This window comes from Sphaerothrix gracilis Ecp01, assembly GCF_030405905.1.
Classification (GTDB): domain Bacteria; phylum Cyanobacteriota; class Cyanobacteriia; order Phormidesmidales; family Phormidesmidaceae; genus Sphaerothrix; species Sphaerothrix gracilis.
The window spans coordinates 1-57,671 of the sequence record NZ_JASATW010000030.1 but is presented as its reverse complement, the minus strand read 5'-3'; the positions used below and the strand labels follow the sequence as shown (position 1 = coordinate 57,671).

Here is a 57,671-nt window from a genome sequence, read left to right as displayed (position 1 = left end):
GAACTGCACTTTAGTCGGGCAGCAGAGCGGTTGTGCATTTCCCAACCGCCGCTCAGTCAGCAGATTCGCAGTCTGGAAGAAGAACTCGGGGTCAAGCTGTTTGAGCGCACAAAGCGACATGTTCAACTGACGGAAGCGGGCAAAGTGTTTTTAGATCGCTGTTATGTTGTGTTGGCGCAACTTGAACAGGCGATCGTGGCAACACAGCGGGTAGAGCGGGGTGAGGTTGGACAGCTAGAGATCGGTTTTGTTGGTTCGGCCACGTACACCGTACTGCCAGAGATTTTGAGTGTCTTTCGAGAGCAGTTTCCGGCTGTAGATCTGCGACTGCATGAACTAACAACGGCACAGCAAATTTATGCCTTACACAACAAGCAGGTTGATGTCGGCATTGTTCGCTCTGCCATCACCGAGCCAGGTTTAGAGGTGAAATGCATTCTACAAGAATCATTGATGCTGGCATTGCCAAAAACCCATCCGCTGTCTGCTCAGACCAACGTGTCCCTCTCCACTTTGAAAAATGAATTGTTTATACTGTTTCCGGCCAAAATGGGACCCGCCTTTTACGAACAAATTATTGACATTTGTCAACAGGCCGGATTTCGCCCGAAAGTCGCTCAAGAGGCCGTTCAGATGCAGACGATTATCGGTTTGGTAGCTGCAGAATTGGGTATCGCTTTCGTTCCCGCTTCTCTAAAGAACTTCCCCAGAAGCGGAGTCGTTTATAGACCCCTACAAGAGAAAACACCTAAAACTAGGCTTTATCTCGCTTGGCGACAGCATGATGCCTCGCCGGTCTTGGAAGCATTTCTTGCTCTAGCTGGGGAGACACTACAACAGAAGCTAGATCGCGATGACACACGATCTAGAGAATTTTTATGATTGTCGGGTAAGAAAATTAGATGCTGACATGAGATGAAATCAACCGTTGTTTAACTCCATTAGCGAGAGACTTTCACCAGAGTAAAGCCATCTTTCAAAATTTGCTTTACAGCGTCCCCATTCTTTATCTGTCATCGCGAACCAATCAGTATCCCTATTCTTGCCCCGAATGATCATGTGTTGACGAAAGCGGCCTTCATAAAGAAATCCCATTCTTGCGGCTGTTGTCCGATTGGCGTGATTGAGGACATCGCATTTCCATTCAGCTCTACGATATGAGTGATTATCAAGGAGATGTTGAAGTAATAGAAACTGTGACTCTGTGTTGACTTTACTTTTGTGAACAGTCGGACTAAACCAAACATGACCAATTTCTGCTCGTCCATGATCTGGAACAATCGCCAACAAACCGACAATGCCTACCTGAGTGTTGCTTAAGTTTTCAAAGACCGTCCAGACTAGTGGATCTGACTTCCCAATCATCTCTCTATTCATCCATTCCTGCATGGCAGAGGAACCTTTAAACGGACCATAGAATAAATGTCTCCACACCGCTTCCTTTTCAGGCTTGCCATGCGAACATGAATAGAGTTCACCGACATCTCTTTCTAGGATTAGGGGCTTTAACGTAACAAATTTGCCATTAAGTTGGATATGTTCAGGAGATTGCCAACTTTGTTTCTGCATAATCTTTTATCCTTCATGTCAAAAGCAGGATGAGACATGAAGGTAAAGTTGGTGGTAGATGACATGAGGAAATCGGTCTCCTAATCTACCACTCTTGAGTTTTTGCGACAGAACCGGTGAGCGGGTCTATGCCCTCAGTTCAAGAGTCAGCCGTCGGGGGCTAAGTGTCAGAACTGATTACCTTCTCGGCTAATTCTCATTCTTAATAAGAATAGTTTCAATAGCTAAATGAAAGAATAGGGTTTTCAGAGAACTTTGATGACATCGGAGACAGGTTCGTAATCAGTTCTGACACTTAGCCTCAAAGCTATTTACTGCCAGCATCGTCAGCAATAACCAGCTAACAGCCTCCTCTCTCGCAAGTGGCAACACCTCTACTCAAATAACTATTTCTTCGTAGCATAATCGCTTAAAGTGGCAAAGAGTCATTATGAAAGGGACTCAGAACAAATGGCTTTTTTTTTCAGAATCATTGCCATAACTCAAAGAAATACTACCAATTGAAAGCAAGACACTCATCCATAATTTCTTGCCAGGCTATTTCCGGATCAAAGCCCTCAACAATAGCAGACTCAGAGCTTCCGAGATATCCAGCAATCCCATGATTTATCATATAGCTTGGATAATACGTAGGCTGTCCTGCGTTTCCAAGCACTTCACAAATACACTCTCCTCCTACTTCGCAGCTTGGTCTTAAAGCATTCAGACTCTCTATCAAGAAATTTCGCTGCTCGTCGGTCATTTGTGAGTCAACCGTATACATCAGCACTGTCATCGCTTGATAAGATGATGTGTCGGCCACCCGCTTCTTGTCATAAGTTCCGAAAAAATTACCGATTGCCACTAGCTCAGCAGCAGTATCGAATCTCTCCTCCTGCATACAGAGATAGCTACTCCAATAAAGATCGTAAGGAGTATGCTCACTTGTTATCTCTTCACTATTTACGCATTCAATCAGATTAGGATTTTGCTGCTTTATTTCTACTGCATCAGCAATACTGGCAGCGAATCCCATCAGGAAAAATGTCAAAAAGAACACAAGCTTCATAAATTATGTAGACCCCTGGATTTTGCTATATCAGCATAATATATAGTCTGAATCTGAAGTCATTTTCCCGTATTCATTCACCAAAAATTTGATAAAAGCTGTAATTCTGAGATCTAAGTGCCAGGATTGATTCCATAGAAGTGTCACGCTCCGTCAGTGAGGCGATACGCTGGGGCGTTGCTGTGCTGCCTTCCCATCATGCACTGGCCCCCATTGCCGGTCTGACGATACCCAACTCCCTTCAGTCACATTGAAGTACCTCCGATATCATCTTCCAGGTGCTCTATTGCCGGTTGCGCTTCAAACTGAGCTATCGGGATGTGGCCGAGCTGTTCTAGCTACGAGGCTTTCACTTTAGCCATGAAACGGTGCGCGATTGAGCCAAGGCTGGTCATCTGGTTACGGCGAACACGAGTGTCTCCGGACTAGCAACGAGGACAGCGCATGGAGTAGGAGGAACTCAACGGTGTCTCAGTGTATCGCTCAACTGACATAGCGTGACACTCCTGAGTAGTCAGTTCTGACACTTAATCCGCACTCTGCTCGAACCAAAGCGTCTACATCTACTTTGAGAGATGAATGGGTAGCCGCACTGTAAATGTCGTTCCTCTGCCTACCTGACTCACAACTTTCAGCGAGCCGCGCTGCAAATCTACAAACTGCTTAACAATGCTTAGCCCTAGCCCAGTTCCTGGAATATTGCTAACATTGCGGCCCCGGTGAAACGGCTCAAATAGCTGACGCTTGTCCTCAGAGGGAATACCGATACCCTCATCCTGTACCTGCAAAATTAGCTGATTTTGCCGCTTAGCTAGCTTTAGGCAAATGCGTTTATTAGCAGGGGTGTAGCGAATGGCGTTAGAAAGTAGGTTACTCAGCACCGAGCGCAGCAGACGCTCATCGGCGATCGCTAAAATCTGACGCGATCGGCAAGTGAATTCAATAGGCAGTTCCGATCGAGAAAATTCATGCTCTGCCAGCAGCTCGCGGCAAAAGGCGACGAGATCTAGCGGCTGCGGGGCCATCTCCAGCACCTTCGCCTCGATTTTGCCAATCACCAAAATATCGTCAATAATCTGCGTCATCCGCTCCACGTTAGCGCTGATAGCCACTAGATAATCCTGCTTTTCCTGTTCGCTGAGCTGGGCGTCATAGCGTCTGAGCGAAGAGACTGAGAGAGCAATGTTGTTCAGCGGGTTGCGAAACTCGTGACACACTAAGGCGACAAAGCGCGATCGCATGTCGCTGAGTTCTTGCAGTTGCTGATTGGCCTGCCGCAGCTTAGCGGTGCGCTCAGAAACCTTGAGTTCTAGATCCTCGTTGGCCCGCTGCAGCACCTGCTCCGCCCAGCGTCGCTGAGTAATGTCGCGAAAGGTGACCACAGCACCGACTAGCTGCCCGTCTTCATCCCGCATCGGGGTGCTGATATACTCCACCGGAAAATAGGTGCCGTCTTTGCGCCAAAACACCTCGTGGGTGATTCGCTGAGTGCTGCCATCTTGAAAAGCTAGATAGATCGGACATTCTTGCCGGTGATAGGGAGCCCCGTCGGGGTGAGAATGGTGCAGCACAGCGTGCATAGACTGGCCGATTAGCTCGCTCACCGACCAGCCAATCATGGCAGCGGCAGCCGGATTGACGAACGTCACGTTGCCTTCCAGATCCAGGCCGTAAATCCCTTCCCCCACGGCGTTGAGAATGAGCTGATGCTGCCGCCGAAGCTGCTCTAGGGCTTGCGCAACGGGTTCTGAAAAGGGCATTTGAGCAGAGGGAAAACGAGACGATTCGGCGTAATCAGTCATGCTAAGCGTAAATTTTTGAAGGGCTGATGGCGATCGCCCGTGACAGTCTGCAGGCTAGATGATCTCAGCAATGCGTCAACCAGCCCAGGCTTGGGGACCAAAACTGTGCCCTACAACACTACAGCAAACTTCATTAGCGATTAATAAGTAAACAATATTCCGGCAGTTATTTACCCTAGCAGGGTAGCTTTCTCAGAGAGAATTAAGCCAAAGATAGATATTTTGTAATGAGAAAAATGACTTTCAAAGATAGCTCACTGCGGGAGCAGTCAGCCACCTAAATTTTTACATTTTCTCTTGGGAAAAGCGGCCGTTAGGTGAATGAAGGCTGATTAGTGTGTTCCCAACTTGGCTATGAAAACTGTATTGATTATTGAAGATGAGGCTCAAACTCGCAATATCTTTTTGAAGTGTCTGAAATTTGAAGGATTTCAGGCATTCAGCGCTGAAAATGGCGCAGACGGCATTGCTATGGCCCAAAAATGCTGGCCCGACCTGATTGTCTGCGACATTATGATGCCGGACATGGACGGGTATTCCGTGCTCTCTAAGCTGCGCCGTTCTCAGCAGACAGCCGCTATTCCGCTGATATTCCTAACGGCTAAGGTGACTATGAGCGATCTGCGCAAAGGTATGGAGTTAGGCGCAGATGACTATTTGACCAAACCCTGCACGATTGAGCAGTTTCTGCTGGCTATTTCGACTCGGCTCAAGCGACATGAGGAACTGCAACGATCGTCCAGCGCTCGTAAAGGCGCGAGTATCAGCCAGTCTCAAAGCTTTGAACCCGCCTCAAAGCCAGAGAGCATTTTCCCGGAATGCCCGCAGCTAACCCACGTTTTTCAGTTTATTGAGGCCCACTACCGGGACGTGATTAACCTTAGCGACATAGCCCAAGCCGCAGGCTATTCACCTGCCTATCTGACGACGCTAGTACAGGAAAAGACAGGGCGCACGATTAAACAGTGGGTGATTGAGCGGCGGATGGCCCAGGCCAAAACGCTGTTAAAAAGTTCAAAAAAATCGATTCGGCAGGTGGCTGAAGCCTCTGGTTATAGCGATCCGAGCTACTTTACCCGGCAGTTTCGGCAGTTTCATGGCCTATCGCCTCAGAATTGGCGAAAGAATTTCGTAGCGAAATTAACCGATTAACCCCCTTATTTCAGGCTTAAAACTATTTCCAATAAAAAGTCCTATTTCTTTCGAAAAAAGATCCAGTGCGTCATCAAAAAATGATTGGTAAAGTGCTCACAACTGTATAAGCCACCTTGCCAGTTCAGGTTTAGCTCAGTGCAGTATATTTTGGGTAGGCAGTGACTATGGTTTTGATCTCCTCTACGCCGGCTTCACAAACATCGCAGCGGTGGAACAATCTCAACTGCGATCGCGGTGAGCTTTCGGATTTAGAACTCGCGTGTATCCTCTGCGGCGGACGCCATTCCACGCTGGATCACTGGGAGTTTATGCAGACGATGCCCCAGGATCCGCTAGAGATGGTGGATGACCTGGTAAAGATGGGCCTTTACAAGCAGAATCAGCTGCGAGCCGCCGATAACGTCAACGCTTATGAGCTGCGCAAGGCGCTGTTCCTCAAAACCGTTGGCCGCGACGACCCTCGCCGGGAAAAGCTGATCTTAGGACTATGCAAGCAGGCCGGTGGCCTGGAAAATGCCTTTGCAGCGGCGTTTGGGCCGCAGGCGGGTCTCTTCTTTGCCGATTCCCTGCGCAATAGCGGCGCCACTCGCCGGGAGTTTCTGCGCAACATGGCGATCGGAGCCGCGCTGGTAACGCTGGCAAGCTGTGGTGGTGGCGGTGACCAGCCAGAGGCGTTGGAAAATGTGCCTGACGAGCCAGTAGACACCTCAAACCTGGAAAAAACCGATCTGCAAATTGGCTTTATCCCCATCACCTGCGCCTCGCCCATCATCATGTCGGAGCCGCTAGGCTTCTACCAGAAGTACGGCCTCAATGCCAAAGTGGTGAAGATGCCCAGTTGGGGAGCGGTCAGAGACTCCGCGATCGCCGGTGAGCTAGATGCGTATCACATGCTAGCACCCATGCCCATCGCCATGACCTTGGGTCTAGGGTCTGCCTCCTTTGGCGTCAAGCTCGCCAGCATTGAGAACATCAACGGCCAGGCGATCACCGTCGCTGAGCGCTACCAGGGTCAGGTCAACGGCCCGGCGGACTTCAAAGGCTTTACCATCGGCGTGCCTTTCCCCTACTCCATGCATAACCTGCTGCTACGCTACTACCTGGCAACCGGCGGCCTCGATCCCGATGTAGACGTCAAAATTCGCCCCGTGCCGCCGCCGGACAGCATCGCCCAGATGGTGGCTGGAGATATTGACGCCTACCTGATGCCCGATCCGTTCAACCAGCGCGCTGTCTACGAAGGGGCCGGCTTTATCCACATGCTCACCAAAGAGCTGTGGCCCGGCCATCCCTGCTGTGCCTTTGCCGCCAGCGACCAGTGGATTAGCGAAAATCCCAGCACCTTCCGCGCCCTGAATAAGTCCATCATTGAGGCTGCTGGCTATGCTCGCGATCCCAACAATCGAGCTGAGATCGCCGCCGCTATTTCCGAGCGGGCTTTCCTCAACCAGCCGACTGAGGTAGTCGAGGCGGTGCTCACCGGTAACTTTGAAGACGGCCAAGGCAACACTCTCACCGTGCCCGATCGCATTGACTTTGACCCCTACCCCTGGCAGAGCTTTGCCAACTGGATTTCTTCGCAGCTAGTGCGCTGGGATCTTCAAGGGGATGGCATGTCCGCCAAAGTGATGTCCGAGCAGGGCTACGACGAAGTTGGCAAAGACATTTTCCTGACGGACCTAGCCCGCGAACTGGCGGCAGAGCTGGGTCAAGATCCCCCGGCTGAAATCTACCGCACCGAGGAGCTGAAGTTTGACACCTTTGATCCGGAAACTCCGGATACTTATGTCGAGCAGCAAATCGATGAGTACGGTGTTTGATTGAGGAGGTATTTGCGCTATGGCACTGAGTCATTCGACGGCCAGCCCAGTTAAAGCTGAAAAGGAAGGCTCACTGCTGGACAACCAAACGGTCAGAGCCGCTCTGCTGTTTGTCGTTTCCCTAGTCGTCTTTCTCGGATTCTGGGAAATTGGGGCACGGGCCGGCTGGTTTGCCAAAGGGATGCCTACGGCTTCTGAAACGCTTAAAGAGTTTTGGTGGTGGATTACCCATCCGTTCTTCAACAACGGTCCCAACGATCTCGGCATTGGCTGGAATCTACTGATTAGCCTGCGCCGGGTAGCCATCGGCTATGTGCTGGCTTCCATTGTGGCCGTCCCTCTGGGTGTCTTAATTGGCATTTCGCCAGTGGCTTACAAAGCGTTCAATCCCTATGTGCAGCTGCTCAAGCCGGTTTCGCCGCTGGCCTGGCTGCCCCTGGGTCTCTACATTTTGCGAGATTCGGAGCAGACGGGCGTGTTTATTATCTTTATCTCTAGCATCTGGCCAACGCTGATTAACACAGCGTTCGGCGTCGCCAACGTGGACAAAGACTACATCGATGTGGCCAACACCCTGGGCGCTTCGCGTCTGCGCACTATTTTCAAGGTGATTATTCCGGCAGCACTGCCTAGCATTGTCTCAGGCCTGCGGATCAGTATGGGCATTGCCTGGCTGGTGATTGTCGCCGCTGAGATGCTGCTGGGAACGGGGCTGGGCTATTTTATCTGGAACGAGTGGAACAACCTGTATATTCCCAACATCATCGTGGCCATTTTCATCATTGGCCTGGTGGGGCTGCTGCTCGATAGTATCTTTGCCGCGCTGGAGAAGTTTGTTGCATTTGGTCGAAATTCATGAACTCCGCTCCTGCGAATACACTTAATTCTAAGAATTCCTATTCGCCCTCGGCGCAGCTCTCTATTCGCCAGGTCACGAAGGTTTTTCCGGGCAAAAAGGGACTGTTTAACAAGCTGACGGGCAAAACCAGCCGCGACTTCACTGCGATTCAGGATATCAGCCTGGAGATTGAGCCCAATACGTTTGTTACCATCATTGGTCCTTCGGGCTGCGGTAAATCGACGCTGCTAGGCATGATTGCCGGGCTGCTACCGATCAGCGCTGGCGAAATCTTATTTAACGATCGCCCGATTACAGGCCCCGGCCCCGATCGCGGTATGGTGTTTCAAAACTATGCCCTGATGCCCTGGATGACGGTATGGGAGAATATCCGCTTTGCCGTGGAGACGGTGCATCCCAAGATGGCATCTAAGATGATGAACCGGGTCATCAAGGAAAACATTGAGCTGGTAGGTCTGGCGGGTGCGGAAAAGAAGTATCCCCACGAGCTGTCGGGGGGAATGCGGCAGCGGGTCGGCATTGCACGGGCGCTGGCAATTAACCCACAGATTTTGCTGATGGATGAGCCGTTTGGTGCCCTCGATGCCCTCACCCGAGGCTTTTTGCAGGATGAGATTGAGCGCATCTGGGAGCAGCAGCGCAAAACCGTGATTATGATTACCCATAGCATTGAAGAGGCGCTGCTGCTGTCGGACCGGATTGTGATGATGACGCGCGGTCCGGCGGCGCGCATCGACGAAATCTTGGAGGTGCCGTTTCCGCGGCCCCGCAACCGCGAGACCATAGACCAGCATCCGGCCTATCACGACCTGAAGGCCGAGATGGAAAGCCACCTTTTCCGCGAAACGCGGGCTGTTGAGGCCGCTCGGATCGCTAAGGAATAGTCGCTGGCAGAGAGAGCTGTCAGCCGTCAATGTCGGCAAATTACTTCATCCGTTTGGATGTGGCCAGTCCCCGTTGTTTAACATTTGAGAGGAGTTAACCCATGATTCTACCTGAAGTGACCGAAAAGCTGTTGGCTGCCAAGAAAGCCGCTGGTCTCAGCTTTGCCGATCTGGAAGCCAAGGTCGGCTGTGATGAAGTTTGGATTGCCTCAGTCATTTATCGGCAGGCCAGCGCCTCTGAGAAAGAAGCGACCAAAATCGTCGAGGCGATCGGCGCAGATACTTCGCTAATCGAACCCCTGACCGAATGCCCGATCAAAGGCTCCCTAGATCCGGTAATTCCCACTGACCCACTGATTTATCGCTTCTACGAGATTATGCAGGTCTACGGCCTGCCGATAAAGACGGTGGTGCATGAGAAGTTTGGCGACGGCATTATGAGCGCTATCGACTTCACCATCGATGTGGAAAAAGAAGAAGACCCCAAAGGCGATCGCGTCAAAATCATCATGTGCGGTAAGTTCTTGCCCTACAAAAAGTGGTAAAGCGGCCTGCTCTAAAGCTTTTGAATTTTGAATTCTCCATGTTTATCCCTGGCTGAGAGGACATCGATGACACAGTTTCGGTTTTTAAGAGCGTTTCCGAGGGCGATCGCGCCAGCTAGCCGCCTGGCCTTGGTGATGATAGCCGGTTTACTGCTGGCCGCCCCCCCGGTGCTGGCCCACCACCCATTTGGCGGCAGTACCCCTGATAACATAGTGCAGGGTTTTCTATCGGGAATGGGCCACCCGGTGATTGGCCTAGACCATTTGGCCTTTGTGATTACCGCTGGGCTGATGGCAGTAGCCGTGGGGCGGGGGCTGATGGTGCCTGTTAGCTTTGTCCTCGCCTCTTTGCTGGGCACGGGGCTGCACCTAATGGGTCTGAATTTGCCCGCTCCAGAATTCGTGATCTCGGCGTCAGTGCTGGCGTTTGGGGCGCTGCTGGCAATGAAATCGCAGCCGCACACCGGCATTGTGGCAGGGCTAGCGCTGCTGGCCGGTATCTTCCACGGCTATGCGTATGGCGAAGCAGTCGTCGGCGCGGAGATGATGCCTTTGGCGGCGTATCTGCTGGGATTTGCCACCGTGCAAATGGCGATCGCGCTGCTGGCCTACGGCATGGCCGATCGATTGACCGGCAGCCGGGGAAAGTCTCTAGGTCTAAGGTTTGCGGGCTTTGCTCTGGCAGGCGTGGGCGCGGCGTTTCTCTCTGGCGTAGTGCTGGGCTAACTTCGCTGTTGGCCGTCCCTGTACCGCTATGTCTCACTGTTTCTAGCTCGGAGTACCGTAAGGCATGACCACATCTGCTAAAAAATTAGTTCCTCCCTTTGACCAGGACATTGCGATCGCCAAAGTGCGCATGGCGGAAGATGCCTGGAATGGCCGCGACCCTGATCGCGTATCGATGGCCTACAGCGAAGATAGCTTTTGGCGCAACCGGGCCGAGATCTTTCAAGGGCGAGAGGCCATCCGCTCTTTCCTGCAGCGCAAGTGGGACAAGGAGCTGGATTACCGTCTGGTGAAGGAAATGTGGGCCTTTGGCGAAAACCGCATCGCCGTGCGCTTCCAGTATGAGTGGCATGACAATGCCGGCCAGTGGTACCGCGCCTATGGCAACGAAAACTGGGAGTTTGACGACAGCGGCCTGATGCGGAGACGGGAAGCCAGCATCAATGATCGCCCGATCGCCGAGTCCAATCGCCGCTTCCACTGGCCCGCTCCCGGCCCCCGCCCTCAAAACCATCCCGGCCTGATCAACTCACCAGAATAAGCATCTTCTAGCCAACAGGAGCAAAATCTAACGCAAGATTCGGTAGGTTGGTGCTGAGCCTGCGAAACCCAACATCTTTTGAGGACGTCATATGAACCTCTTCAAACAGCCCCGCTCTGACGCATCGCCCGAAACCCTCCGCCAGATCAAAACCTGGGTTGCTGCTGCCCTTAACCTGCCTGCCGACGTGCCCATCTCCATCAGCCAGCTGCGCTGCCATGAACGGGGCTGTCCCCCGGTGGAAACCGTCATCTCCGTCATGACCCAGCCGGTACAAACCTATAAAATTCATCAGCCGATTGCAGCGGTGCAGCAGGCCGACATTCTGCAACGGCTGCAAAACTCGTCGTGTTCAAAATGAGTCATCGCTATGATAGCCACTGCCACTAAAAGCGTGCCGGTCACCGTCCTCACCGGCTATTTAGGAGCCGGTAAAACCACCCTGCTCAATCGCATCTTGACCTACGAACACGGCAAAAAAGTTGCCGTGATTGTCAACGAGTTTGGCGAAGTCGGCATTGACAACCAGCTCGTGATTGACGCCGATGAAGAAATCTTTGAGATGAACAACGGCTGCATCTGCTGCACCGTGCGGGGCGATCTGATTCGCATCATTGGCAATCTGATGCAGCGCCGCGACCAGTTTGATCACTTGGTGATTGAAACCACCGGGCTGGCAGATCCAGCCCCTGTAATTCAAACCTTCTTCGTCGATGAGGACATTCAGACTCAGCTGGCGCTGGACGCGGTGATCACCGTCGTCGATGCCAAGCATATCTGGCAGCACTGGGAAAGCGACGAAGCCCAGGAGCAAATCGCCTTTGCCGACGTGATTTTGCTCAACAAAATTGATCTAGTGACCGAAGCCGAGCTGACGGAACTAGAACGGCGGATTTGCGAGATGAATGCAATGGTGAAAATCTACCGCACCCAAAATTCTGAACTGGCGATCGACTCAATTTTGGGCGTCAAGGCGTTTGACTTAGACCGGGCTCTGGACGTTGACCCTGATTTTCTCAATGAAGATGCTCACGAGCATGATGATGAGGTCTATTCCTTCGCCATTGTGGAAGAGCAGCCACTAGACAGCGAAAAGCTCAGCGCCTGGGTGAGCGACCTGCTGCAAACCAAGGGGCCGGACATCTTTCGCACCAAAGGCATTTTGAATTTAGCGGGTGAAGACGATCGCTATGTGTTTCAGGGCGTACACATGATTTTTGATGGCCGCAGCGATCGTCCTTGGAAGCCCAATGAAACCCGCCGCAGCGAAATGGTGTTCATTGGCCGCAACTTGGATGAATCTGAGATCCGCCGGGGATTCCGGACGTGCCTCGCGTGAAAGCTACCTCGCTGCAGGTAACGCCCCGGACACAATACGTCCTGTCGGACTATATCACCGGACTCGCCTGGTCGCCCAAAACGGAAAAGCTAGCCGCGATCGCCGCTAGCGGTGAGGTCACTCTCTATAGCACTTCTGGTGAGGAATTGCCCCTACAGCCTGCAGCTGGCCTGGCTGTGAATTGTCTGAGCTTTGCCGCTGATGGGCGATTCCTCGCCACAGCCGGACAGTCGGGCCAGCTAACGGTTTGGAATATAGCCGCCCATCCGAAAATTTGGCTGCAGCAGACCCACGCTAGTGCCTGGATTGACACATTGGCCTGGCATCCCACGCTGCCTTATTTGGCCTATGGCGTTGGCCAGAAGACTATTATTCTAGATGTCGAGCAGCGGCAAGATGTCGCAGTCTTGGACTTTCAAACCTCTTCTATACTGCACTTGGCCTGGCAGCCGACTGGAGAGCACTTGGCGGTCAGCGGTCACGGCGGCGTCAAGGTTTGGCCGGTCAGCGACTGGCAAGCCGCACCCAAACACATTCAAGTGCCGGGAGCGAGCCTGCACTGTGCCTGGTCTCAGGACGGACGCTATCTAGCCTCTGGCAATCTAGATCGCACCCTTACCGTGACCCAGTGGAACAGTCCGCCGCCTTGGCTGATGCAGGGGTTTCCGGGCAAGGTACGGCAGACGGCCTGGGCGAAGGGAGCTACGCGCTCAGAGGCTCCTTGGCTGGCAGCGGCCTGTGCTGAAGGGATTACGGTTTGGCAACGAGAGAGCAAAGGAAAGCAAGGCTGGCGATCGCAGGTTTTGCAGGGCCATCGCGATCGGGTGAATGCGATCGCCTTTCATCCGCATTCTGCTTACTTAGCTTCAGTGGGCCAGGATGGACGCGTCTGTCTCTGGCACTGCGGGCAAACGCTGGTTCAAACGCTCAAACATGGACAGGTCGGCACGACTTGCTTGGCTTGGTCAGCATCAGGCCTGTGGCTAGCAGCTGGAGACAAGGCTGGCGAACTAAGCCTGTGGCAAGTTTCACGCCAAGTCAAAGGCTTTGGCTAACATAGGGCCATGGCAACGATTCTGGATAAAAAGGGCCATTTTATCCAGAACTCTTGCTGTGCAAGCCCTTCAGCGTGAGACGACTCTGAAACTGCGCTCCGCAAGACAACATAAATCCGCTCAAGCGCTCTCAGTGCTGGCCTTTTAAGCCACAAGTATTCAGCCATTTTCGAGGGGTAGAATACGGACTGAATGCTTTTATCGATCTACGCCACGTAAAATACCTCAGAGAGTCTGATACAGGTGATATTCCTCAAAGCTTTGTAAATCAATACTTTTGATGATATTGCTCTGTTGAGGTGAAGCCTGGCAAGAGCTTTCCCCGTCTATTTTATAACGACTAAGCTAAGCGGACAAAGTCGAGTTTTTTTGACTAAAAATCAACTTATGCTTTGTTCCGCTTCAGCGATTGGTTATGCGGCTTTAGACCTTATTAAAGCTGCATCGCTGGTGATTCTTTAGTAAGATAGCTACTGCTTGATGTCAGCGCCATAGCAACAAAATCAATAAATGTTTTGATGCGAGTCACGTGGCGTAAATCCTCGTGGGTGAGAATCCACAAATCTTTTTCTAAAGGGGCGATCGCCGGTAACAACTGAACTAGCTCCGACTCGGTATCGCCCACATAGGACGGTAATACCGCCAAACCCTGGTTTGCTTTAACCGCCGCCAGTAAAGCCGCACAGGTGTTGAGACGGTACTGACACCGTTCCTGCGGCACCATTTGCCTGAGCCATTTAGCCGTAGCCGCATCAATGATGCCGTCGTCAAACCCGATCCAGTCGTGGCGACTTAAATTTTTCAGATTGGGGTGGGTTTTGAGGTATTGCTTCGACCCATAAACGGCGCTAGAAAAACTGGTGACTTTTCTGCCGACCAGAGTTTCGGGTGGATTCTTCGTAGTACGAATGGCAATATCAGCATCTCGTTTCGTCAGGTTGAACACCTCGGTCGAAATCAGAACCTCTAGCTCAATTTCTGGATAGGCAGCCCGAAACTTAGCAAAACAAGGCGATAGGAGTTTAATAAACAGCGCGTCAGAGGTGGTGACGCGAATCGTGCCGCTAGGGCGCATATCTTGGCCGCTGATCCGCCGGTTGAGATTAGCAATATCGACTTCAATCCGCTCAGCCGCCTGACAAAAATCTTCGCCCGCCGCCGTCATCACATAGCCCGTCGGTAAGCGCTCAAACAGGCGTACCCCCAGATCTTTCTCCAGGGTGTTCAGCCGTCGAAACACGGTGGATTGATGCACTGACAACTCCCGCGCCGCTTCGGCCACGCTGCCAGCCTGGGCGATTTGTTTGATATATTTCAGGTCATTCCAGTCCATTTCGCATTTTTGCAAATTTGCCTTGCGCCTTTGCTTATTCTAGTCGCTTTTTTGCAAGTAACAATGAACCCATTGGAACTTCGAGAGCGATCAAAAGCACTCGTCGGGTCGCAAGACCCTGTTTTGTAACGATTAGGAGCAAATTTGTGATTGAACTCTACAGCGACGGCAGCCCAAACGGCCACAAAATCAGCATTGCCCTAGAAGAGTTGGGTACTCAGTACACCGTGAACCCCGTCAGCGTGTTTACCGGGGAAGGGCAGAGTGACGAATTCTTGTCGATTAACCCCAACGGCAAAATCCCGGTGATTCGCGATACGGCGACGGGCCAAGTGGTAACGGAATCGAACGCGATTTTGCTGTATCTGGCTGACCAGGCTGGAAAACTCATCCCGGCCCAGGGGCAAGAACGGTGGCGGGCGATTGAACTACTGCTGTTCCAGGCTTCCACGGTTGGCCCCATGTTCGGACAGCGGGCCCATTTCACTATCATGGCTCCCGAAACTATTCCCTATGGCATGGAGCGCTATCTGAAGGAATCGAACCGGATCAATTGGGTGGTGGATGAGCTGCTGAGCGATCGCCCCTACTTCCTGAGCGACTACTCGATCGTGGATATCGCCTTCTATGGCTGGTATTTCACTGCCGAGCACATGGGGTTTGCCACCAAGCCCTACCCGAACCTGCATGAGTGGTATCGCCGGGTGGGGGCACGTCCAGCGGTGCAGCAGGGCGTCACCGTTCCCAAAGAATTGCCAGAACTCCCTCCTCGTAAGGATCTAGCGGTCTCTGCCTGATTAAACATCGTAGGTTGGTGTCGAGCTTGTGAGACCCAACAGTTCCCCGAATCCCTAAGTGTCGCCCAACCTACGCAATCAGTAAATACATTACGGATTGACTTGACGATGCCACAGCAACTAACCCATTTGACACCGCACATTCTACGTATTGACTCCAGTGGTCGCTATCAAGACTCAGTGAGTCGTGCCTTGGCCGACACTTTGGTCGCAAAACTGCGATCGCGCTATCCCCAGGCTCAAATGACGATACGGGATACGAACCGTGATCTGCCTTTTGTAGATGATGTCTGGATTGCAGCGGCATACACGCCAGCAGCGGAGCGTTTTCCTGAACAGCATCAGGTGCTGGCCCTCTCTGACAAACTGGTCGATGAATTTGCCGCCGCCGACCTGCTCATCTTTAGCATCCCTATTTACAACTTTTCGATTCCAGCTTCCCAAAAGCCTGGATCGACCAGGTGGCGAGGATTGGGCGCACGTTCAACTACACCAGCGCGGGGCCGCATCCCCTGCTGCCCAGCCGCAAAACCTACGTCATCGTCACCTCCGGCGGTACCCCCGTGGGCAGTGACATTGACTATGCTACAGGCTACTTCCATCACGTGCTTGGCTTTCTCGGCATTACCGACGTAGAGCTGATTGCCGCAGACCGGCTGCTCTCCCAGGGTGAAACCCAAGTCCAGCAGGCTCGCCAGAGCATGAATGCCCTGTTGGATGAGTTTCAACCCGTTGCATCCGCAGCTTAGTTTTGTTGTCCAAATCTAGAGGAAAAAATCATGGCCCATGCTATTCACATTTACGAGCAGGGCGGACCCGACGTTCTGCGCTATGAACCCATCGAGGTGGAAAAACCGAAGGCCGGACAGGTGAGACTGCGCCAGAGGGCGATCGGGGTGAATTTTCTCGATACTTACTTCCGCAAAGGGGACTTTCCCCTGCCGTCATCGCCCTTTATCAACGGCTTTGAAGCTGCTGGCGTGATTGAGGAAGTGGGTGAAGGCGTCACTGACTTGGAGGTCGGGCAGCGAGTTGCCTATCAGTTGGTAAAGGGAGCCTATACCGACATGCGTACAATGTCTGCCGAAAGGCTCGTGCCCCTGCCGGACGCCATCAGCGATGAGCAGGCAGCCGCCATGATGCTGAAGGGCACCACTGCCGAATATCTGGTACGACGGGTCTATCCCGTGAAAGCGGGCGATACGATTTTGGTGCATGCGGCGGCAGGCGGTGTCGGATCGCTGCTGTGCCAGTGGGCTAAGCACTTGGGGGCTACAGTCATCGGCACCGTCAGCAGTCAAGAAAAGGCGGATCGCGCTAGGGCAAATGGCTGCGACTATCCAATCTTGTACACTCAGGAAGATTTTGCCGATCGCGTCAACGAACTCACCCATGGCGACGGCGTTCCTATAGTTTATGACGGCGTCGGGCACACCACGTTTCACCGCAACTTTGACTGCCTCGCGACCTTTGGCGTCAACCTGCTGTTTGGCTGGGCCTCCGGTAAGGTCGAACCGCTGGATGTGCACCGCTTAAACAGTAAGTCCCATACCGTCGTCAACCCCAGTTTGGGACACTACACCGGCACTCGCGAACTGTTGTTGGAATCAGCGCAAGCTCTCTTTGATGTGGTGTCGAAAGGTGCCGTCACCATCAACGTCAACCATCGCTATCCCCTAGCAAAGGCGGCGCAAGCTCACGCAGACCTGGAAGCCCGTCGAACAGAGGGTTCAGTTGTGCTTGTGACATAGCTAGCAGCGATGGATTTTGGGGGTTGGCTCATGCTGACCCTCATATTCCCACCCGTCCTCAATCAAAAACAATATCCACGGAGAAACCCCAATGGAAAACACTACCACTACCATAATTGTTCGCTTCCCTGTTAAGCCAGAGCGAGCTGCGGAATTTCAGATGGCATTCAGCGGATTACTGAATGGATTGCGGCAAGAGCCCACCTTCATCGAGGCCCGAGTTCACCAAGACTTAGACGATCCCAATATTGTGGTTTTCTACGAAACTTATCGGGAAGACCGGCAAAGCTTTCTTGATCGAGTGCCTCAGAAACCCTGGTTTAAGATATTTCTCGACCAGCTGCCAGATTTGTTGCAAAGAGATCGCGATGTGTTTTGGCAGGAGCGGACTGAAGTGTATTAGTGCGATCGCTCTTTGCGGCCTAGGAAATGTGGTTCTGTCGCAAAAACTCAGGAGTGGTAGATTAGGAGACCGATTTCCTCATGTCATCTATCTAGATGCTCTGAGCGCAGCTGATCAGATTTGTCAGAGGACTTATTATCGAGATGCTCTTGGCGGGCCTGGTCGATGCGGTTGGCTGATTCTGCGGTAACGGCTTGGGCCGAAGAGATAGCGGCGGCAGAGAGGACAAGAGAGAAAATAGCGAAGGTGATGCGTTACATGATTTAGCTCCTTAGTTTGCGTTTTTGATTTCAATCATCTTGAGTCCTACTATGACGGCTCTCTCTGAGGCTTCTCTGACCGCAACCTGAGAATGGCTTAATGGCTAACTGAGAAGTCTGAGAGCAAGCTGACTGGCGGCTCATATGTCTCAAAATAGGTGGCAATAGAGCAGATCTGGACACTCAACCATAGACTAGTAGCGACTACGCTAATGTCCCGATGGACTATATTTTGTCTTTGCCACGAGTGTCGCCAGAGTCACCAGTTTTGAAACATGATGCCGTTGTTAAGCTGGCTGCATCTCTACAATTCCCATCATGCCCCGGTCTTCGTGATCTAAGACATGGCAGTGATAGACGGTTTTGCCCACATAGTCACGAAAGGGAATGCGAATACGAACGCTCTCGCCGGGACTGACTGACACCACATCTTTCCACGCAGCATAGGGGGCAGGCTGACCGTTGTGGCTAATCACTTGAAACTTATTGGTATGAACGTGGAAGGGATGAGCCATCGTCCCTGTGTTAATGATTTCCCAGTCCTCCACGGTATTAAGCTGCACCTGGGTGTCGATACGGTCATGCTCGAAGGCTTTGCTGTTGATCAAAAACACCATGCCCATGCCGCCGCCCATACCGTGGTTAAGGGTGAACTGACGTGTAGTTTGAGGTTCCGGCAGAGACTCAATGGTTAGGAGTTGATTAGGTAACGGGAGCGTATCGATAGTGCCGTTGTAGGTCAGGGTCGCTACCGTTTCGGTGGAGTTGCGATTTGGAGAACTCCCCATCATGCCACCGCCCATCATGCCCTGAGCCGGGTTGAAAAGCTGGTTCAACAAGCGATACTGTCCAGGTTCACGGTCTGCTTTAACCAACACCTCAACCCGTTCCCCCGGAGCAAGCACCAGGTCGTTGAGTTCAATAGGAGATGCGATCGCCCCGCCATCTGTCGCAATCAGGTAAAACGGATGCTCTTCCAGGGACAACCAAAAGAACCGAGACGTTGACGCATTCAGCAGTCGCAGCCGCAACAGTCCTCCTTGAGCTACCTCTAAAGATTGATTGAACTGACCGTTAGCCGTGAGTAGATCGCCAATGCGTCCAGTCATCTGGGCTATGTGACCGGGGTCAGGAATGTTACCGCTGCGATCCAGGGCAAAGTCCTTGAGGACAAGAAATTCTTCTTGAGCCGCTTGAATTTCGGGGATTCCGTCCAGTTCGCCGCGCACTACAAACATTCCGGCAAGCCCGCCAAAGAGCTGCTCCGCTACCAGCCCGTGGTAGTGGGGGTGATACCAGAAGGTGCCTGCCGGATGGTTTTGAGGAATCTGGAACTCATAGCTGTAGCTTTCGCCGGGTGGAATTTCGAGAAAGACGTTGTCCCCGGTGCCCGTCGGCGGGATATGGAGCCCGTGATAATGGAGGTTAGTGGGCTGATTTAACCGATTGGTGAAGCGAATCTGAACGGTGTCACCGGGCTTAGTCTCCAACCGAGGACCAGGAAGATGGCCGTTGTAAGTTAGCAGGTTAGCATTGCGGCTGCCCAGTTTCACTTGCTGCGCCTCCGCCACCAAGTCGAAGCTGAGCAATCCACCTTCGCTACTGTGTACTGGAGCCGGCTCCGATATTGGACTTGGCGCAGAAGATTGCAAAGATCCTCTAGAGCATTGAGAAAGCAATATTGCTCCTGTAGTTCCAAGGCTTAACCCTAGAAACTCTCTTCGCCTCATAGCTTTCATCACAATTGCATGAATATAGGTACTGTAATCGTAGAGTCTCTAGCCAGCTGTAGGGTCAAGATGAGATACCGAACACGATACCGTGATTACAACTTAGAGAAAAACTATGAAATGGCAATGAAATAAGGACTATAGAAGCTAATTTGTCAATATTTCGACTAAATTCGCGTTGATTAACATTTATCGATGAAATTAAGATGAAATCGCTCTATCCCTTTAGAGTGAAGTCGAGTTTCCTGCCATCGATAGGTGATGAGAGCGGCGGTTTCTCGCTATCTCTATGCCATAGAGATTTTAGGATAAGTATCCGGTTTAACTACAAACAGATTGATCTAGCTTTGATGAAGCGATGGCCTGTGCAGTGACATGTGAGCACTGCACCGAAGCCTGCATAACTGAGTAACATCACGTTCCTAAAAGTTACTCAGCGTAAGTAAATTTATTTTTTTGATGTGTTTATTTTGAGGAAAACCCATGACATCTGAAGGCAACGCCATGAAAACCCAGGCTGACAAAGGACATGACGGCAGCATGAGTAGCTATGTCAGATACTTTGCCATGATTGGCACCTCAATCGTGGTGATGTTCTTTTTGATGTATCTGCATTCATATCAAATTCTTGACCATGCTTGGTTTAGTGAAACGCGGGTTTATATGGCCCTGATTATGGGTGCCGCGATGATGGTGATCATGCTGTCGTACATGCTGCATATGTACAAGAGCCGTAGCATGAATATCGCTATTTATGTGGGTGCCATCGTTCTATTTGGTGCTTCGTTATGGTTGGTACGCAGTCAAATCACCGTAAGCGACGTCGATTATATGGAAGGCATGATTCCACATCACTCGATCGCGATTTTAACGAGTGAACGAGCTCAAATTCAGGATATTCGGGTGCGTGAATTGGCAGATAAAATCATCGAAGCCCAGCGCCGAGAAATCAAGGAAATGGAGTGGCTGATTTCTGATATCCGAGAAAACGGATTGGTCACAACCCAAGCTGAGCTAGAAGGCAGACAGGTACCAGATTTTGCTCCCACTCCTGAATAGTTTGTAGCGGTTTTGGGAAAGAAAACAACTGGCACAAGTATCAATAAAGTCGTGGTTAGATGTGTGGCGTTACTGAATCAAGGGATGAACCTGGTGTTTTCCGGTCGTGAGCGAGCTGACAATCGCGGTGAAAGTGCTGTGGTGCTGATGACGCCAGAACGGGCGATCGCCCTATCGAGATATGACTGACACTCTTAATCTAGCGAACGCTGCGTGAATGCAGAAGCTCTTCTATCTAACCCGCCATCGGCAAGGTAATCGTAAACATGCTACCCTTTCCAGATTCACTCTGTACCTGAATATCGCCGCCGTGGGCCTGAGCAATCGCCAGCGCAATCGACAGTCCCAATCCTGAGCCACCACTCTGGCGGGAGCGAGCCTTTTCAACTCGGTAGAAGCGATCGAAGATTTTAGTCTGGTCCTCTGGGGCAATGCCAACTCCGGTATCCTCAACCGTCACTACCGCTTGGTTTCTTTCACCTTCAGGAAACATCTTGCGAACTGTCTGCTGGAGCCGGATGCTCACTTTTCCACCTGCGGGGGTGTGCTGGAGGGCATTGCTGACAATGTTGAATACTAATTGGTAGAGATGTTCTTCGTTGCCAACGACAACGAGTTCAGGTTCTTTGGGCTGATCCAGGATGAGGTGAACATCGTTAGCAATTGCTAAAGCCGCCAGTTCTTCTTCAAGGTCACTGAGAACATCCTGCAAGCAGCAAGGTGTCTTGACTGATGGCATATGAGCATCCAACCGAGACAGCAGCAGCAAATCACTCACAAGATTGGTCAGGCGGTGATTTTGACGATTAATCACCTGTAGCGTCTCACGGGCTTCAGCATCAGAAATTTCCGGCAAGCGCATCACGGATTCTGTAGTTGCCTGAGTCGCCGTCAGGGGTGTACGCAATTCATGAGCCGCATCAGCAGTGAACTGCTGAATTTTGCGATAGGACGCCCGAACCGGCTGCAGTGCCATCCCTGCCAGCCACCAACTTGCCCCCGCAATCAGCCCTATTGTGATGGGCAGGCTAAGCAAAATTATCCAGCGAATCATTGTCAAATAAGTAGCGAAGTCGCTAAAGGAACGCCCCACCAGCAACGTGCCGAGTTGAATTTGCTGATTTAGGTCGTAAAGGGGGATGGCAATTTGTCGATACTCGTTACCAGCGGTATCCCATACCGTTTGCCAAGAGTCTTCTGGGTTCGTGGCAGGCAGACCCTCTGGATAGACACCTGCGGTAGCAATCAGCTCCTGCTCTGGGGACAAGACTCGAAAGTAGTAGCTACCCAGGTAAAGGGTGCCCTGGTGATGTCTCCGCGATCGCTCGAAGGGAACTCGACACGGCTCTCCGGCCACGCATAGATTCGGCAGTAAGTTCGGCGAAACACCATCAATCTGACCATTGGTAGTGAGGATCTTTTCCAGCGCATTGTGGACGGGCTCAGCGACTGACTTAAGTTCGCGGTCAGCAGTAACGCGGTGAGCATGGGCGATCGCTTCGTAGACGCCCAATCCACTCAGCCCCAGTACCACAGTCATGACACCGGTATACCAGACAGTAAGCTGCCAACGACTGCGGCGAAACAGCTTATTGGGCGTTGAGGCGGTATCCCATGCCATAGACGGTCTCAATATAGTCTTCACAGCCATGTTGAGCTAATTTGCGGCGGAGCAACCGCATCTGGGCGGCCACCACATTGCTGTTGGGTTCGGCCCCAATTTCCCAGAGCTGGTTGAGCACCTGATCGCGGGTCAAAATTTGATTTGGATGCTCCATGAAATACTGCAGCAGTTGAAACTCTTTTTGGGTGAGTTCAATGGGTTGCTCAGCGTTTTTAGTTTTGAGTAGGGCGATGCGGCGATCGCAGTCCAGCATCAACGGCCCCACCCGTAGTTTACTGGGCTTGATTTCAGGCGATCTTCGTCTCAATGCTCGCAATCGCGCCAGCAATTCCGCCATGCTGAAGGGCTTCACCAGATAATCATCGGCTCCGGCGTCCAGGCCAGTGATGCGGTCATCAATCTGGTCTTTGGCAGTGAGCATGAGGACGGGTAGAGCGTGGTGATGATTCCTCAGCCATTGACATAGCTCAACCCCCGACTTTCCGGGTATCATCCAGTCAAATACGCCTATCGTGTAGAGTGATAGATCGTGCTCCAGATAGGCCATAGCCTCATCCCCCGACTGAACCCAGTCCACCACATAAGCTTCCTGGGTCAAGGTACGCTTGATGGCTTTGCCCAAGTCGGGCTCATCTTCAACCAACAGAATACGCATCAAAACGACACCAACTACTTACCAATAATAGGTTCCAGTTTTTTCGGAGTTCGTCGCCGTCCGCGTCGCTTTAACCATTCGGTTGCGTCGTCAATAAACGAGTATACTACCGGCACCACCACCAGAGTCAGCAGCGTTGAGAGCAGCAGCCCACCTAAAATCACAGTTGCAATAGGTGAGTAGGCATCCATGCCAATTTCCGGGAAAAAGGCCAGCCGCACGATGACAATCACAGTCGTCAGGGTGGTCATGGTAATAGCCTTTAACCGTACTGGGCCAGCCATGCGAATAGCTACATCACGGGGTACCCCCTCTTCGCGTTTTGCCAGAATCAGCTCCAGCAGCAGAATCGCCGCCGAAAGGGAAAGGCCCGAGAGAATCACAATCCCCAGAATCGAGACTGTCGAGAGAGTCTGCTGCGCCAGAATCAGCCCGCCGAACACCCCCACTAGTTGCAAAGGCACTGACAGCATCATCACTAATGGCTGAATGAAGGAGCCGAACTGAATCACCAGAATTAGGTAAATCAGAATCAGCGATACCAGTAGCCCTTTCAACAGACGATCGAACTCAATCATCATATCGGTCATGTCGCCCATAGAATCGATGCCGTAGCCAGGAGGGAAATTAAGTTCTTGCCCTGCCCGCATAGCGATCATCATGGACAAATCCATTGACGCGGGTCCCCCCTTGCGGTAGTAGCCATTGACGTACACAACTCGTTTTCCGTTGACATGCTCAATCAGGGTAGGACCGTTGCGTCGCTCCAGAGTAGCAACTGTGTTCAGCGGCACTTGCTGTCCCATTGGAGTCGTAATATAGGTGCCCGCCAGATTATTGAGAGTGCCTCTATCGTCTTCTTCGTAACGCACTAAAATTGAGTTCTGCCGTAGGTTAGGACGGTTGTAAAAGCGCTGTGTAAAGCCTCCATTAAGGGCATAGCGGGCCTGCTGAGCTATCATCCGCACGTTTAGTCCCAGTTCCTGAGCGCGGCGACGATCTACCGTGAGCTGATATTCCGGCTGGGAGAGGGCAGAACTGGTCTGAGCCATCACCAGACCGGGAGTGTCTTCAGCAATGCGAAAGACGCCCTCAGCCAGACGGTGTAGCACTTCTAGGTCTTCACCATAAACAGCGAGCTGGATGGGCGCGGCAGAGGTGGCCATTACGTCCACGCCCATTTCCTTCAAGGCAATGCGGCGCAAACCCGGAATGGTGCGGCGGGCTTCCGCTTCCACGCTGTCCATAATTTCCCAGATGTCTCGTGATCGCTCATCCTCCAGGGTGATCATCAGTGACGCCGAGTTGACGCTGCCCATGCTGTAGCCGGTGAAATAGGTGCTGTTGCGGGTCAGCTCAAACCCGGTTTGGGACGATACTTTAGCAATGTCGGGCTGGGCTAGCAGTAACTGTTCTAGTTGGTAGACGCTCTCATCGGTTTTAGCGAAGGAGGTACCGGCTTCCATCTCCAGAGACGCCATAAACTGACCGGAATCGCCCAGGGGCATCATTTCCTGAGGCACGAAGGGATAGAGGGCAACAGCCAGCACAATGGCAGAACCGGCGATCGCCAACGTAATTTCGCGATTATTCATGCAGCGATCCAGCAGCCAGCCATAACCTCGCTCTAGGTTCCGAAAGCCCACTCTTATCGGGGTCATCAGCCACTGCAACCAGGTCTGCCGCTGCCATCGTTCCTGGGGTGACTTGAGCACAAAAGCGGCAATCAAGGGAATTAGCGTGATCGACACAATCAATGAGGCAATGAAGGCGAACACCATAGGCCAAACCAGCCCCACAAACATCAGCCCGGTTAGCCCACCCGCCAAAATTGTCGGCAGCAGCGCCGCAATCATCACGCAGCTGGCCGCAGCGCTGGCTAGAAATACCTCTCCGGTACCCTGAATCGCTGCCTGCATCGGTCGTAACCCCTGGCGCAGCTTCTGGTCAATGGAATCAATAACAATAATCGAGTCATCCACCAACTTGCCAATCGCCATCATCATGCCAATTAGCGTGGACGAGTTAAGCGACATCTCGATGGGAATGAAGGGTAGCGTCGAAAGAGCTAGGGACGTGGGAATAGAGATCATGATGATTGCCGTCGCCCGGAAGTCTTCCAAAAAGATCAAAATCACCACGCCCGCCAGCAGCACACTGATCAGCAGCTCTTGAAAGGTGCTGTCGAGAATGATGTTGACCAGGTAGGAGTTGTCATAGGCTTCCTGAAATTCCAGGCCCGGATACTCGGCCTGGATGCGCTCTAGCTCTGCCCGCACCTGCTTGATAACTTTGGGTGAACTGGAATCCGGCTTCTGAATCACGTTCACGGCCAGAGCCGCTTCACCGTTGTAGCGATAGCCACTGCGTCGTTCTTCAAAGGTATCTTTCACAGTCGCCACATCGCGGACATAGACCACCCGCCCGTCCTGCTCCAGGATGGGGTAGTCCATCACCTCTGCTGCACTCAGCGCCCGCTTATCGGCCCGCACTAGAATCTCAGAATCTCCCTGGGTGAGCACGCCTGCACCCTGACTGACGTTGTTAGCATCGATTGCATCCCGCACCTGCAAAATCGACAGGCCATAAGCCGCCAACTGCTGCCGGTTGACCACCACCTGGAGCTGTCGCCGATACCCTCCAAAGATAGACACCGCCTGCACATTGGGTACCTGAGTCAGGCGATCGACCAGGGTATTGTCGGCAAATTCCCGCAGTTGCACTGGATCCCACCCCTCTCCCTGCAATGCCAGGGTCAACACCGGGCGGTTCAGCGGATCAATGGGCAACACCCAGTAAGAACGGGAGTTAAAGCCATCCAGCTCGATATCTCCCTCTGCTGCCGTCATCAGGCTCTGGACAGACTGCACTGCTTTGTCGATGTCGCCGCCCCAGGCAAACTGAATCGTCACCAGGGACATGTCCTGCTGGGAACTGGAGCGAATAAACCGTACTCCGTCCAGCACCGTCATCCGCTGCTCAATCGGTTTACTGATATAGGTTTCTACTTCTGTCGGCGATGACCCTAGAGCCATCGTGACGATGGACACCAGCGGACTTTCCACATAGGGCATCATCCGCACCGGCAGTAGGAACAGCGTCAACACCGACAGCACCAACACGGCGATGTAGATAGCAGCGACAATGACAGGGTGCTTGATAGACCAGCGGGTGAGGAAGCTTTTCATCAATCGAGACCAGTGTGCCCAGAGCCAATAAATGCGGATATTGAGATATACGAAAGAGGAACATAAGGCATTGTGTCCCTCAAACCGTTTGCCAAAGTTGGCTACCGCACGTCGAGGTTGAAGGTGGCCTCACCGGGCATCGCGGCGTCTGCTGATTCCACTTCCATAATCCACATGCCTTCCATGCCCAGGTTGGTCTTGACGGTGTACTGACCAGGTTCCTTAGCGGGCTCGACGATCGCCATCGTGGTCATCGGTTCCATGCCATCCATCGGCATCGAGAGATCAACCTCTAGATTCTTGATAGCAACGGGCTCATTAGTTGCCGGATCAATTACCTGCAACACCAGTTCTGCATCACCCATTGGAACCGCAGCGTCTTCTGGGGAGACGAGGGCGATCTCCACACCTTCCGATTCAGCCGCCTCAGTTGTCTCCGCCGCTGGAGCTGCCGCCGCATCGGGGGCTTCCGTCTCCGACTGATCGGCACTGCCGCAAGCGGCACTCAACAACCCAACCGCCACCAAAACAAACAGAACTTTTTTCATGCAATCCTCAACTGCGTTGATTAAAGAATGGACACGAACAGAAGCGCGATGTCGCGCTACTCAACTGGTACGGTGATCAGAGCCTGGCCCTTGTAATCAGGGTCATTGACATCGACTTTGATGTGCCATTCCCCCACCATGCCGAAGTGAGTCTTGACCTGGAACCGTCCCGGCTGACCTGTGGGCTCGAACTGCACCATTGTGGTCATCGGGGCCATGTTGGGCATGGGCATCGTGACATCGACGGCTACATCCTCAACGGGCAACGGTTCCTGAGTATCGGGGTCGCGAATTTCTATGAGCAGGTCTGCGCCCCCCGACTTAAAACTTTTTGTGGAATCAGGTTCGACGATCGCTATTTCCACATCGCCCTGGCTGCTGTCTCCCAGCATCGGCACGGGATTGCCTGTGTCATCTACTACGGCTACCTCAACACCGGGTACTAAACGACTGTGGCCCGAGGTGATGACTTGGTCGCCAGGATTAAGACCGCTGCTGATAGCGATGCGATCGCCATTCACCATCCCCGTTTCTACTGTCCGCCGCTCGGCAGTGGTGCCCGTCATTACCCAAACGGACGGCTCACTGTTGTACTCCACCACCGCAGATTGCGGCACCGACAGGGTATTGCTCTGACTCTTTGTCAGCAGCGTCATTTCTAAATACTGGCCCGATAGCAAGCGCCCCTGAGGATTGTCGATTAGGGCTTCCACTACCACCGTACGGGTGTCATTGTTGGTCTGAGGAAAGATGCTAGTGATACTGCCGGTCAGCGGTTCGTCTGTGGCTCCCGGCACCTGGGCGCGAATCGGGGTGCCCACTCGAATGTAGCCTGCATCTTTTTGGGCCACGTTGGCCTGCAGCCGTACCCGCGAGTAGTCGCCAACTTTCAGCACGCCCATCCCCGGCTGCACCACAACACCCGGATCAACCATTCGGCTTTGGACAATGCCGCTAATAGGAGACTGAAGCGTAGTGTAGCCCTGCATCACAGCGGCGGTATTCACTCTAGCTTCAGCCTGTCCGACCCTACCTCGTTCCCGCTCGACCTGAGTTTGCAATCTTGTCAGTCCTGCTCTTGCCTCTGAAAGAGCGGCTGCTTTCGCGGTAGCATCGGTCGCTACGACATCGTACTCTTGCTGGGAGGTCGCTCCCGCTGCGGTTAGTTTTGCAAAGCGATTTTTTTGAAGATTCAAATAGTCCAGTTCTGCCTGAAGGCGAGCAATTTTCTGTCGTTGCTCATCAATTTCAACCTGGCTCATCTGCAAGGAAGTTAAAGTCACATCGGCCTCAGCATTGGCTTCTGCTAGCTCTGTCGATCTCTCATCAGCAATCAAGTCTGCTAAAACCTGACCCGCTTCAACGCGATCGCCCGGATAAACCGAATAATTTGTCAACTGCCCCGCCACGCGCGGATACACCACTGCTTCCTGATAGGGCATGATTGAACCCGTGTAAGAAACCCCGGCCTCGAAGTTTCTCGCTTGCACCACTTCCACCGTGACAGGTACTGGGTTAAACGCCCCATCCACCCGCATCATCTCATCGTGGGACATGCCGGGCATATCATGACCTTCCATTCCCGCCATTGAGTTAGAGGGTTTGATGGATTGGGTGATGAGCAAAATACCACTGCTCAGCACTGCAAAAACGCTTAGGCCCAGCAGGACACGAGCGTACTTCCTGAAACCTGCTGGCTGAGTTGGTTCTGAATCTGGTAACTGGGAATCTGTACTCGGAGACCCCAGAGATTCAGTCAGGTCGTCTGAAGCGTTAATCCCAGAGCCATTGATATTTGAGTGAGGCGAAGGAGGTTCCTGAGACATAAACAATCAGTACTGAAAGAACTGTCTCTGCGAAATTATCAGTCAATTGTGAAACCAGGATGAAATACCCGGTGCTTTGCACAAACCCCATTCAGTTCTAATCAGTGAGCTGCACAGCCTCGATAACTCCACTCAGGACAGTAATTTAGATAACGAATAGGATAGTCAGGATTTTTCCAACCCTCCCTTGACCTTAAAGTTCACTGTAGGCTTTAGCGTAGGGTCAGTAACCCATTTGATGCCGTTGGACATCGCAAGGTGAACCCATGACTACTACCCTTTCAAACTCGCACGCAACCCATGTTAATCTGCAGTATCCGGTCAAGCTCTACCGCATGTCTATCCCTGAACACGAATGCCCTTGGGGGCTACGGGCAGTGAATCTGCTCAATGAGAAAGGAGTTGCCTTTGAAGATATCAAGTTAATCTCCCCCGAAGAGGTTGCAGCTTTCAAAACACAGCATGACGTGGCGACGACGCCTCAGATTTTCTTTGGCGATCGGCGTATTGGAGGCTACACTGACCTCGCCGCTTACTTCGATGTCGAAGCCGAAAAAGCCGACTATTCCTATACTCCCGTTGCTGCCCTGTTTTCCACCGCTGGCTTGATGGCATTGGCGCTCTCTCTAGGAGTCCCTGGCTTCATGGGCATTGCCCTCTCCATGCTGGCTTCACTAAAGCTGATGGATCTCGATGCCTTTGCTGAAAGCTTCGCCAAATATGACCTGGTGACACAACGGTTCAAACCCTACGGCAAGGTCTATCCCTTTGCAGAGTTAGCGATCGGTCTGGGGTTGCTCTCTGGTGTTGCGCCCCTAGCAACGGGTATCGGCTCCCTGGTAGTGGGCATTAGTGGGGCAATATCTGTTTTCAAAGCCGTCTATATTGACAAAATGGCACTCAACTGTGCCTGCATCGGCGGCAACTCGAAAGCACCGCTGGGCGTGGTGAGCTTTGCGGAAAACGCCATCATGGCGCTAATGGGCGCAACCCTGATCTTCTCTGCTGTGGGGAACCGAGAAGTAGAACCGCAAGCCGTGCTGTCATCTCAGGAAGCCGCAATTGTCCAAGTGCAGGAGAGCGAATAGCGATCGCCTTTTGAGATGAGCCATCGGCGATCGCCCCCAATTTCATTTCTATTTCATGATCGCTCATCAAGATAGTGAGCTGAATTGTTGTAGAAAAGGCTAAATAGCCTGACATTTTGGTGGAGAAGAATTTATGAATCGTTATGTGTTTACGTCTGTGCTCATCACAGTAGGGCTAGTTTCAACAGGTATCGCTGCGACCGGATGTTCTCTGGCTCAAGGCCCTAACGCAAGACCGGAGACAGACGCTGCTGAGCAACTGGCGATGACGTCCGAAATTGCCGTCTTTCGAAGCCCGGCCTGTGGCTGTTGTGGTCAGTGGATTGAGTATATGGAAGCGACTGGCTTTACTGTCAAAGACAATCTGACTGAAGACATGACCGCTATTAAAGCGCAGTACGGAGTCCCCGCCAACCTGGTCTCTTGCCACACAACGATTGTGGACGGCTACGTCATTGAAGGTCATGTTCCTGCAGAAGATGTGCAGCGATTGTTGACTGAAAAACCTGATATTGCCGGTATCGCTGTTCCTGGAATGCCCATTGGCTCTCCCGGTATGGAATCGGGTGATTATGTTGAACCCTACACCGTTTTCTCCTTCACCGAGTCGGGAGAGACTGCCGCCTTTGCCGAACATTCCTGATTGAGACTTAGAGGAGTTACGACGAGTCGAAAACTCCTCAGCCTCTATGGATAGCTGCTGCAACGCCGAAACTGAATCTCCACTGGGTACTTGTCCTCAAGACGGCAGTCAGGGAAAGCCGGTAAAACTCATCACGCTAAAAAGCCTACTGACCCCTGAGTCTCTGGCAGACCTTGATGCCCAGCAAGACTACTAGTTTTGCTCCCAGCCGGAATGCTCGGTCGTCTATTTTTCCGCTGTGAACCAGTGTTTTATGCAAAAGCACCTAAAACAGCCTATTTATCAGAAAAACCTCAGTAAAACAGTGCCCGTTTGCTACTGTTTTGGGCCGTACAGCTAGGGCAAGAGGGAAATCCTCTTGCCCAGATTAAGGTACATATTAAAGCAGGGCGCTGCGGATGTGAGGCCAATATCCCAGGAAAGTTGCTGTTTAGAGAATATTCGTGCCTATCTCCAATCTCTGGGAACGCCGCAAACACACAGGTAGCCACAGTATCAGTAGTGCTCAATGATTAGTGAACAAGACTACTTGTCGTACCACGTCTGCCGCCACTGTTGCATCTGGTTGATTTCAGCTTGTTGAGTATCAAGAATTTTTTGGGCGACCTGGCGCAGTTCGGGGCGATCGCTCTTCTTCAATACCTGCTCTGCCATTGCCAATGCCCCTTCATGGTGCGGAATCATGGCATTGATAAAGCGCAGGTCGAACTCGGCATCGGCCGTGCCTAAGTCCCCATCCATCATCATGGTGGTTTGCATCTCCGGCGTCATCGCCATCGTGTGCCCCATCTGGGCATCATACATCACCAGTTCTGTCCCCGCCTCAGGATACCAGGCTTGCCGCCACTGCTGCATCTGGTCAATTTCTCCCTGCTGCGCCACAATCACCGCCTCCGCTAGTTGCTTCATCTCGGATCGTTGGGAATTTTGCAGTACTGCTTCGGCCATCGCGATCGCTCCCTGGTGGTGCAAAATCATGCCATCAATAAAGCGCAAATCAAATTCAGCATCCTTCGGCCCCAAATCCATCGTCATTGCATGGTCAGCCATAGGGGGATCGCCCATCGGCATGGTACGAGTCTCGGAACCTTGGGAAGTCATCTGGGAGGGGCTACATCCAGCCAAAATCGCCGGCGCTGAGAGTAAACCCCCGACCAACACCCACGAAAAAAACGTTCGTTGCAGGCGCATATCGGTCTACATCCTTTTATAATCAAGCAGTGAATAACCGTCATCGAGTGAAGCATTGAAGCGCTAACTCGCTCGAATAACGGCTGATGCTCATTATGAACCTAAAAAAATGAAATCAGGGTGAAATGATAACTGAGCTGATTTCATCCTCATTTCATCGTTAGATGCAAAACTGCAACCGACGGCTTGCCTGGGTAGAATTCCGGTGTGGCTTGTTGCTACATAATGCTCAATCGTTCATTATTTCTAGGTGCTGATGGCTAAGTCCTAGCCTTGTCAAAGCATTACCTATATACAGGAAATCAGGAGATAAAGAGGAGTAGACTGATGACTCGCTGGCAACGCAGCTACTGGAAGATTATTAGTGGCAGTGCTATTGCTACTAAAGCGCCACTCACCCTCACCGCTGCGGCATTAGCCCACGGCGGTTCCCACGGGGAAGACGCCGAAGCCACCTCTCCTGTAACAGCAAATGAGCACCACACACCTATCCCTGAAACGGCAGCGAGTAAAGAAATGCCCGAATCCTCCAATGCTGAAGGGGCGGTCATGCCTACCACTGATATACCGATGAAAACCGATGAGACGACTATTGAAGTATCGCCAGCAACTCAAGGATCTCCCGTAGCAGTTTCCCGGGCTAATGTTACAGAAGAATTCTCAGTTGGTTTGGGAGAATCTCTATTAGGATTCATCATTGCTGGCCCATTCCTGCTGCTGTCTCTAAAAAAGAAACTGCAATCCTAATGGTGTTTCCAAAGGTTTTCATACAGAAGCGTTCAGGCTCACCTGACCGATGAAAAGAAAATTCAACCAGCTTCATATACGACAACTCCATAGAGTATTAGTGCCAATCATGACGTTGCCATTGTTGCTGACGCTAACTACGGGAGTTCTGTTTCAGTTTGGAGTGGCTAGCGATCGCACCAACGATTTTCTCTGGCTTTTGGAGCTACATCGAGGCAAGTTTGGGCAGATTGATCTTGATTTTATTTATCCCTTTCTGAATGCCCTAGGTCTTCTAACTCTTCTTGTTACAGGCGTAGTTATGTGGCTGCAAACACCTAATAAAAGAACACGCACATCTAAATAGACAGAGTTTTTATATTTCGCACTCTTGCCTATTAAAATCCCGATCAATATTGTCTTCCAGGTGCTTTATCGTCGCATATGCTTCAAGCTGAGCTATCGCGATGTGGCTGAACTCTTCTGGCTGTGCGGCTTTCACTTTACTCATGAAACGGTACGTCATTGGAGCGAGCGCTTTGCCCCAGAATTCGCGGAGCATATTCGCAACAAACGTCAGCAGACTTTCGGTCGGATCTGGTATGTGGACGAGACCTACGTCAGAATCCAGGGTAAATGGTGCTATCTCTATCGCGGCATTGATGAATACGGCAATCTGCTCAATGTGCGGCTGAGCGAACATCGTGATATGGAAGCGGCCAAAGCCTTTTTCGAGCAGGTCTCAGAATTGATGCCAGAGCCGCCCGAGCGCGTTGTGACCGACGGTCATAGCAGCTATCCGCGCGCTATTTCAGAAGTATTGGGCAAATCGGTTCAGCATGAGGTGTTCAAATCGGTCAACAATCCGATTGAACAAAGTCATCGGAAACTGAAGCAGCGGTACTACCCGACAATGGGCTTTAGCAACGTGGAGACAGCGGGTTATTTCTGCGAAGCGGTGGAGGAATTAAATCAATTTTTGCGGGTGCGTCAGGCGATGGCAGAATACGTGTCTTTACCCGAGCGTAGGAGTCAGCTCAAAGCTCGGATGAGTGAACTCAGAGGCATGATCAAGGTCGCGTAAGGATAAGAATGAAATGATCGATAGGTCAGCGATCTCTTCTTTCGTAGATAGAGTACTCAATTCTGACACTTAGCTTCGATTGCAACTCGCTGAACTCGAACACAAAATTGATACCCTCATGCCCCCTTTCTTTCATGCCTGCGCAGCTCAGAGCGACTTAGAATCCTATAAATGCTAGTACACCTGTATGATTTAATTGGTCGTCTTGGCAGAAACCTCTAACAGTGCAGCAAAGGGTATTACTGGCACGAGGGCGAGACAATCAGCGAATCGAAACTCGGCTGGTTGAATTAGCTCAGAAGCATCTCGAAGACTTTGAGGCGCACTGGCATCCTATGCTGCAACAAGCTGGGGCAGAGGACAAATTTTGGGACTGGGTGGTTAAAAAGCGGATTTCTCTTTCCTCAGATAACTTTGAGGGCTACGCAATTGAATACGAAGGCATGACCCAGGGCTTAATGGCTATTGAAACTCAGTGGCATCGCTCTCAGATTGATCGCCGTTACCCCATCGTTTATGTTCAAGCGCTGGCATCGGCTCCCTGGAATCGTAAAATCATTCAGCCACGTCCTGAACTTCGAGGTGTTGGCACCGCTTTGCTTCTCTTCGCCCGGCAACGGAGTTTAGAACTAGGCTATGAAGGACGAATCGGACTACACGCTTTACCCGGAGCTGAAAGCTTCTACGATAATCAAAATATGGCCGACTACGGCCCCGATCCTGAGCAGGAAAATTTGACATACTTTGAGTACGGTCGCTTCCAGAGGTGAGACATGGCCCAAGATGGTTTCAATTTTATGGATTTGCTCGAAGATGAGGTCTGGTTTGAGGCAGCCGTCAGGCACGAAGAATCGGTCAGTTGTGATGCGCTAGCTGGCTATGGTTGGGGGACTCATCTAGGAGCCGTCATGGAAAATCCTGAAGGCTACAGTCATTTTGCTCAGTTGCGGGCGATGGTGATTCAAGCGTGGAAGCAACTCGTAACCGAGTGGGACTTAGGCATTGGGGCAGAGACGGCTGAAGCAAAAGGACAGGCACTCATTCTGGAGCGACTCCATCAGCCTGATCCTGAAATTCAGAAGACTTTGCTGACTTTGCTGGAAACGAAGCTCTCAAAACCCCAAGGAGAATGGGAAATGACTGAAGCAGTTCATAACCAGATTCGTGCCGTCTTTGGCAAGGTGCTCTCCAAAGAGGATTGGCAGGCGATCGCCGCCAGTGCTAGAGATCGAATCTATGCTCAAGTGCTTGAGCACGACCTAGTTACACTAGAAAGTGTTGATTAAACAGCACTGATAGCCTTCTCTCCCGCAGGCGGCTGTTCTTCTTCCATTAGGGCAACTAAACAATTCTAAATACAAAATTCTGAATGCAAAATTCTGAGTGAGCAATGCCCAATGAAAGAACTTTTTGAACTTTGAATTTTGAATTTTGATCAGTTTTCTACTATCTTCATTGGTCACTTTATAGCTAGTTGAGCGATCGCACTCACCAACTCCTGGGGCTCGATGGGTTTGGCAACGTGGTGTTGAAATCCTTGCGCTAAGGCCCGTTGGCGGTCTTCTTCGCGGGCGAAGGCGGTGACGGCGATTGCCGGGATACTTCCTCCTTTAGTATCGGGTAAGGCTCGAATTTGCCGAAGGAGGGCGTAGCCATCCATGTCGGGCATACCGATATCGCAGATGAGAACATCGGGGGTGAAAGTCGCTAAATTTGCCAGGACTTCGGCTCCGGAGGCGGCAACGTGAGTCTCTGCGCCGTAGGCATCCAGAACCATTGCCAGCAAGTCGCGGGTGTCTTCACTGTCATCCACGGCCAAAACTTTGAGTCCCGTCAGGTCAACCTCTGTGGATGCAGAGGCAGTTAGCGGCGTACTAGCCCCCTGGAGTAGCGGAATTTGTACGGTAAACGTGGCCCCTTGCCCGACACCAGGGCTATTGGCTGCAATCTTGCCGCCGTGGGCATCCACCAGATATTTGACGATGGCTAGCCCTAGGCCCAACCCGCCAGATTGGCGTGTGGTAGAAGCATCTTCCTGCCGGAAGGATTCGAACAAATGGGGGATAAAGTCGGGGCTAATGCCTTGGCCAGTGTCAGTGACGGTGATTTGAGCGTAGGCAGGATAAGGCAATGGAGAGATGGAGAGACCGGGGGATGAACCCTCGCCAACTCGCTCATTCACCCTATCACCTACGCAGTCCAGCCGCACGTCTACTCGTCCACCCTCGGGGGTAAATTTGATGGCATTCGAGAACAGGTTCCAGACGACCTGTTGCAGGCGGCCTTCATCGCCCCAGACTAGGCACGCCTCGGCACTGTTGAAATGGAGGGCGATTGACTTGGCTTGGGCGGCGGTTTTGACGACTTCTAGGGCGGCTTCAATCACCGTGACCAAGTTGACGGCGGTTTCGGCCAGACTGAGCTTGCCCCGCAGAATACGATTGACATCGAGCAGGTCGTCGATGAGCTGGGTTTGGAGCTTGGCATTGCGCTCGATGGTGGCGAGGGCGCGCTTTGTGGTGGCTTCATTAAAGGGTCTGGACTGGAGTATGGAGGCCCAGCCGAGGATAGGGCTGAGAGGCGATCTCAGCTCGTGGGACAGAATCGCCAGGAATTCGTCTTTGACGCGGTTGGCCTGTTCAGCCTCGGCGCGGGCAGCCTGTTCTCGCTGGAGCAATTCCCGGCGTTCCTGTTCGGTCTGACGCTGTTCGATCAGGTCGGCGGCTTGGCGGGCAAGCAGATCGAGGAACCGCAGTTCTCGTTCGCTGGGGCGATGGTGTTGCTGCCAGTGGGTGGACACCATGCCGATGGGGCGACCCGAACGGGTAATCAGCGGGGTGGACTGGGCTGAGCGCAAGCCCGCCTCAATGTGCATGCGGTAGGAACCGTCAGGGTCTTCGCTTTTGGGCACGTCGAAATCGACAAAGGTGCGCTCCCCCCTCGCCAAGGCAATGCCGCAGGGGGTGCTAGAACTGGCATTGACGCGGTAGAAATAGTCGGTCATATTGCGCTCAAAGCCCTGGGTCGCCAGCAGCAGCAAGTCTTGGGTTGCTTCATCTAGAATTTGTACCGTTCCGGCATCCGCTCGGGTCAGGGCGATCGCGGTGGCCATAATTTCGTTGTAAAGCACCTGGATATCCTCTTCCGAAGTAAGGCGGGCGCTCAAGTCCCGCAACCGTTGGGTATCTCGCAGGTCGGCGGCAGTGGTGGCTTCGGCATTGGCCCGTTCCACGGCGGCCCAAGTGCGTTCGGCGGTTTCCTGCACCAGAGCAACTTCTGCTATCGTCCACTGGCGCAGGGTTCTGGAATGGATGACGAGGGTAGCGACCCAGCGATTTCCTTTAACGAGGGGGACGGCGATGGCGGCAACCACATCAATTTGGGCATAGGCCGCTTTTTCCGACTCGGTAAGTTCGCCTGTCGTCACATCGGTCAGAACAACGGTTTCCCCGTTTCTCAGTTGCTCGGCGACGTTGCCAACATCCGTGACGCGAACGCTGCCGAGCACTTTGGGGACGCCCTCGCGCACGTAGTTGTCGTGGATCACGGTCGTTACATCATCCGGCAACGTGATGGTGTAAAACACGCGGTCGGCCTCTAAGTGCTCACCCACAATGCACGATGCTGCCCGTTGAATCGCAATCGGGTCAGACAGAGATCGCAGCGCGTCAGACAGCTTGACCCGAAACGCATCCACTTCGGCAGCCGCTCGTAGTTGGGCCTCCGAACGTTTGCGATCGGCAATATCTCTGAACAAAACGGCGACCTGCCTGGCTTCGGGTTCACCTATGCGAAACGCATAGACTTCATACCAGGGATGAGAGGGCAACGCTGCGGCCTGGTGTTCAAACCGCATGGATTTGCCAGTCAGGGCGATTTCGCCATAAACATCAAACCAAAAAGTTTCGTGGGCAGGCACGAGTTCGAGTATGGTTTTGCCAATGGCGTGGGTGAGTCCGGTCTGTCCGATAAAAGCCGGATTTGCTTCGAGAAAGCGATAATCAAACGGCTTTTCCTGTGGATCGAAAAGTACCTCGATAATGCAGAAACCGACATCGATCGAATCAAACAAGCCCCGATATTTTTCTTCTGATAGGCGTAGGGCCGCTTCGGCACGGGCCCGCCTGACCGCATCCCAAATCCGCTCGGCAACTTCGGCAATCAGCCGTAGCTCGCTATCCAACCACTGATGGGCCGCCTGAAAGTGTACAAACAGTACCGCCACCAGTCGCCCTGCCTTGAGCAGCGGCACATTCACCGTAGCCCCTAGCTGCAATACGGCATGGGCCGTTTTTTCCGCATCACTGAGGGATGGGTCATTGGCGATATCGTCGCGGATAACCATCCGACCATCCTCAAATTCTTGTAGTAACTCCGCACCATAATCGTCGTAACGATAGCGCCCCTCAATGCCCGGGACACCCTGGGTGTAATGGCGCGTGACGACGATCGTTTCATCGTTGTCGTCGGCTTCGGCATAGCCCACCCGATTGGCCCCTAAATGCTGACCGAGAATGCAAGCCGCCTGATAGTGAATTGCGTCGGCGTCGGCTAACGGACTGAGGGCATCGCTCAGTTTCAGCAAGAATGACTGTTGTTCAGCATTAGTCTGTAAGGCGGTTTCAGCACATTTGCGGTCAGTAATGTCATAGGAGACGGCCAGCACCCCATAAATTTTTCCCCGTTCAGTCCGCAGCGGTGTGCCTCGCGAGATGTACCAGCGGTTATGGGCCTGATGCTCACACTCAAACGGTTCTCCCGCCAGGGCCATGCGGTACATAGGCTCATAGGTAGCGGCAAGATCGGGCGGCATCACCTCAAAAATGGTGCGTCCGATGAAATCTGTGGGTTGAAAGTGGGCGATCGCCAGCGCTTCCCCAGCAGCCATGGTGTAGCGCAGGTTGCGATCCACCACAAACGCCGCGCCACCCGGTAAGTTATCAATCAGGGCTATTGACCGTTCTTCGGCCAGCTTGCGTTCCACACTCTCCTGCTGGAGCGCCGTCCCTGCCACAGACAATTCTCTGGCCTGTTGCTGCTGCCGGAGCAGGGTGGCAGCGGCAAAGTCCGCCAGCCCGGTTATCAGCCGCACATCTTCCGAGTCAAACTGTCGCTGCGCGTCGTGGGTCATAATCCAGATGGTGCCGAGGGTCTGACCTTCTGCGATCAGAGGCAGCACCAAACTCTCGACCAGCGGTACCCCGACCTGCTGAAACCCGGTAAAGTAGCGCTCTGGATGGGAAAACAGCAGGGGCGCCCGCTGATCCAGACAAATCCCACAGGAGTAACACTCATAGGGAACGCAGTCTCCCATGTGGGAGGCCAGATGCCCCACCATCGCCATCCAGCGAAAGACAACCTTGCCATCGGGCTGAGTTTCAGACAGGTTGACCCCAGCAGTGCCCGCCTCACACAGTTCTACAGCCAGCTCCACCAGACGTTGCAGCATCTGCTCTGAAGCCTGGGCTAACTGCCAGGCCAGCGAGCGCATGGCCTGATTTTCGGCTTGCCAATCGGGCTGACGTGGCGAACGGCGAGCAAGTTCATCCGTAATGAGAATGTCGCCTAGCTGAATGGGTTCGGAGTGTTCTGACATGGGGGAATAGTCGTTCCTGATGGAGATGACTAGTGACTGACATATTTTTCTAAAAGTGCCTTTCGACCCGCCTGCAGAGTCAAATTAGACACCTGACTCAACTTGTCAACAACGCTCTCGATCTGCTTGAGGGCAAGCGGTGACGGCTGCATGTGTCCCTTTTCCCAACGGTTTAATGTGCTAAAGCTCACCCCTATCAACGTTGAAAACTGCTCCTGGGTATAGCCCATCAACTGGCGCAACTCGCGCACGAAATCCCCCACCTGAGGCTGCGATCGCGGCAGGTCAGTACTTGGCAAACTGGGAACCAGATCTAATGGCATGGCAAATTGTCCTAGTTTTTTTCGCTTACTCTATAGCGTCTGCTAAAACTGACAAATCTATCTGCAGAAAGAGGGAGCGTCTCAATCCATTAGACTGCATAAAAGATTGAGATATTTCTATGCTGCAGAGTCCTCAACGTCACATTCTCCTAATCCCGCCAGAATCAGACGATCACCTAATATTGGGAAGAGCTTACTTTTCCTGTTAAGCGACAGATGTTTACGTTTGGGGCAACCCCAGAGATTGCCGACACGGCGACGGCGGAACTAGAACGGCTCCAGACCGATCCGCTTTGGCAGTCCCTGAAGGCGGTGCAGCAAAACCAGGTATATCGGGTCGGCCATTATTGGAGAGCAGGCAACAGCCCTCTAGCTGCCGATTGGGTTTTGGACGATGTTGAGCAGTACCTACTGAATCTCTCCGGCTAGGGGACAAAAAAATCCTTATAGAGCGCCTAATGCCGTCCGCTTTACCTTAAGCTAACGCACTGGATATTTGTGCATGGGAGGTGTTGTATGAGCGTTGTGGGCCGGTCTTCCTGGAAAATCCTGGTGTCGTATCTTAAGCCGCTGAGAACGCAGGTGGTCTGGTTAGCGATCGCCCTCCTCAGCAGTATTGCCCTCCAGGTGCTCAATCCTCAGATTTTGCGCTACTTCATCGATACGGCAGTGGCGGGTGGACCGCAGCAGGTACTGGTGTGGGTCGCGTTGGGGTTTGCGGCGATCGCCTTTCTGCGTCAAGGCTTCGAAATTGTGGCCACCTACTTTAGCGAAACCGTTGCCTGGAAAGCGACCAACGACCTGCGGCTCGACCTCACCCAACACACCCTCAATCTAGATCTGGCCTTTCACAAGGCCCATACTCCCGGTGAGCTAGTGGAACGGGTCGATGGGGATGTGGATGCCCTGTCCCGATTTTTCTCCCAGTTTGTACTGCAGTTGGTCGGCAATGGTCTACTAATGATCAGCGTTCTGGGGGTGCTGTGGTTCGAAGACTGGCGCGCGGGGATGAGCCTCAGCCTGTTTGTGCTGGTCGCGTTGGGGGTGCTCGGTCGGTTGCAGTCCCTCGCTGTGGAACCCTGGCGCATCTACCGCGAGATTAGTGCCGAGTTTTACGGCTTCGTTGCCGAGCACTTGGGCGGTCTGGAAGACATTCGTGCCAATGGTGCTGTTGGTTATGTGATGCAGCGTTGCTACAAAATCATGCGCCGCTGGCTGGCCGCCTTTCATAAAGCCCGTTTCACCAGCACCCTGCTGTGGGGCAGTACCGTAGGCTTGTTTACCATCGGCAACGCGATTGCCCTCGCCCTGGGCGCTTACCTCTGGAGCCGCAACGCCATCACCATCGGCACCGTCTACCTGCTGTTCTCCTACGCCACCCTCCTACAAGACCCTATCGAACGCATCCGGGAAGAGCTGGAGCAATTGCAACAGGCGATCGCCAGCCTTCAGCGCATCCAAGACTTAGTCAGTCATCAGAGCCAACTCCTGCCAAGTGGACAGGCCGTGTTGCCAGATGGGCCGCTGTCGGTGGAGTTTAACAAGGTGTGGTTCACGTATGAGGGAGAGTGTGAGCCAGTGGGGGAGTGGGGGAGTGGGAATGAGGTAGAGCCTTGCCTACCCGCAAACTCGTCCACCCATCCACCCATCTATACCCTCCGCGACCTCACCTTCCACCTTCCGGCGGGACAAGTCCTCGGCCTCCTCGGTCGTACCGGGAGCGGCAAAAGTACCCTGGCAAAGTTGCTCTTGCGCCTTTACGATATTCAACGCGGGCAAATCTGGTTGGGCGGTATCAACATTGCCGAGATACCACTGGTGGAACTGCCGCATCATGCGGGGTTTGTCACTCAGGATGTGCAGTTGTTTCAAACGACGGTGCGGAACAATCTGACGTTTTTCAGGCCGGGCATTCCCGATTGTGCCATTCTACAAGCGTTAGATGAGCTGGGTCTGAGGCCCTGGCTGGAAGCGTTGCCGCAGGGATTAGACACGGAACTGGGGACTGACAGTGGAGGACTTTCGGCAGGGCAGGCGCAGCTGCTTGCTTTTGCGCGGGTGTTTTTGAAAAATCCGGGACTGGTGGTGCTAGATGAAGCTTCGTCACGCCTCGATCTGCTGACGGAACAGTTGATTGAACGGGCGGTAGATCGATTATTGGAGAACCGGACGGGCATTATCATTGCCCATCGACTCAAAACCGTAGAGCGGGCAGACCAGATTTTAATTCTGGAGCGGGGTCAGATCGTGGAGTATGGCAATCGCACCACCCTCGCGAGTAATCCAGAGTCTCGATTTGCTCAATTACTGCAAGCCAGAGCTGTGGTTAAACGCTCCTAATGCCAAGTTCAACGGTTGGACCATATTGAGAGATATTCTCGATTAGCGGTAGAATCGGCACAGCCAGTGTTGAAACCACCATGCCTATCACCCTTTCTCAATCAGAATACTTCACGCTCTTTGCAGAGCCAGCATCCGGACTGTCACAGGCAACTGAGGCTGTACATTCATACCCTGCTAGTCTCGGGCAAGGCAAGAGCCAATGGTTTAGGCTACGGGATGGGTTAGAACTGGCCGTTGATGAGTTTTGCCTGAAAGATGACCTGGTGGTGACCCACTGCGATCGCCATCATCCCCTCGAATACACCTTTGAACAGCTCAATCCCAATGGTAAGGGTCACCAGCGCTATCATCTCTACGGCAGCGGGCTCGCCCCCGGCGAACCGTGGCGAATGCCTGGCAATACTCAAGTTCTCAGCATCAACGTCCACATTGAGCCGGAGCTGTTCGAGCAGTGGATGGGCAGCACCGAAGACTGGCCGGACACCCTAAAGCCCCTGATGCGATCGCCCGATGAACGGTACTACGAACGCACCAGCACTCCAACGCCAGCTATGCAGATGACAGTACAGCAGATCTTTAACTGCCCCTTTCAGGGAATGACCCAGCGCCTCTATCTGGAAAGTAAAGTCTGGGAGCTGATGGCCCTACTGATGGAGGATCTGCGCCTCTGTAAAGATACTGGAACCATCGCCCCCATCTTGAAAGCGGATGACATTGAACGCATCCACTACGCCAGCAAAGTCCTACGCCGCCGTTTAGTGAATCCCCCCTCCCTGATGGAGCTGGCCCGCACCATTGGCATCAACGACCATAAGCTCAAAGTCGGCTTTCGTCAGGTGTTTGGTACCACGGTTTTTGGCTATCTGCACGAACAGCGCATGGAGAAATCCCGCCAGCTGCTCGAATCCGGCGATCTCAACGTCACCGAAGCCGCCCAGGCCGTCGGCTTTGCCAGTCGGGGTCACTTCGCCAACGCCTTTCGCCGCAAGTACGGAGTGAATCCGGGGGTGTATGCGAGGCAGAGAAGGTCATTAAAACTCCCGGAGGCGATCGCAAAAACTCCCCCTGCGGATCAAAAACGCCCCCGCCCAATCCCCCCATCCGGTATCTTCTTGAGAAGAATTCCGAATTAGATGACGATAGCGAGTCGTTCTACATGAAAAAGAGGTGGGCGATCGCGTGTGGTTAGGGAGCGAGTGATGAACAATTTGCACAGAATTTTTTGGCTGACGGGCCTGTTTGCGGTGGTGTTGGCTCCAGTAGCGCGGGCGGAAACGTCAGAAGTGGTGGTGGTGACGCCTACAGGGGAAACTGCAACGGCAGACTTGGCGAACGCAGCGGACGTGGTACCGGCAACTACTGTTGAGGAATGGGTTAGCCAGATGGAGGCGCAGGAAGCAGCAGCGATTCCCACTGAATTGGCTCAGGCGCTCATCCAGATTACGGGCGTAAATGTAAGCACGGACGGCGATCGCCTGGAGCTAATCTTAGAAGCGAATGGCGAATTGGCAACTCCGGAGACTGCCGTGGTGGGGGATGCGATTGTCGCAGAAATTCCCAATGCGTTGCTGGCTCTGCCAGATGGCGGGGAGTTTCTGCAATTCGACCCCGCTGAAGGCATCGTGTTGGTACAGGTGACAAGTTTACCCGACAACCGGGTGCAGGTTTCCGTTACCGGGACGGATGGCGCACCTACCCTAGAACCGACTTTGACAGGCGCAGGGCTGGCCCTCAGCGTGGTACCGGGAATTGCTCAAGGGACGTACGACGACGAGGCGCTGCAACTCACTGTTACAGGTGAGGGTGAGGATGGTTACAAGCCCTCCACCGCTTCGACCGCTACGGGTATCGAGACTCCGCTAAGGGACATTCCTCAGTCAATTCAGGTGATTCCTGAGGAAGTCATTGAAGACCGTAATGCTTTGGAGCTGGGCGATGCTCTCGAAACGGCGAGTGGCGTCATCGACGGGGGTGGACGAGGAACCAGCGTTTTTGGTCCTGGCTTCCTGATTCGAGGCTTCTTTAGTTTGGAATCAATTTTCCGGGATGGCATTGAGACCTTTTCTCTTGCGCCGCTGGATACTAATGACGTTGAGCGGATTGAAATTTTGAAAGGCCCCGCTTCCGTCTTGTTTGGCCGAGGAGAGCCCGGCGGCGTGATTAACCTCGTCTCTGAGCAACCATTGAGTGAACCTCGCTATGAAGTTGCGGCGACGGTGGGCAACTACAGTACCTATCGAGGCGATGTCGATTTAACTGGGCCAATTACAGAAGATGCCGCGGCCCGTTATCGCCTGAATCTCACTTACAGTAATTTTGGCAGTTTCCGCGACTTTGTGGATGGCGAACGAGTGATTGTATCGCCTACCGTCGCCTGGGATATTGGCCCCGATACAACTCTCGATATTTACGGGCAATATGCCTACAATCGCGAAACCATTGACGACGGGATTCCCTTCACCGCGGACGGGGCGGTTGACGTCTCCCGCAGTCGCTTTGTCGGAGAAGATTTTGGGGAATTCTCTCAGGAGCAATTTAGCATCGGCTATCGCCTCAACCATGAATTTAGCGAATCGCTGGAACTGCGCCACACTTTACAGTATCTAGAGTATGCTCCCGAACGTTATGCACCGCTGTATGACTTTTTTGATGAAACGACGGGGCTAGTGGATCGGATTGAATACTTTGCCGGCGGGCACTACCAGCGCTTCTTTACCAATGCGGAGGTTGTGGGTCGATTCAATACCGGGTCGATTGAGCACCAGGTTTTAGCCGGAATAGAGTATCGCAACACCCTAGAGCAGCCGGAGTTCCAATTCAGCAACTTATACACGCCCATCAATGTGTTTGATCCAGAGTACACAGGCGTTCCTTATGCCATTGAGCCAGAATTCTTTCGGGATGACACTATCAACACCGTCGGCGTCTATGTACAAGACCAAATCGATATTTTGCCCAATCTGATCGTCTTGGCAGGACTGCGCTACGACTTTGTAGATCAGTTTCGCACGACCCAATTTATGGGTGAAGAGCGAGAGGAATTTTTTCAGTCTGATAGTGCCTTCTCGCCGCGATTAGGGATCGTCTATCAACCCATCGAACCAATTTCGCTCTACGCCTCCTACACCGAATCTTTTCGACCTAGCTTTGGAGCCAGTCGCAATGCCGATGGCTCCATCTTTGAACCTGAAACCGGGCGGCAGTATGAGGTCGGCATCAAAGCCGATATAACGGATACTTTGAGTCTGAACTTTGCCGCCTTCGATATCCGCAAGCAAAATGTGGAGACTCAAGATCCCAATGATCCGCTGCTGTCGGTGCAAACGGGAGAAGTTACCAGTCGCGGCTTGGAGCTGAATTTGGGCGGTGAAATTTTGCCGGGTTGGAACATCGTCGCGGGCTATACATTGCTGGATGCTTTTGTCAGCGAAGACACCACGGACATTGAGGGCAACCCACTGGCCAATGTTCCTGATCACCAATTCAACTTGTGGACAACCTATGAAATCCAGGAAGGTGATTTAGAAGGGTTAGGGTTCGGTCTAGGTCTGTTTTACCTGAGCGATCGCCCCGGCACCCTCGATAATAGCTTCACCTTGCCCAGCTACTTCCGCACTGACGCCGCCGTATTCTACGAGCGTGACAACTGGCGCGCTCAGCTCAATGTCGAAAACCTTTTCGATATCAACTACTTCCGGGCGTCAGATGAATTTCAATTCGCCAATCCTGGCGCACCGCTGACGGTGACGGCGAAGGTGGGAGTGGAGTTTTAGGTAAAAGGGTTTAGGGTCTAGGGTTCGCCTTAAACCTTGAACCTTAACCCCAGACCGAACGAGATTAAAGATTTGAGGTCACGGTCCTTGAGACATTGGTTGATTAGATTAGGATTGCTGCTGCTGACGGTGGGGGTGGTGGTCGCGTGTCAGAGATCGCCGCAAAGTGGCGCATCTATCGATGCGGTGAGTTGCGATGTCGTTGAGCATGTTGCGGGCACAGCCTGTGTGCCAGAGAAGATTCAGCGATTGGTAACGCTGGATGGGGTGATATTTGAGTATGCGATCGCGGCTGACCTTGAACCCATCGCGACGGTGACTTCAGAGTTTCAGGCGCAACTGCCACCGCTGATGACCAATGCGCAAAACATTGGCAAAGGTGGCGAACCTAGCTTGGAAGCCATCGTGTCTTTAAAGCCGGATCTGATTGTAGGGCTGGACTTCCAACAGGGTATCTATCCGCAACTTTCTCAAATTGCCCCTACCCTACTGGTGCCCTTTGAGCACAGTGGGCAATGGAAAGAGGCGTTTTTGAAGACGGGAGCGGCGCTAAGTCAAAAGGAGGCTGCTCGAGCGAAATTAAAGGCGTATCAGGCTCGCACGGCTGACTTCCAAGGGCAGATGGGAGAGCAGCTGAATGACCTCCAGATCTCTGTTGTTCGCCTATACCCGGACACCATCAATCTGTACTTAAAAGATTCCTTCTGCGGCACCGTTTTACAGGATGCCGGACTGGCTCGCCCTCCTTCTCAGACTATTGGAGCAGTCGAGGCGGAGCAACGGTTTGGCAGCCCAATCCAGACCAGCATCAGCCGTGAACTACTCGCTCAAGCCGATGGTGACGTGATCTTTATCTGGACAGGTGAGAATACCGCCGCTGCCAACCAGGAAGCCCAAGAACGCTTACAGAAACTGCAACAAGATCCGCTTTGGGGACAGCTAAAGGCAGTTCAAGCAGGACGGGTCTACCAAGTACCCAGCTACTGGATTGGTAGTGGCCCAATCGCGGCTAATGCTATCCTCGATGACCTGTTCAAATACCTGGTAGAGGAAGCCTAGAGTCGAGCGACCTATCCAACTAGTTTTGGAATCAGGGTTTAAGGTTCAAGTTCCAAGGTAAACCCTATACCCTACACCCTATACCTTCCACCCTTAAAAGATTCAATATGACCAAACACGTTCTAATCGTCTGTAAAGCCTGCAGCGCTATCTCTGAAGAGGATGACTCGAAAGTGACAGATGGTATCCGCTTGCTCAATCAGCTTGAGAAACTGCATGAACAGTGGCCTCGAAAAGAGGAGCTGGTGATTGAGACAACAAGCTGTTTGTGTATTTGTGAGCGGGCGTGTGCGATCGCCTACGTCGGCATCCACAAACCCACCTTCCTCTTCGGCAATCTAGATCCTGCAACCTGTGCTGCCGATTTGCTTACCGCCAGCGAGCTTTATCTCGACAGCCAAGACGGCATGGTGCCAGCCTATAAGCTGCCAGCATCCCTCCGTCCTTGTCGGATTGCTCGGATTCCGCCTGCACCGTAGAGGCAGATGGGTAGATGGATGGATAAGTGGATCACATTGTAATTGGCAGTAAGTGTGTTTGATAGTGCGGCATAAGGTTTCAAAGAATGGTGAAAAATGTTTATTACAGCAAAATTTCTCGTATTTATGACCAAACGCGCTGGCTCACAGAACCCATCGCCGAAGAAGTTGCAGATTTTATTCTTGATTTAGTCAAGGCAACTCCTGAAACGACTTTCTTGGAACCTGGCATCGGTACTGGGCTCAACGTTCTTCCTTTAGTAAGACGTGGCTATAGCGTGACTGGCATTGATGTTTCTGCAGAAATGCTGAATCAGCTTCGTCAAAAGCTGCCTGAAATTCCCTCAAATCTGAAACTGATTCATGGCGATGCCTCACAACTCCCTTTTTCAGATGCCAGCTTTGACGTTGTGCTAACGGTTCACATGCTTCATGCTGTTTCCAGCTTACAAACATTTTTAGATGAGGTTGATCGCGTTCTAAAGCCAAACGGTTTTTATCTAAATGCTCAATGGATTACTCCCCCTGCAAGACGGGAATTTGAGCAGCATTTCAGAACTATCTTGTCCAAGTATCAAGAGCCGCGACCTGCACAACAGCCCCGTAGAGTAACTAACGAAATTAATGTAGAGGAATATTTACGCAACAAAGGGTATCAGTGTAATTATTTAGTCGCTAAGGAATGGACGGTCAGCAACCCGGTTCAAGAATTACTTGACTTCTACAAATCAAGGGCATATGGGTTGTGTTGGCTCGTTTCAGATGAAGCGTTTCCTTTAGCGATAAACGAGTTTGAAGCATTTTGTCATGACTATTACGGTTCATTGGAGGTGGAGTTATCATCCCTAGCACGATTTGAAATATGGGCATACAGCCTTTCCCAGTCACATGGAGTATAAGTAGAGGATTAATTTATCCTTTCAAGATCGGGGTAAGCATGAAGCCCTATTCGCTCGACTTGCGCCAGAAAATCATCGATGTCTATGAGAATGAACCCATCTCGCAACGGCAACTTGCCAAGCGCTTCGGGGTCGCCCTGAGTTTTATTGAGAAACTGCTCAAGCAAAAGCGGCAAACCGGTTCGATTGCGCCCAAGGTGCGCACTGAGCAAACACCGACTAAGCTCACCACTGAGCAACTGGCTGTCTTGGAACAACTGGTTGAAGACCATAACGATGCGACGCTCGTAGAGCTAGCCAAGTTGTTAGAAGCTAAAACAGGGGTTCGCATCAGTCGCTCTACCGTCGATAGAATGCTCAAAAAGCTCGACCTCAGCGTCAAAAAAAACGCTGCACGCTAGCGAGAAAGAGAGTGAGCGGGTTCAAAGGGCACGTGTAGCCTTCTGGCAGATGATGCAAACTATCTTAGCCAAAGACCTCATTTTTATTGATGAGTCAGGGGTCAATCTAGCGCTGACTCGGCTGAGGGCGCGTTCGCCGAAAGGGAAGCGTGCACATGGCAAACGACCTCAAAAGCGAGGCCAGAACGTCTCACTCATCGCTGCTCTAGGACTCAAGGGGGTGATTGCTCAGGTGAGTTTGACAGGGCCAACCAATAGTCTGATGTTTGAGGCCTTCATTGCTCGTAGGCTTGTGCCGCAGTTGTGGAAAGGAGCCTGTGTCATTATGGACAACTGCTCAATTCATAAAAGTCAGGAGATAGAGCGGCTTATCAGTGCAGCAGGGGCACGCCTAATTTACTTGCCGCCCTATTCACCGGAGTTCTCACCGATTGAAAACTGTTGGTCGAAGATTAAAGCGATTCTACGCCGTATAGGGGCTAGAACATATCGAGATTTAGCCCAGGCGATTGAACAGGCTTTTGGCGAAGTGTCTCTAGACGATATTCTTGGCTGGTTTACTCATTGCTGCTACTGTACCTCAGCAGACTAGGAAAGGCTGTATACCGCAGGCATTGTCGGGCAAACCGATTAAAGAAAGCCAATTGGAGGGCGGGCTGAGTAGCTATTATTTACCACATTACGACAGCGCAACGATGGCACAGCAGCAAAGGACAAAACCACTATGCAGCCGAATTTTTCGGGGCGGAAGGTTTTATTCACTGTTCTAATGCTGACCAGGTTGTGCGAGTTGCTAACCACCTGTTCAGAAACACGGGCGGTCTAATCCTTTTGCATATTCAGACTGAACGACTACATCCCCGCCTCGTTTACGAAAATCTGGAAGGAGGCGAAGAGCTTTTCCCTCACGTCTATGGGCCAATTAACCTAGATGCGGTTGTTTGCATTTCTCCGTTTGAACCAGGCCTGGACGGATACTTCAACCAGTACGAGGGAAGCTTTGAATCCGTTTATGGAAGCTGAAGCACCCTTTCAAGAGAGCAAGTAGAAGCCTGTGATCCCGTTTTAGAGCGGCCCGAAGGGAAGGCACAAAACTCCGCCAAGCAGCCAAAAAAATCCGTTTGGGGCTCCTTTGGTAGGGGTTAAAAGGTTTAGGGTTTAAGGTTCAAGTTTTGGGGGTTGGGATTCAGGGTTTGGGTGACTTGGACACCCTTCCACATTTGGCCTTCAACCTTCAACCCTCCTTCAACCTTGCACCCACAACCTTGCACCCACAACCTTTAACCCTTCTTCCCACTTATGCCCCCCGTTCACCGACTCCTCTGGCAAATGATCTGCTACGCCCAGCGGCTTTACTGGGTAGATACTCTGCTGTGGCTGTTTATTCTGGGATTACCTGCCGTGCCGGGAATATTGATTCGCGAGTTTTTTGATAGCCTCACTGACCAATCCCGGCTAAGCGAGTCGCCCTGGGTATGGATTGGGCTATTCCTGGCAGTCGGTCTGGCGCGAGTTGTGGCGATTTTCACGGGGCGGATTACCAAAACTCAGCATCGCTTTTTGATGAGCGGGCTAGTACGACACAATCTGCTGTTTGAGTTACTGAAGCGACCGGGAGCAGAGCTGGCAACCGGAGGAGCCAACGGTCAGAGCACGTCTCCTGGCGAAATCCTCAGCTACTTTCGAGACGACGCCTTCCAGATCGAAGACACGGTGGTCGGCACCAACGAGATCTTTGCCGCCGGAGTATTCGCTGTGGGTTCCGTTATCTTGCTGCTGAGCGTGAACCCCACGATGACCTTATTGGTATTTTTGCCGCTGTGTGCGATCGCTGCCTTCGCCCATCAAGCCGAACACCGCCTCAAACACTACCGTCGCGCCAGCCGCCAGGCCACCCAACAAGTTACCGGACTGATTGGCGAAATGTTTACTGCCGTCCAAGCCGTAAAGGTCGCGGGTGCTGAAGCCCAAATGCTGCATGAGTTGAGGAACAGGTGCAATCGCCGCCGTCAACTCATGGTACGCGATCAAGTTTTTAATGCACTCCTCAATTCAGGTTTTGAAAACATCGTCAGCCTCGGAACGGGGTTGATCTTGCTCGTCGTGTCCCAAAATCTTGGCGCCCACAGCACCCTGACGGTTGGCGACTTTGCTCTGTTCGTCTATTACCTTTCCTTTGTGACCTACTTCCTGGCCTTCTTCGGCGGCTTCCTGGCCTCCATCAAACAAAGCGAAGTATCGTTTGAACGCATGGCGGGACTGATAGGAGATTTAAGGTTTAAGGAAGGTTCAGGGGTTAAGACTCAAGGTTCAAGGTCTTGGGAAAGCATCAGTAACTCACACCCTCCACCCTCCACCCTCCACCCTCCTCATCCGCTCACCTATCCTCACCCACTCCATCTCAAACCTATCCTCGGTGCCCAATCCCCATTTTCACCGGCACCATCCCTGATACAGCCTGAACCGCTGAAAGAGTTTCGTGTCGAAAACTTGACCTACTGCTATCCTGGCAGTTCTAGCGGCATTACTGGTATTAGCTTTACCCTTCAGCGGGGTAGCTTGACCGTCATTACCGGGGCAGTCGGTTCAGGTAAAACAACGCTACTGCGGGTGCTGTTGGGGCTATTACCCAAGCAGTCCGGTCGATTGTACTGGAATGATCAAGAAATTAGTGATCCGGGTAATTATCTGGTGCCTCCTTATGCTGCCTACACCCCTCAAATTCCGCAGCTTTTCAGCGCCTCATTACGAGATAACTTGCTGTTAGGACAAGAAGAAGCCGTAAATGCTGCTCAGTTGAAACGCGCGATCGCCACAGCTGTCTTTGACCAAGATTTAGCCATGCTACCTGATGGCCTCGACACCATTGTCGGCACCCGAGGCTTCCGGTTATCCGGTGGCCAAAAACAACGCGTCGCTGCCGCCCGAATGTTGCTGCGACAGCCTCAGCTATTGATCTTTGATGATCTCTCTAGCGCCCTCGATGTCGAAACCGAACAACGGTTATGGGAAAGACTATTTGCTAATCAGCGATCGGGCGACGGGCAAAGCGAAGAGATGCCCCATTCACCTACCTGCCTCGTCATCTCTCACCGTCCTAACATTCTGAATCTCGCTGATTGGGTGCTTTTATTAGAAGCAGGGCAAATGCGCTTCTCAGGTAAAGCACTTGAATTTCAACACGAATTCTTAAGCTGAAGCTATTCTTTCATCGATCTTTCACAACAATTTCCAAAGCTCCAGAAACCCTTGACAGCAATGGTTTGAGCGTCAGCCGCTCCATAATGAGAATTCCTGAAATCATTGCTGGTAGAGGACTTGAAAGGCAAATGATACTAAATCGCAGCTTCGGTCATTTTGGGCCTAGTCTAAGAAGAATACCGCAAGCATTCCTAATATGCCGGCAAAGCCGACGTAGTATGCCGTAGGCCAAAGCACCTTGCGGATTAATAGACCTTCGCGACCTATCAGACCTACCGTTGCCTCCGCTGCAACAATGTTGGATACGCAAATCATATTGCCTGCCGACGCGCCGACGCACTGTAGCCCCAAAACGGCTGCCGTTGATAGGCCGAGCTGAGCCGCAACGCCAAACTGAAACAGGGAAAACATCAAATTGCTGACGGTCACGCTGCCAGCGACAAATGAGCCAACCGTGCCCACGAAAGGCGCAAACAACGGCCAGATCTGTCCGGCCAAATTTGACATACTATCGGCCAACGTCAGCGGCATACTCTTTAAGCCAGAATTATTCACTCCAGAGTTGATAAACACCCGGGCCATCAAGACTGCCGACCCCAACGCTAGCGTCGTCTTTTGCAATAACGGCACCGCATTGGCGATCGCTCGGCCCAGAGCTGCAGGCTTAAGCCGATGCAAAAAGAACGTGATAGCTACCACAAGAATGAAAGTGGTGGGTGGGAGGTAAAGCGGCTGCGTCGAGATTGTAACATCAGTTCCAAAAACGCCTACCCAGGTTAGGGTTAACGACTGCATCCACTCCCTGAACGGCAAAAATTCTAGACGCGACAGCATCAGCAATAGTCCTAGCAGCATATAGGGCAGCCAGGCCCGACGAGCCGACAACCGACTACCTGTGATAGATGCAGACGGCATATCTGAACTATGCCAATCATCAGGCCAATGTTCAACCGCCGGAAAATCCCATTGATGAGGGGGCAATAAAAAGCCGCGCCGGGCCGCAGGCACGACAATCGCTAATCCCACCAGTCCGCCAACTAATGTCGGAAACTCTGGTCCCAGCAGCAAGGCTGTTAATACATAGGGCAGGGTAAAGGCTAATCCCGCAAAGAGGGCAAATTTCCAGGCGGCCAGCCCCGCCTTGACCGAGCGCTCAGCTCCAAACCCTGCCGTCAACACCATCACCAAAATCAGGGGTAAAAAGGTGCCGACAACAGCGTGAAACACGCCTGCCCAACGACCCACCGCAATCAAATAATCGGCTTGAGTCAGCTCCAACTTAGCAAGGTGTTGCTGCACCCTAGGGACACCAGCCAGTCCTGAATTGATACCGATTAGAATCGGCGTCCCCACAGCACCAAAGGTAGAAGGGGTGCTTTGAATAATCAGGGCGGCAATCACCGCCGCCATTGCCGGAAACCCAACTGCAACCAGTAGCGGCACAGTGATAACCGCTGGTGTGCCAAAGCCAGACGCCCCCTCGATGAAACTGCCAAACAGCCAGGCAATAATGATGACCTGCACGCGGCGATCGCGCGAAATGCCTAGCAAACTTTGACGAATTACCGCGATCGCCCCCGATTCTTGCAGCGTATTCAGCAGCAAGATGGCACCAAATACAATGAAAAGAATCTCTGCCGCTGCTACACCTCCTTGCACGCTAGCCGCAGCTACTTCCGCAATAGGAACCCGCCAAACAAACAGCGCCAGCATCACTGTAATGAGATAGGCAACGGGCATCGCCTGCCCTGCAGGACGCCGGGCAACGACTAGCAACACAAAAATGGTTGCAATCGGCATCAATGCAACCAGGGAATATCCGAATATTGCCATGAGTCATCCCTATACCAACAGCAGTGATAGCTCACCACGATATCGTCTGCAGACTTTCTTGGCTAGCATCTCGTGCGAGACAATCCGTGGCTTAATTAAGAAACATTCAGCCATACGCGATCGCCATCAACAGAGCGCAGTAATTTTAGCTTACATACGCTTATCTCAAAAAACCTTGAGGAGTTAATCACTTCAGTGCTTCTATACTATTGAACCTGACAAAAGCCCGCAGATTATGTAAAAAACTCTAAGCATCAATAGCGTATGTGCTCTAAAGCACTTTACAAAATACGCCCACAAAATACTTTAATCATCCATGCCATCACTATTTCGAGTTGTTTTAGTATTTTGATAACGCTCGAACCCTTCTGACTGCAGCAATTACAGTAATTACGCTATTAAGCACTTATTTGTTCTGCTCGTATGCAAGTCCTTGACTATGCTTGTATATCAGCTTAGTATATACATATAAATGACGCGCATATTGCACACGTGAGCGATCGCTCTAATACTCAAAAGCTCAGAAAGCTCGCTCAGATCAGCGGACTGCAATGGCGCAATGCCTACGGCAAAGGTAAGCATCTGCGCAATCACGAGATTCAAGCGCAGCTTCAACAAGTAGGAATTGCTGGCGTTGCTGAATCAAGAGATGAATCTCGGAGGCACTGGAACATCGTCAAACTTGAGGTAGTGAAGTAACAATCGGACAGAGTGAGCCAGCATGTCTACGGACTTGGAATAACAAAGCGTTTTGCGATGCAGTCGAGCCAGATAGTGCCGTAAGCGGGTGTTTTCCCCCTCAACTCGAGTCATATAGGTCTTGCAGATAATCTGATCGCCATCAGGAATGAAGGTTGGATAGACTGACCAGCCATCAGTGACGTAGAAATAGCAGTTCCAGCCAGCCACGATTTGCCAGAGTGGGGCAAAGGTTTCAGCACTATGGTCGCCCAAGACCCACCCTAAAATCCCCTTTTTGAAGTGGTCAACAGCCGTCCACAGCCAAATTTTGTTTTTTTGAGCCTACAAAGGTTTCCAATTCGTCGAGTTCGCCGACCTCTGGGGTCGTTTGAGGGTCGTAAGCCTCTGGAAGTCGTTGGCCCACTTGCTTGACCCATGTAATCACGGTCGTATGATGAACTCCTTTGACTCGCTCGATGGCCCGAAAGCCAGAACCGTTGAGATACATCTTGAGACATTCGCCTCTGACGTCATCTGAGTAGCCTCGGTGAGGTTCGTAGGTGTCGATGAACTGACGACCGCAGGCGACGCAGATGTGATTTTGCTTACCTTTTCTCTTACCGTTCTTACGGATGTGAGTGGCTCCGCACTCTGGACATTGCATTGCAGATTACCTCTAGTTCATCTTTTAATTATGCAACACCGAATTGCTCTCTAGCTCAACTCAATCGGGCGATTAACTCTATTTGCTATGGATACTATGGATAATTCTCTACCAGAACAACAACTGAGACAGAGAGCCGCTGAGTCGGATTTAAGAGCAGCACGACAGCACAAACAAGTTGGCATTGCCCAAACACACCAGGGACTACTCAATCTCAGCTACGAGCGCAACGGGCACAATGGAACCTATCAATTACAGCGCTTCGATGGCAGTGGAGTCGTCTTGGCTCGTGGCCCAAAGCGAGTCGTCTTACAAACTCTCATGACGGTCTATGTCATTGACCTTGATGAGGTGGAACAAAACGACTAGCAATTTTGAGGCCAGTTCTTCAAGCTAAAACAAGGCGATCGCTTTACTATCTCATTTAAAGCGCAGATCAGGTATAAAAGTATGGAGCCTCTCATGATAGTCAAACTCATAAGCCTAAGCACTCTATACGTTCTACTCACTGTTGGCGGATTGCTATTGGCGATCGCTTTCATGATGGAAGCTGAAATGAAAACACCCCAAAAGCCAACGCTCCCCCATGAAATCATCTTGGGAAAACAACCTGAGAAATGAAACAGCCTGATCTAACTCGTCCTCAAATTGTCGAACGCTTTCGTCAACACATCAATGCAGGCGAGCAACAATCCTAAAACTGAGCTAATGACTCTCTCTACCCGCCACGACCTCACTCGCAACCAAATCATCGAACGCTTCAGGCAACGCATCAATGTGGGCGATCGCACTAAACTTTCACGCGATGAACTCGGACAACTGGCGCTGCACTTCCTAGACCGCCTCATCCAGCTCAATCAGCAAGGCCAAGACAGCGAAACAGCGATCGCTCAGCTCGCTAGCGCTGAAATCGATTTGCTCGAAGAAGGCTATCCCAGGCAGTCCATCAGCAGCCAGTATCTCTCTACCTATCGACGGCTGATTCTAGAGGCAATCGAAGCCGGTAAGCTGACCCTGACTGAGCAAAATTCTTACCTGAAACACTGGCAAAAACTCGATGGCTCTGATTCTGGCACCAGCCGCGAGCACTACGCGCTCAAGCATCTCAAGTATGACCAGGCGACCTATCAGACACTCAGGCAGTCCACCACTGCCAACAACAACCGCCGTCAAGACAGCTTGCAGGTCATTCCTTTGCAGCGCTATCTGGGTCAGGTTATCAGTCTGCTAGAAGCTGAGGATGAACGTCTGCTGGCGATCGCCATTGCAGCCCTGACCGGACGCAGACACACAGAGGTCATTAGCAAAGGCAGCTTTGAACTGACTGCCTATCCCTACGCGCTCCACTTTAGCGGTCAGCAAAAGAAGGCGCAGTCGCTCTCGTTTGATATCTTGACCCTGATTCCAGCCAAAGACTTACTGCCTGCTATCGAGCGCTTCCGCCAGCTCAAGGCGATCGCACCGCTAGTGGAAAGCGAAGCCGCTCATGATGATCCTCGCATCGATGCCCTCAATACCCGTATCAACCGTCAGGTCAGAAAGTATTTTCAACAGACAGAAATTGTCCCTGTGCCCGAAGGCTTCAAGACTGTCTCTATTCACCGGCTGCGCGGCATCTACGGCGCGATCGCTATTCACTTCTTCTGCCCCGAATGGCAGCATGAACATCGCTTCCTACAGCATTACCTGGGCCATGTCTTAGAAGGCAAAGTCACCCCCAACTCCAGGGCCACTGACCACTACTTTCACTACCGGCTAGCCAGACCAAATGGCGAGTTGATTCGAGCACGGGGGGTCAAAATCGCCGCTAACGGTCTGCCGCCGCTACCCAGTGAAACACCCTCATCTCCAGAACCTGCACCACTTACTCAAACAACAATGCCTCCTGCAAATACAACTCAGACTTCTCTCTATACCAGCGATGTCGATCGCCTGCATAAACTCGCCGCCCAGCTCGGTGAACATGGCAACAGCGCTGAGGCCCTACGCGCTGTGCTGGGCCAAGCTGAAGCTAGCTGGAAGCAGCAACAGCAAACGCCTCAGCTTCAACCCGATGCCCTCGAAGCGATCGCCCATCAAGCTGCGACTCTCCGCTGGCTGACTACCGAGCTAGAAACCCTTAGAGCAGAAAACAAACAGCTCAAACAGCAGGTTGACTCTGCCGGCCCAAATGAACCTCACCAAAAGCTGACAAAGAAGATTGAACACCTGCAACAGCAGAATGCTCAGCTTCAGCAGCAGCTGCAGCAGTTCGATGCTATTCGACAGGCATTCTTAGGCACCTCCACGCAAGCACCCCCGCAAACACAGGAAACACAGCAATCAGCCGGCAGCTCTACTCAGCCGACACTAGAACCACAGCCAGAAGAAACCAGAGCCAATAGTGCCAAAGATAGAGCTAAGGCTATCTTCAACGCCATCTCTCAATGGAACCAACAGCATCCTGACGATACTTACGCCATCAATGCCGGACTCTTGGAACGCGAATTTGGCATCAACCGTAAAGCTGCCAAGACATTCATGGACGAGGAAAAAGATGCCATCGAACAGCTTCATCAGATAGGAGGTGTTGACAATCCCTCTTATCACAACCGGGGTAAAGACTCCACTGAACAATTCGTGAAGTTCGTGGAGAAGGAGCAAACATAGGGCAATTGCTGCTACAACCTGACAAAAAACGCCAACTTGTTGAGCAGCTCATCGCCCAAGGCAACCAGCTACCAGGTCTCGATGCACTACCAACCGCGATCGCGGCTTAGTATCGCTCATCTTTCCAGAATGCTCAGTTGCCTGCCTCCTGCTCAGAGAGCATAAATAGGTTCTATAGATATAGAGAGGATTGCCCGAATTGATTAAGCCAGATCGTAGATGAAGTGCCCATATCTGCTGCAAAATGCTGACGGTGTAGATCCAGTAAATTGAGCAGCTAAAAGTTTTTTCTGTACCACTCAGGTTGAAAACAATCACTTCAGTACTTTCACTGATTGTAAACCAGCTATAGCAGCTGATTTCCGTATCCCTGCTGAAGTGTTTCTTAAATTGGGTTTCTGTAGTTATAGCAGCAGGGTTAAACTCAATTTTTCAACTCCTGAAACTGCCTTTTTTAGGTAAAAACAACATGTTCTATCACCTAAAAAAGCGGGCATCATACATCAAGCATCAGCCTGTTG

50 protein-coding genes and 2 pseudogenes (1 of these 52 running past the window's edge) are annotated in these 57,671 nt (G+C 52.1%); 37 read left to right on the top strand and 15 right to left on the bottom strand.

The features are described 5' to 3' along the window. Positions 1–882: the 3' portion of a LysR substrate-binding domain-containing protein gene (locus QJQ48_RS23685; RefSeq protein ID WP_346293719.1), read on the top strand. 42 nt of this gene lie to the left of the window's left edge; 882 of the gene's 924 nt are visible here — the last part of the coding sequence; its start codon lies off the left edge, out of view; the stop codon is at positions 880–882. Positions 883–921: 39 nt separating this feature from the next. Here the strand turns inward: QJQ48_RS23685 and QJQ48_RS23680 are convergent, their stop codons facing one another. Continuing rightward, complete coding sequence (locus tag QJQ48_RS23680) at positions 922–1,569, bottom strand: GNAT family N-acetyltransferase (RefSeq protein WP_346293718.1); 648 nt, start codon at positions 1,567–1,569, stop codon at positions 922–924. A gap of 493 nt (positions 1,570–2,062) precedes the next feature. After that, complete coding sequence (locus QJQ48_RS23675; protein WP_346293717.1) at positions 2,063–2,617, bottom strand: hypothetical protein; 555 nt, start codon at positions 2,615–2,617, stop codon at positions 2,063–2,065. 225 nt (positions 2,618–2,842) lie between these two features. On the opposite strand from QJQ48_RS23675, the pseudogene QJQ48_RS23670 reads away from it, so the two are divergent. After that, positions 2,843–2,952, top strand: a pseudogene (locus QJQ48_RS23670) (IS6 family transposase); the annotation flags it as partial. Between the two features lie 228 nt (positions 2,953–3,180). Here the strand turns inward: QJQ48_RS23670 and QJQ48_RS23665 are convergent. Further along, on the bottom strand, positions 3,181–4,419 hold the full coding sequence (locus tag QJQ48_RS23665; protein WP_428843084.1) for a PAS domain-containing sensor histidine kinase: 1,239 nt from the start codon (positions 4,417–4,419) through the stop codon (positions 3,181–3,183). A 354-nt stretch (positions 4,420–4,773) separates the two neighbouring features. On the opposite strand from QJQ48_RS23665, the gene QJQ48_RS23660 reads away from it, so the two are divergent. From QJQ48_RS23660 to QJQ48_RS23615, 10 genes are all read left to right on the top strand, one after another. Further along, complete coding sequence (locus QJQ48_RS23660) at positions 4,774–5,571, top strand: response regulator transcription factor (protein WP_346293716.1); 798 nt, start codon at positions 4,774–4,776, stop codon at positions 5,569–5,571. A 167-nt stretch (positions 5,572–5,738) separates the two neighbouring features. Then, entirely contained in the window at positions 5,739–7,394 is a 1,656-nt protein-coding gene (locus tag QJQ48_RS23655; RefSeq protein ID WP_346293715.1) for an ABC transporter substrate-binding protein, read from the top strand. Between the two features lie 19 nt (positions 7,395–7,413). Further along, positions 7,414–8,253 carry a nitrate ABC transporter permease gene (gene ntrB / locus QJQ48_RS23650; RefSeq protein WP_346293714.1) on the top strand — a complete coding sequence of 280 codons (840 nt, stop codon included), beginning with the start codon at positions 7,414–7,416 and terminating at the stop codon, positions 8,251–8,253. Continuing rightward, entirely contained in the window at positions 8,250–9,137 is an 888-nt protein-coding gene (locus tag QJQ48_RS23645) for an ABC transporter ATP-binding protein (protein ID WP_346293713.1), read from the top strand. Before ntrB ends, QJQ48_RS23645 begins: the two co-directional genes overlap by 4 nt. 101 nt (positions 9,138–9,238) lie before the next feature. Next, positions 9,239–9,682 carry a cyanase gene (gene cynS, locus QJQ48_RS23640; protein WP_346293712.1) on the top strand — a complete coding sequence of 148 codons (444 nt, stop codon included), beginning with the start codon at positions 9,239–9,241 and terminating at the stop codon, positions 9,680–9,682. A 66-nt stretch (positions 9,683–9,748) separates the two neighbouring features. Further along, complete coding sequence (locus tag QJQ48_RS23635; RefSeq protein WP_346293711.1) at positions 9,749–10,408, top strand: HupE/UreJ family protein; 660 nt, start codon at positions 9,749–9,751, stop codon at positions 10,406–10,408. A gap of 64 nt (positions 10,409–10,472) precedes the next feature. After that, entirely contained in the window at positions 10,473–10,949 is a 477-nt protein-coding gene (locus QJQ48_RS23630) for a nuclear transport factor 2 family protein (RefSeq protein WP_346293710.1), read from the top strand. A gap of 91 nt (positions 10,950–11,040) precedes the next feature. Continuing rightward, the gene (locus QJQ48_RS23625; RefSeq protein WP_346293709.1) at positions 11,041–11,310 is read left to right on the top strand and encodes a hypothetical protein; all 270 of its coding nucleotides are present in this window, start codon (positions 11,041–11,043) and stop codon (positions 11,308–11,310) included. A gap of 9 nt (positions 11,311–11,319) precedes the next feature. Continuing rightward, positions 11,320–12,288: a CobW family GTP-binding protein gene (locus QJQ48_RS23620; RefSeq protein ID WP_346293708.1), complete on the top strand. Its 969-nt coding sequence runs from the start codon at positions 11,320–11,322 to the stop codon at positions 12,286–12,288. Then, positions 12,276–13,343: a WD40 repeat domain-containing protein gene (locus tag QJQ48_RS23615; RefSeq protein ID WP_346293707.1), complete on the top strand. Its 1,068-nt coding sequence runs from the start codon at positions 12,276–12,278 to the stop codon at positions 13,341–13,343. Before QJQ48_RS23620 ends, QJQ48_RS23615 begins: the two co-directional genes overlap by 13 nt. Positions 13,344–13,776: 433 nt before the next feature. Here the strand turns inward: QJQ48_RS23615 and QJQ48_RS23610 are convergent, their stop codons facing one another. Then, entirely contained in the window at positions 13,777–14,676 is a 900-nt protein-coding gene (locus tag QJQ48_RS23610; RefSeq protein WP_346293706.1) for a LysR family transcriptional regulator, read from the bottom strand. Positions 14,677–14,822: 146 nt separating this feature from the next. Here QJQ48_RS23610 and QJQ48_RS23605 point away from each other — a divergent pair, with 146 nt between their 5' ends. The 4 genes and pseudogenes from QJQ48_RS23605 (at position 14,823) to QJQ48_RS23585 (ending at position 17,627) form a co-directional block, all read left to right on the top strand. Then, entirely contained in the window at positions 14,823–15,473 is a 651-nt protein-coding gene (locus QJQ48_RS23605) for a glutathione S-transferase family protein (protein WP_346293705.1), read from the top strand. Positions 15,474–15,581: 108 nt separating this feature from the next. Further along, positions 15,582–16,222, top strand: a pseudogene (locus QJQ48_RS28410) (FMN-dependent NADH-azoreductase). 30 nt (positions 16,223–16,252) lie between these two features. Further along, complete coding sequence (locus QJQ48_RS23590) at positions 16,253–17,224, top strand: quinone oxidoreductase family protein (RefSeq protein WP_346293703.1); 972 nt, start codon at positions 16,253–16,255, stop codon at positions 17,222–17,224. A 91-nt stretch (positions 17,225–17,315) separates the two neighbouring features. Beyond that, the gene (locus tag QJQ48_RS23585; protein WP_346293702.1) at positions 17,316–17,627 is read left to right on the top strand and encodes a putative quinol monooxygenase; all 312 of its coding nucleotides are present in this window, start codon (positions 17,316–17,318) and stop codon (positions 17,625–17,627) included. A gap of 547 nt (positions 17,628–18,174) precedes the next feature. Here the strand turns inward: QJQ48_RS23585 and QJQ48_RS23580 are convergent. After that, positions 18,175–19,626: a multicopper oxidase family protein gene (locus QJQ48_RS23580; protein WP_346293701.1), complete on the bottom strand. Its 1,452-nt coding sequence runs from the start codon at positions 19,624–19,626 to the stop codon at positions 18,175–18,177. 495 nt (positions 19,627–20,121) lie between these two features. Here QJQ48_RS23580 and QJQ48_RS23575 point away from each other — a divergent pair, with 495 nt between their 5' ends. Together QJQ48_RS23575 and QJQ48_RS23570 are read left to right on the top strand one after the other, a co-directional pair. Further along, a complete protein-coding gene (locus QJQ48_RS23575; RefSeq protein ID WP_428843086.1) occupies positions 20,122–20,676 on the top strand; it encodes a DUF305 domain-containing protein in 555 nt (184 codons plus the stop codon). A gap of 63 nt (positions 20,677–20,739) precedes the next feature. Beyond that, positions 20,740–20,865 carry a hypothetical protein gene (locus tag QJQ48_RS23570; protein ID WP_346293700.1) on the top strand — a complete coding sequence of 42 codons (126 nt, stop codon included), beginning with the start codon at positions 20,740–20,742 and terminating at the stop codon, positions 20,863–20,865. A 46-nt stretch (positions 20,866–20,911) separates the two neighbouring features. Here the strand turns inward: QJQ48_RS23570 and rppB are convergent, their stop codons facing one another. From rppB to QJQ48_RS23545, 5 genes are all read right to left on the bottom strand, one after another. Further along, positions 20,912–22,297, bottom strand: a complete 1,386-nt coding sequence (gene rppB / locus QJQ48_RS23565; RefSeq protein ID WP_346293699.1) for a two-component system sensor histidine kinase RppB — start codon at positions 22,295–22,297, stop codon at positions 20,912–20,914. Beyond that, a complete protein-coding gene (gene rppA / locus QJQ48_RS23560) occupies positions 22,266–22,955 on the bottom strand; it encodes a two-component system response regulator RppA (RefSeq protein WP_346293698.1) in 690 nt (229 codons plus the stop codon). The genes rppB and rppA overlap by 32 nt, the downstream gene beginning before the upstream one ends. 14 nt (positions 22,956–22,969) lie before the next feature. Beyond that, the gene (locus tag QJQ48_RS23555; protein WP_346293697.1) at positions 22,970–26,143 is read right to left on the bottom strand and encodes an efflux RND transporter permease subunit; all 3,174 of its coding nucleotides are present in this window, start codon (positions 26,141–26,143) and stop codon (positions 22,970–22,972) included. A 101-nt stretch (positions 26,144–26,244) separates the two neighbouring features. Continuing rightward, a complete protein-coding gene (locus QJQ48_RS23550; protein ID WP_346293696.1) occupies positions 26,245–26,691 on the bottom strand; it encodes a FixH family protein in 447 nt (148 codons plus the stop codon). Between the two features lie 56 nt (positions 26,692–26,747). Continuing rightward, positions 26,748–28,517, bottom strand: coding sequence for an efflux RND transporter periplasmic adaptor subunit (locus QJQ48_RS23545; RefSeq protein ID WP_346293695.1), 1,770 nt, complete (start codon positions 28,515–28,517; stop codon positions 26,748–26,750). A gap of 266 nt (positions 28,518–28,783) precedes the next feature. Here QJQ48_RS23545 and QJQ48_RS23540 point away from each other — a divergent pair, with 266 nt between their 5' ends. From QJQ48_RS23540 to QJQ48_RS23530, 3 genes are all read left to right on the top strand, one after another. Next, positions 28,784–29,605, top strand: a complete 822-nt coding sequence (locus QJQ48_RS23540; RefSeq protein WP_346293694.1) for a MauE/DoxX family redox-associated membrane protein — start codon at positions 28,784–28,786, stop codon at positions 29,603–29,605. Positions 29,606–29,738: 133 nt separating this feature from the next. Next, positions 29,739–30,248 (top strand): DUF411 domain-containing protein, encoded by a 510-nt coding sequence (locus QJQ48_RS23535; RefSeq protein WP_346293693.1) that lies wholly within the window; start codon positions 29,739–29,741, stop codon positions 30,246–30,248. Positions 30,249–30,294: 46 nt separating this feature from the next. After that, entirely contained in the window at positions 30,295–30,444 is a 150-nt protein-coding gene (locus QJQ48_RS23530) for a hypothetical protein (protein ID WP_346293692.1), read from the top strand. A gap of 329 nt (positions 30,445–30,773) precedes the next feature. Here QJQ48_RS23530 and QJQ48_RS23525 read toward each other — a convergent pair whose 3' ends face one another. Further along, positions 30,774–31,349: a DUF305 domain-containing protein gene (locus QJQ48_RS23525; RefSeq protein WP_346293691.1), complete on the bottom strand. Its 576-nt coding sequence runs from the start codon at positions 31,347–31,349 to the stop codon at positions 30,774–30,776. Positions 31,350–31,766: 417 nt separating this feature from the next. Here QJQ48_RS23525 and QJQ48_RS23520 point away from each other — a divergent pair, with 417 nt between their 5' ends. From QJQ48_RS23520 to QJQ48_RS23505, 4 genes are all read left to right on the top strand, one after another. Continuing rightward, positions 31,767–32,186 carry a hypothetical protein gene (locus tag QJQ48_RS23520; protein ID WP_346293690.1) on the top strand — a complete coding sequence of 140 codons (420 nt, stop codon included), beginning with the start codon at positions 31,767–31,769 and terminating at the stop codon, positions 32,184–32,186. Between the two features lie 370 nt (positions 32,187–32,556). Beyond that, positions 32,557–33,249: an IS6 family transposase gene (locus QJQ48_RS23515; RefSeq protein ID WP_346293689.1), complete on the top strand. Its 693-nt coding sequence runs from the start codon at positions 32,557–32,559 to the stop codon at positions 33,247–33,249. Between the two features lie 224 nt (positions 33,250–33,473). Beyond that, positions 33,474–34,019, top strand: coding sequence for a GNAT family N-acetyltransferase (locus tag QJQ48_RS23510; protein ID WP_346293688.1), 546 nt, complete (start codon positions 33,474–33,476; stop codon positions 34,017–34,019). Between the two features lie 3 nt (positions 34,020–34,022). Then, positions 34,023–34,535: a hypothetical protein gene (locus QJQ48_RS23505; protein WP_346293687.1), complete on the top strand. Its 513-nt coding sequence runs from the start codon at positions 34,023–34,025 to the stop codon at positions 34,533–34,535. A gap of 173 nt (positions 34,536–34,708) precedes the next feature. On the opposite strand, the gene QJQ48_RS23500 is transcribed toward QJQ48_RS23505, so the two are convergent. Then, a complete protein-coding gene (locus QJQ48_RS23500; protein ID WP_346293686.1) occupies positions 34,709–38,845 on the bottom strand; it encodes a GAF domain-containing protein in 4,137 nt (1,378 codons plus the stop codon). A 29-nt stretch (positions 38,846–38,874) separates the two neighbouring features. Then, the gene (locus QJQ48_RS23495; protein WP_346293685.1) at positions 38,875–39,168 is read right to left on the bottom strand and encodes a helix-turn-helix domain-containing protein; all 294 of its coding nucleotides are present in this window, start codon (positions 39,166–39,168) and stop codon (positions 38,875–38,877) included. Between the two features lie 216 nt (positions 39,169–39,384). Here QJQ48_RS23495 and QJQ48_RS23490 point away from each other — a divergent pair, with 216 nt between their 5' ends. The 10 genes from QJQ48_RS23490 to QJQ48_RS23450 all read left to right on the top strand — a co-directional run bounded on the left by QJQ48_RS23490 (position 39,385) and on the right by QJQ48_RS23450 (position 51,320). Next, entirely contained in the window at positions 39,385–39,597 is a 213-nt protein-coding gene (locus QJQ48_RS23490; protein WP_346293684.1) for a hypothetical protein, read from the top strand. Positions 39,598–39,684: 87 nt separating this feature from the next. Next, positions 39,685–41,508, top strand: a complete 1,824-nt coding sequence (locus QJQ48_RS23485; RefSeq protein ID WP_346293683.1) for an ABC transporter ATP-binding protein — start codon at positions 39,685–39,687, stop codon at positions 41,506–41,508. A gap of 80 nt (positions 41,509–41,588) precedes the next feature. After that, positions 41,589–42,644 carry a helix-turn-helix transcriptional regulator gene (locus QJQ48_RS23480; RefSeq protein WP_346293682.1) on the top strand — a complete coding sequence of 352 codons (1,056 nt, stop codon included), beginning with the start codon at positions 41,589–41,591 and terminating at the stop codon, positions 42,642–42,644. Between the two features lie 66 nt (positions 42,645–42,710). Continuing rightward, positions 42,711–45,284, top strand: coding sequence for a TonB-dependent siderophore receptor (locus QJQ48_RS23475; protein WP_346293681.1), 2,574 nt, complete (start codon positions 42,711–42,713; stop codon positions 45,282–45,284). A gap of 99 nt (positions 45,285–45,383) precedes the next feature. Then, positions 45,384–46,343 (top strand): iron-siderophore ABC transporter substrate-binding protein, encoded by a 960-nt coding sequence (locus tag QJQ48_RS23470; protein WP_428843083.1) that lies wholly within the window; start codon positions 45,384–45,386, stop codon positions 46,341–46,343. Positions 46,344–46,450: 107 nt separating this feature from the next. Further along, positions 46,451–46,822, top strand: coding sequence for a DUF1636 family protein (locus tag QJQ48_RS23465; protein ID WP_346293680.1), 372 nt, complete (start codon positions 46,451–46,453; stop codon positions 46,820–46,822). 86 nt (positions 46,823–46,908) lie between these two features. Beyond that, positions 46,909–47,721 carry a class I SAM-dependent methyltransferase gene (locus QJQ48_RS23460; RefSeq protein WP_346293679.1) on the top strand — a complete coding sequence of 271 codons (813 nt, stop codon included), beginning with the start codon at positions 46,909–46,911 and terminating at the stop codon, positions 47,719–47,721. A 38-nt stretch (positions 47,722–47,759) separates the two neighbouring features. Next, positions 47,760–48,714, top strand: a protein-coding gene (locus tag QJQ48_RS23455; RefSeq protein ID WP_346293678.1) for an IS630 family transposase whose coding sequence is annotated in 2 segments (ribosomal slippage) — positions 47,760–48,100 and positions 48,099–48,714 — 957 coding nt in all. Because the reading frame shifts where the segments join, the coding sequence is not laid out codon by codon here. A gap of 74 nt (positions 48,715–48,788) precedes the next feature. Next, complete coding sequence (locus tag QJQ48_RS28405; protein ID WP_428843085.1) at positions 48,789–49,145, top strand: DUF952 domain-containing protein; 357 nt, start codon at positions 48,789–48,791, stop codon at positions 49,143–49,145. 276 nt (positions 49,146–49,421) lie between these two features. Beyond that, positions 49,422–51,320, top strand: coding sequence for an ATP-binding cassette domain-containing protein (locus QJQ48_RS23450; RefSeq protein ID WP_346293677.1), 1,899 nt, complete (start codon positions 49,422–49,424; stop codon positions 51,318–51,320). Positions 51,321–51,485: 165 nt separating this feature from the next. On the opposite strand, the gene QJQ48_RS23445 is transcribed toward QJQ48_RS23450, so the two are convergent. Beyond that, on the bottom strand, positions 51,486–53,123 hold the full coding sequence (locus QJQ48_RS23445; protein WP_428843082.1) for an L-lactate permease: 1,638 nt from the start codon (positions 53,121–53,123) through the stop codon (positions 51,486–51,488). A gap of 675 nt (positions 53,124–53,798) precedes the next feature. Then, positions 53,799–54,501 (bottom strand): IS1 family transposase gene (locus QJQ48_RS23440; protein ID WP_346293675.1). Its coding sequence is split into 2 segments (ribosomal slippage): positions 53,799–54,171 and positions 54,170–54,501, totalling 705 coding nucleotides; the frame shifts between segments, so codons are not numbered across the junction. 87 nt (positions 54,502–54,588) lie between these two features. On the opposite strand from QJQ48_RS23440, the gene QJQ48_RS23435 reads away from it, so the two are divergent. Beyond that, positions 54,589–54,870: a hypothetical protein gene (locus QJQ48_RS23435; protein ID WP_346293674.1), complete on the top strand. Its 282-nt coding sequence runs from the start codon at positions 54,589–54,591 to the stop codon at positions 54,868–54,870. A gap of 339 nt (positions 54,871–55,209) precedes the next feature. Continuing rightward, positions 55,210–57,150: a protelomerase family protein gene (locus QJQ48_RS23430; RefSeq protein ID WP_346293673.1), complete on the top strand. Its 1,941-nt coding sequence runs from the start codon at positions 55,210–55,212 to the stop codon at positions 57,148–57,150. Positions 57,151–57,671 lie beyond the last annotated feature (521 nt).

Excerpts from the sequence above, each read along its gene's own strand:
- QJQ48_RS23620 (WP_346293708.1), top strand. The coding sequence starts at position 11,320 with ATGATAGCCACTGCCACTAAAAGCGTGCCGGTCACCGTCCTCACCGGC.
- QJQ48_RS23490 (WP_346293684.1), top strand. The coding sequence starts at position 39,385 with ATGTTTACGTTTGGGGCAACCCCAGAGATTGCCGACACGGCGACGGCG.
- QJQ48_RS23545 (WP_346293695.1), bottom strand. The coding sequence starts at position 28,517 with ATGTCTCAGGAACCTCCTTCGCCTCACTCAAATATCAATGGCTCTGGG.
- QJQ48_RS23590 (WP_346293703.1), top strand. The coding sequence starts at position 16,253 with ATGGCCCATGCTATTCACATTTACGAGCAGGGCGGACCCGACGTTCTG.
- QJQ48_RS23635 (WP_346293711.1), top strand. The coding sequence starts at position 9,749 with ATGACACAGTTTCGGTTTTTAAGAGCGTTTCCGAGGGCGATCGCGCCA.
- QJQ48_RS23665 (WP_428843084.1), bottom strand. The coding sequence starts at position 4,419 with ATGACTGATTACGCCGAATCGTCTCGTTTTCCCTCTGCTCAAATGCCC.
- ntrB (WP_346293714.1), top strand. The coding sequence starts at position 7,414 with ATGGCACTGAGTCATTCGACGGCCAGCCCAGTTAAAGCTGAAAAGGAA.
- QJQ48_RS23675 (WP_346293717.1), bottom strand. The coding sequence starts at position 2,617 with ATGAAGCTTGTGTTCTTTTTGACATTTTTCCTGATGGGATTCGCTGCC.
- QJQ48_RS23580 (WP_346293701.1), bottom strand. The coding sequence starts at position 19,626 with ATGAAAGCTATGAGGCGAAGAGAGTTTCTAGGGTTAAGCCTTGGAACT.
- QJQ48_RS23430 (WP_346293673.1), top strand. The coding sequence starts at position 55,210 with ATGACTCTCTCTACCCGCCACGACCTCACTCGCAACCAAATCATCGAA.
- QJQ48_RS23585 (WP_346293702.1), top strand. The coding sequence starts at position 17,316 with ATGGAAAACACTACCACTACCATAATTGTTCGCTTCCCTGTTAAGCCA.
- QJQ48_RS23660 (WP_346293716.1), top strand. The coding sequence starts at position 4,774 with ATGAAAACTGTATTGATTATTGAAGATGAGGCTCAAACTCGCAATATC.
- QJQ48_RS23505 (WP_346293687.1), top strand. The coding sequence starts at position 34,023 with ATGGCCCAAGATGGTTTCAATTTTATGGATTTGCTCGAAGATGAGGTC.
- QJQ48_RS23480 (WP_346293682.1), top strand. The coding sequence starts at position 41,589 with ATGCCTATCACCCTTTCTCAATCAGAATACTTCACGCTCTTTGCAGAG.
- QJQ48_RS23575 (WP_428843086.1), top strand. The coding sequence starts at position 20,122 with ATGAAAACCCAGGCTGACAAAGGACATGACGGCAGCATGAGTAGCTAT.
- QJQ48_RS23540 (WP_346293694.1), top strand. The coding sequence starts at position 28,784 with ATGACTACTACCCTTTCAAACTCGCACGCAACCCATGTTAATCTGCAG.
- QJQ48_RS23630 (WP_346293710.1), top strand. The coding sequence starts at position 10,473 with ATGACCACATCTGCTAAAAAATTAGTTCCTCCCTTTGACCAGGACATT.
- QJQ48_RS23485 (WP_346293683.1), top strand. The coding sequence starts at position 39,685 with ATGAGCGTTGTGGGCCGGTCTTCCTGGAAAATCCTGGTGTCGTATCTT.
- QJQ48_RS23530 (WP_346293692.1), top strand. The coding sequence starts at position 30,295 with ATGGATAGCTGCTGCAACGCCGAAACTGAATCTCCACTGGGTACTTGT.
- QJQ48_RS23495 (WP_346293685.1), bottom strand. The coding sequence starts at position 39,168 with ATGCCATTAGATCTGGTTCCCAGTTTGCCAAGTACTGACCTGCCGCGA.
- QJQ48_RS23555 (WP_346293697.1), bottom strand. The coding sequence starts at position 26,143 with ATGAAAAGCTTCCTCACCCGCTGGTCTATCAAGCACCCTGTCATTGTC.
- QJQ48_RS23450 (WP_346293677.1), top strand. The coding sequence starts at position 49,422 with ATGCCCCCCGTTCACCGACTCCTCTGGCAAATGATCTGCTACGCCCAG.
- QJQ48_RS23550 (WP_346293696.1), bottom strand. The coding sequence starts at position 26,691 with ATGAAAAAAGTTCTGTTTGTTTTGGTGGCGGTTGGGTTGTTGAGTGCC.
- QJQ48_RS23625 (WP_346293709.1), top strand. The coding sequence starts at position 11,041 with ATGAACCTCTTCAAACAGCCCCGCTCTGACGCATCGCCCGAAACCCTC.
- QJQ48_RS23680 (WP_346293718.1), bottom strand. The coding sequence starts at position 1,569 with ATGCAGAAACAAAGTTGGCAATCTCCTGAACATATCCAACTTAATGGC.
- QJQ48_RS23460 (WP_346293679.1), top strand. The coding sequence starts at position 46,909 with ATGGTGAAAAATGTTTATTACAGCAAAATTTCTCGTATTTATGACCAA.
- QJQ48_RS23525 (WP_346293691.1), bottom strand. The coding sequence starts at position 31,349 with ATGACTTCCCAAGGTTCCGAGACTCGTACCATGCCGATGGGCGATCCC.
- cynS (WP_346293712.1), top strand. The coding sequence starts at position 9,239 with ATGATTCTACCTGAAGTGACCGAAAAGCTGTTGGCTGCCAAGAAAGCC.
- rppB (WP_346293699.1), bottom strand. The coding sequence starts at position 22,297 with ATGGCATGGGATACCGCCTCAACGCCCAATAAGCTGTTTCGCCGCAGT.
- QJQ48_RS23520 (WP_346293690.1), top strand. The coding sequence starts at position 31,767 with ATGACTCGCTGGCAACGCAGCTACTGGAAGATTATTAGTGGCAGTGCT.
- QJQ48_RS23465 (WP_346293680.1), top strand. The coding sequence starts at position 46,451 with ATGACCAAACACGTTCTAATCGTCTGTAAAGCCTGCAGCGCTATCTCT.
- QJQ48_RS23645 (WP_346293713.1), top strand. The coding sequence starts at position 8,250 with ATGAACTCCGCTCCTGCGAATACACTTAATTCTAAGAATTCCTATTCG.
- QJQ48_RS23435 (WP_346293674.1), top strand. The coding sequence starts at position 54,589 with ATGGATACTATGGATAATTCTCTACCAGAACAACAACTGAGACAGAGA.
- QJQ48_RS23535 (WP_346293693.1), top strand. The coding sequence starts at position 29,739 with ATGAATCGTTATGTGTTTACGTCTGTGCTCATCACAGTAGGGCTAGTT.
- QJQ48_RS23500 (WP_346293686.1), bottom strand. The coding sequence starts at position 38,845 with ATGTCAGAACACTCCGAACCCATTCAGCTAGGCGACATTCTCATTACG.
- QJQ48_RS23610 (WP_346293706.1), bottom strand. The coding sequence starts at position 14,676 with ATGGACTGGAATGACCTGAAATATATCAAACAAATCGCCCAGGCTGGC.
- rppA (WP_346293698.1), bottom strand. The coding sequence starts at position 22,955 with ATGCGTATTCTGTTGGTTGAAGATGAGCCCGACTTGGGCAAAGCCATC.
- QJQ48_RS23445 (WP_428843082.1), bottom strand. The coding sequence starts at position 53,123 with ATGCCGATTGCAACCATTTTTGTGTTGCTAGTCGTTGCCCGGCGTCCT.
- QJQ48_RS23655 (WP_346293715.1), top strand. The coding sequence starts at position 5,739 with ATGGTTTTGATCTCCTCTACGCCGGCTTCACAAACATCGCAGCGGTGG.
- QJQ48_RS23475 (WP_346293681.1), top strand. The coding sequence starts at position 42,711 with ATGAACAATTTGCACAGAATTTTTTGGCTGACGGGCCTGTTTGCGGTG.